Annotated in this window: 51 protein-coding genes (2 of these 51 cut by a window edge); 42 read left to right on the top strand and 9 right to left on the bottom strand. The window is 44.9% G+C overall.

Annotated features, from left to right (window positions below):
• Both ASD24_RS03405 and ASD24_RS03400 read right to left on the bottom strand, forming a co-directional pair.
• Positions 1 to 322, bottom strand: the start of a protein-coding gene (locus ASD24_RS03405) for an aminopeptidase (RefSeq protein ID WP_056691496.1). 911 nt of this gene lie to the left of the window's left edge; 322 of the gene's 1233 nt are visible here — the first part of the coding sequence; its start codon is at positions 320 to 322; its stop codon lies off the left edge, out of view.
• Positions 323 to 457: 135 nt separating this feature from the next.
• On the bottom strand, positions 458 to 1690 hold the full coding sequence (locus ASD24_RS03400) for an aminopeptidase (protein WP_056691493.1): 1233 nt from the start codon (positions 1688 to 1690) through the stop codon (positions 458 to 460).
• A gap of 217 nt (positions 1691 to 1907) precedes the next feature.
• Here ASD24_RS03400 and ASD24_RS03395 point away from each other — a divergent pair, with 217 nt between their 5' ends.
• The 31 genes from ASD24_RS03395 to ASD24_RS03245 all read left to right on the top strand — a co-directional run bounded on the left by ASD24_RS03395 (position 1908) and on the right by ASD24_RS03245 (position 41746).
• On the top strand, positions 1908 to 2174 hold the full coding sequence (locus tag ASD24_RS03395) for a hypothetical protein (RefSeq protein WP_200956123.1): 267 nt from the start codon (positions 1908 to 1910) through the stop codon (positions 2172 to 2174).
• A 197-nt stretch (positions 2175 to 2371) separates the two neighbouring features.
• Positions 2372 to 3181: an MBL fold metallo-hydrolase gene (locus ASD24_RS03390; RefSeq protein ID WP_056691487.1), complete on the top strand. Its 810-nt coding sequence runs from the start codon at positions 2372 to 2374 to the stop codon at positions 3179 to 3181.
• A gap of 192 nt (positions 3182 to 3373) precedes the next feature.
• Entirely contained in the window at positions 3374 to 4384 is a 1011-nt protein-coding gene (locus tag ASD24_RS03385) for an aldose 1-epimerase (protein WP_056691483.1), read from the top strand.
• A 362-nt stretch (positions 4385 to 4746) separates the two neighbouring features.
• Positions 4747 to 6135, top strand: a complete 1389-nt coding sequence (fumC, locus tag ASD24_RS03380) for a class II fumarate hydratase (RefSeq protein WP_056691480.1) — start codon at positions 4747 to 4749, stop codon at positions 6133 to 6135.
• A 197-nt stretch (positions 6136 to 6332) separates the two neighbouring features.
• Positions 6333 to 9098 carry a CHASE3 domain-containing protein gene (locus ASD24_RS03375; RefSeq protein ID WP_056691476.1) on the top strand — a complete coding sequence of 922 codons (2766 nt, stop codon included), beginning with the start codon at positions 6333 to 6335 and terminating at the stop codon, positions 9096 to 9098.
• Between the two features lie 267 nt (positions 9099 to 9365).
• Positions 9366 to 10973, top strand: a complete 1608-nt coding sequence (locus ASD24_RS03370; RefSeq protein WP_056691473.1) for a PucR family transcriptional regulator — start codon at positions 9366 to 9368, stop codon at positions 10971 to 10973.
• Positions 10974 to 11222: 249 nt separating this feature from the next.
• Positions 11223 to 12737 (top strand): 2-oxo-4-hydroxy-4-carboxy-5-ureidoimidazoline decarboxylase, encoded by a 1515-nt coding sequence (gene uraD / locus ASD24_RS03365; RefSeq protein WP_056691471.1) that lies wholly within the window; start codon positions 11223 to 11225, stop codon positions 12735 to 12737.
• Positions 12734 to 13117: a hydroxyisourate hydrolase gene (gene uraH, locus ASD24_RS03360; RefSeq protein WP_235540308.1), complete on the top strand. Its 384-nt coding sequence runs from the start codon at positions 12734 to 12736 to the stop codon at positions 13115 to 13117. Before uraD ends, uraH begins: the two co-directional genes overlap by 4 nt.
• Positions 13118 to 13224: 107 nt before the next feature.
• Positions 13225 to 14538, top strand: coding sequence for a Zn-dependent hydrolase (locus ASD24_RS03355; protein WP_056691468.1), 1314 nt, complete (start codon positions 13225 to 13227; stop codon positions 14536 to 14538).
• Positions 14539 to 14628: 90 nt separating this feature from the next.
• Positions 14629 to 16224 (top strand): gamma-glutamyltransferase, encoded by a 1596-nt coding sequence (gene ggt / locus ASD24_RS03350; protein ID WP_056691465.1) that lies wholly within the window; start codon positions 14629 to 14631, stop codon positions 16222 to 16224.
• A 94-nt stretch (positions 16225 to 16318) separates the two neighbouring features.
• Positions 16319 to 17641, top strand: coding sequence for a 5'-deoxyadenosine deaminase (locus tag ASD24_RS03345; RefSeq protein WP_056691462.1), 1323 nt, complete (start codon positions 16319 to 16321; stop codon positions 17639 to 17641).
• Between the two features lie 81 nt (positions 17642 to 17722).
• The gene (locus ASD24_RS03340; protein ID WP_056691459.1) at positions 17723 to 18874 is read left to right on the top strand and encodes an XdhC family protein; all 1152 of its coding nucleotides are present in this window, start codon (positions 17723 to 17725) and stop codon (positions 18872 to 18874) included.
• Complete coding sequence (locus ASD24_RS03335) at positions 18840 to 19502, top strand: nucleotidyltransferase family protein (RefSeq protein ID WP_056691456.1); 663 nt, start codon at positions 18840 to 18842, stop codon at positions 19500 to 19502. The genes ASD24_RS03340 and ASD24_RS03335 overlap by 35 nt, the downstream gene beginning before the upstream one ends.
• Before the next feature lie 354 nt (positions 19503 to 19856).
• Positions 19857 to 20765 (top strand): FAD binding domain-containing protein, encoded by a 909-nt coding sequence (locus ASD24_RS03330; protein WP_162248916.1) that lies wholly within the window; start codon positions 19857 to 19859, stop codon positions 20763 to 20765.
• A gap of 34 nt (positions 20766 to 20799) precedes the next feature.
• On the top strand, positions 20800 to 23103 hold the full coding sequence (gene pucD / locus ASD24_RS03325) for a xanthine dehydrogenase subunit D (protein ID WP_056691448.1): 2304 nt from the start codon (positions 20800 to 20802) through the stop codon (positions 23101 to 23103).
• Positions 23100 to 23648 (top strand): (2Fe-2S)-binding protein, encoded by a 549-nt coding sequence (locus ASD24_RS03320; RefSeq protein ID WP_082560253.1) that lies wholly within the window; start codon positions 23100 to 23102, stop codon positions 23646 to 23648. The genes pucD and ASD24_RS03320 overlap by 4 nt, the downstream gene beginning before the upstream one ends.
• A gap of 1053 nt (positions 23649 to 24701) precedes the next feature.
• Positions 24702 to 25793 carry a class II fructose-bisphosphatase gene (gene glpX, locus ASD24_RS03315; RefSeq protein ID WP_056691445.1) on the top strand — a complete coding sequence of 364 codons (1092 nt, stop codon included), beginning with the start codon at positions 24702 to 24704 and terminating at the stop codon, positions 25791 to 25793.
• Positions 25794 to 26053: 260 nt separating this feature from the next.
• Positions 26054 to 27103 carry a LacI family DNA-binding transcriptional regulator gene (locus ASD24_RS03310; protein WP_156395312.1) on the top strand — a complete coding sequence of 350 codons (1050 nt, stop codon included), beginning with the start codon at positions 26054 to 26056 and terminating at the stop codon, positions 27101 to 27103.
• 39 nt (positions 27104 to 27142) lie between these two features.
• Positions 27143 to 28315 carry a Gfo/Idh/MocA family protein gene (locus ASD24_RS03305; protein ID WP_056691440.1) on the top strand — a complete coding sequence of 391 codons (1173 nt, stop codon included), beginning with the start codon at positions 27143 to 27145 and terminating at the stop codon, positions 28313 to 28315.
• A gap of 58 nt (positions 28316 to 28373) precedes the next feature.
• Positions 28374 to 29099, top strand: a complete 726-nt coding sequence (locus ASD24_RS03300) for a ThuA domain-containing protein (protein WP_056691437.1) — start codon at positions 28374 to 28376, stop codon at positions 29097 to 29099.
• Between the two features lie 150 nt (positions 29100 to 29249).
• The gene (locus ASD24_RS03295) at positions 29250 to 30356 is read left to right on the top strand and encodes a Gfo/Idh/MocA family protein (protein WP_056691434.1); all 1107 of its coding nucleotides are present in this window, start codon (positions 29250 to 29252) and stop codon (positions 30354 to 30356) included.
• Between the two features lie 150 nt (positions 30357 to 30506).
• The gene (locus ASD24_RS03290) at positions 30507 to 31490 is read left to right on the top strand and encodes a Gfo/Idh/MocA family protein (protein WP_056691432.1); all 984 of its coding nucleotides are present in this window, start codon (positions 30507 to 30509) and stop codon (positions 31488 to 31490) included.
• Between the two features lie 19 nt (positions 31491 to 31509).
• Positions 31510 to 32403 carry an NAD-dependent epimerase/dehydratase family protein gene (locus ASD24_RS03285; protein ID WP_056691429.1) on the top strand — a complete coding sequence of 298 codons (894 nt, stop codon included), beginning with the start codon at positions 31510 to 31512 and terminating at the stop codon, positions 32401 to 32403.
• A gap of 90 nt (positions 32404 to 32493) precedes the next feature.
• Positions 32494 to 32844, top strand: coding sequence for a hypothetical protein (locus tag ASD24_RS03280; protein WP_056691426.1), 351 nt, complete (start codon positions 32494 to 32496; stop codon positions 32842 to 32844).
• Between the two features lie 240 nt (positions 32845 to 33084).
• On the top strand, positions 33085 to 34023 hold the full coding sequence (locus ASD24_RS03275; RefSeq protein ID WP_056692531.1) for a sugar-binding transcriptional regulator: 939 nt from the start codon (positions 33085 to 33087) through the stop codon (positions 34021 to 34023).
• 217 nt (positions 34024 to 34240) lie between these two features.
• A complete protein-coding gene (gene deoC, locus ASD24_RS03270; RefSeq protein ID WP_056691424.1) occupies positions 34241 to 34915 on the top strand; it encodes a deoxyribose-phosphate aldolase in 675 nt (224 codons plus the stop codon).
• A gap of 279 nt (positions 34916 to 35194) precedes the next feature.
• Positions 35195 to 36385, top strand: a complete 1191-nt coding sequence (locus ASD24_RS03265) for a NupC/NupG family nucleoside CNT transporter (protein ID WP_056691420.1) — start codon at positions 35195 to 35197, stop codon at positions 36383 to 36385.
• A gap of 29 nt (positions 36386 to 36414) precedes the next feature.
• Complete coding sequence (gene deoB / locus ASD24_RS03260) at positions 36415 to 37593, top strand: phosphopentomutase (RefSeq protein ID WP_056691417.1); 1179 nt, start codon at positions 36415 to 36417, stop codon at positions 37591 to 37593.
• A gap of 177 nt (positions 37594 to 37770) precedes the next feature.
• On the top strand, positions 37771 to 38478 hold the full coding sequence (gene deoD / locus ASD24_RS03255; protein ID WP_056691414.1) for a purine-nucleoside phosphorylase: 708 nt from the start codon (positions 37771 to 37773) through the stop codon (positions 38476 to 38478).
• Between the two features lie 477 nt (positions 38479 to 38955).
• Positions 38956 to 40257, top strand: a complete 1302-nt coding sequence (locus tag ASD24_RS03250) for a pyrimidine-nucleoside phosphorylase (protein ID WP_056691411.1) — start codon at positions 38956 to 38958, stop codon at positions 40255 to 40257.
• A gap of 280 nt (positions 40258 to 40537) precedes the next feature.
• Positions 40538 to 41746, top strand: coding sequence for a hypothetical protein (locus ASD24_RS03245; protein ID WP_056691407.1), 1209 nt, complete (start codon positions 40538 to 40540; stop codon positions 41744 to 41746).
• Positions 41747 to 41862: 116 nt separating this feature from the next.
• On the opposite strand, the gene ASD24_RS03240 is transcribed toward ASD24_RS03245, so the two are convergent.
• Together ASD24_RS03240 and ASD24_RS03235 are read right to left on the bottom strand one after the other, a co-directional pair.
• Complete coding sequence (locus ASD24_RS03240) at positions 41863 to 42846, bottom strand: TIGR03943 family putative permease subunit (RefSeq protein WP_056691404.1); 984 nt, start codon at positions 42844 to 42846, stop codon at positions 41863 to 41865.
• A 47-nt stretch (positions 42847 to 42893) separates the two neighbouring features.
• Positions 42894 to 43928, bottom strand: a complete 1035-nt coding sequence (locus ASD24_RS03235) for a permease (protein ID WP_056691401.1) — start codon at positions 43926 to 43928, stop codon at positions 42894 to 42896.
• Positions 43929 to 44197: 269 nt separating this feature from the next.
• Here ASD24_RS03235 and ASD24_RS03230 point away from each other — a divergent pair, with 269 nt between their 5' ends.
• The 7 genes from ASD24_RS03230 to ASD24_RS03200 all read left to right on the top strand — a co-directional run bounded on the left by ASD24_RS03230 (position 44198) and on the right by ASD24_RS03200 (position 49855).
• Positions 44198 to 45403 (top strand): GTP-binding protein, encoded by a 1206-nt coding sequence (locus ASD24_RS03230; protein WP_056691398.1) that lies wholly within the window; start codon positions 44198 to 44200, stop codon positions 45401 to 45403.
• 78 nt (positions 45404 to 45481) lie between these two features.
• A complete protein-coding gene (gene rpmG / locus ASD24_RS03225) occupies positions 45482 to 45631 on the top strand; it encodes a 50S ribosomal protein L33 (protein ID WP_036613813.1) in 150 nt (49 codons plus the stop codon).
• A 49-nt stretch (positions 45632 to 45680) separates the two neighbouring features.
• Positions 45681 to 46388 (top strand): metal ABC transporter ATP-binding protein, encoded by a 708-nt coding sequence (locus tag ASD24_RS03220; protein ID WP_056691393.1) that lies wholly within the window; start codon positions 45681 to 45683, stop codon positions 46386 to 46388.
• Positions 46334 to 47212, top strand: a complete 879-nt coding sequence (locus ASD24_RS03215; RefSeq protein ID WP_056691390.1) for a metal ABC transporter permease — start codon at positions 46334 to 46336, stop codon at positions 47210 to 47212. The genes ASD24_RS03220 and ASD24_RS03215 overlap by 55 nt, the downstream gene beginning before the upstream one ends.
• Position 47213: 1 nt before the next feature.
• Positions 47214 to 48368 carry a metal ABC transporter substrate-binding protein gene (locus ASD24_RS03210; RefSeq protein ID WP_056691387.1) on the top strand — a complete coding sequence of 385 codons (1155 nt, stop codon included), beginning with the start codon at positions 47214 to 47216 and terminating at the stop codon, positions 48366 to 48368.
• A gap of 166 nt (positions 48369 to 48534) precedes the next feature.
• Positions 48535 to 49104, top strand: coding sequence for a hypothetical protein (locus ASD24_RS03205; RefSeq protein WP_235540306.1), 570 nt, complete (start codon positions 48535 to 48537; stop codon positions 49102 to 49104).
• A 49-nt stretch (positions 49105 to 49153) separates the two neighbouring features.
• The gene (locus ASD24_RS03200) at positions 49154 to 49855 is read left to right on the top strand and encodes a M50 family metallopeptidase (protein ID WP_056691385.1); all 702 of its coding nucleotides are present in this window, start codon (positions 49154 to 49156) and stop codon (positions 49853 to 49855) included.
• A gap of 66 nt (positions 49856 to 49921) precedes the next feature.
• Here the strand turns inward: ASD24_RS03200 and ASD24_RS03195 are convergent, their stop codons facing one another.
• Together ASD24_RS03195 and ASD24_RS03190 are read right to left on the bottom strand one after the other, a co-directional pair.
• On the bottom strand, positions 49922 to 50293 hold the full coding sequence (locus tag ASD24_RS03195; RefSeq protein WP_056691382.1) for a DUF4363 family protein: 372 nt from the start codon (positions 50291 to 50293) through the stop codon (positions 49922 to 49924).
• Between the two features lie 73 nt (positions 50294 to 50366).
• Complete coding sequence (locus tag ASD24_RS03190) at positions 50367 to 51116, bottom strand: DUF421 domain-containing protein (protein WP_235540371.1); 750 nt, start codon at positions 51114 to 51116, stop codon at positions 50367 to 50369.
• Positions 51117 to 51221: 105 nt separating this feature from the next.
• Between ASD24_RS03190 and ASD24_RS31280 the strand changes: the two genes are divergently transcribed.
• Complete coding sequence (locus ASD24_RS31280) at positions 51222 to 51353, top strand: hypothetical protein (RefSeq protein WP_268795307.1); 132 nt, start codon at positions 51222 to 51224, stop codon at positions 51351 to 51353.
• Positions 51354 to 51360: 7 nt separating this feature from the next.
• Here the strand turns inward: ASD24_RS31280 and ASD24_RS03185 are convergent, their stop codons facing one another.
• The gene (locus ASD24_RS03185) at positions 51361 to 52224 is read right to left on the bottom strand and encodes an SDR family oxidoreductase (RefSeq protein WP_056691377.1); all 864 of its coding nucleotides are present in this window, start codon (positions 52222 to 52224) and stop codon (positions 51361 to 51363) included.
• Positions 52221 to 53288, bottom strand: coding sequence for a mannonate dehydratase (uxuA, locus tag ASD24_RS03180; RefSeq protein WP_056691374.1), 1068 nt, complete (start codon positions 53286 to 53288; stop codon positions 52221 to 52223). The genes ASD24_RS03185 and uxuA overlap by 4 nt, the downstream gene beginning before the upstream one ends.
• Positions 53289 to 53686: 398 nt before the next feature.
• Between uxuA and ASD24_RS03175 the strand changes: the two genes are divergently transcribed.
• Both ASD24_RS03175 and ASD24_RS03170 read left to right on the top strand, forming a co-directional pair.
• Positions 53687 to 53989 carry an ArsR/SmtB family transcription factor gene (locus ASD24_RS03175; RefSeq protein WP_056691371.1) on the top strand — a complete coding sequence of 101 codons (303 nt, stop codon included), beginning with the start codon at positions 53687 to 53689 and terminating at the stop codon, positions 53987 to 53989.
• A 150-nt stretch (positions 53990 to 54139) separates the two neighbouring features.
• Complete coding sequence (locus ASD24_RS03170) at positions 54140 to 55540, top strand: aldehyde dehydrogenase (RefSeq protein WP_056691369.1); 1401 nt, start codon at positions 54140 to 54142, stop codon at positions 55538 to 55540.
• Here the strand turns inward: ASD24_RS03170 and ASD24_RS03165 are convergent, their stop codons facing one another.
• Positions 55541 to 56452 carry an AraC family transcriptional regulator gene (locus ASD24_RS03165; protein ID WP_056691367.1) on the bottom strand — a complete coding sequence of 304 codons (912 nt, stop codon included), beginning with the start codon at positions 56450 to 56452 and terminating at the stop codon, positions 55541 to 55543.
• 239 nt (positions 56453 to 56691) lie between these two features.
• Between ASD24_RS03165 and ASD24_RS03160 the strand changes: the two genes are divergently transcribed.
• Positions 56692 to 57671, top strand: the 5' portion of a protein-coding gene (locus ASD24_RS03160) for a glycoside hydrolase family 52 protein (RefSeq protein ID WP_056691364.1). It continues 1243 nt past the right edge of the window; 980 of the gene's 2223 nt are visible here — the first part of the coding sequence; its start codon is at positions 56692 to 56694; the stop codon falls past the right edge of the window.

Raw genomic sequence — 57671 nt, 5'->3', positions numbered from 1 at the left:
AGTCAGGGCTTGATGACAGCACAGTTAAGAATGCCGCGTTGTTTGCAGCAAGCTCTTCAAGCTCAGCAGCATGCCATTTCGGAGGATCTTGGAATGATTGTTCCGGAGCCATCTCGAAACGCAGTCGATTCACAGTTTCGTCACTGAATTTTACGATGACTTTCTTGGCACCCGCTTCATACCCCTTGCGTACCAACAGGCGTACAAATTCAACTGTATCTATCATGGCACTGATCACAAAAATTTGTCCAGGTTGTACGTTTGCTCCTACTTTGACAGCGAGCTCCGCGTAACGATCCAGCTTTTGTTCGAATGTTAACATCTAATTGTCTCCTTACTTTAACCGTAGTCATTATCAAGCATTTTCTAGCCGAACCTTGCATGCAATGTTAAATTTATCGATATAAACAAAGGAAGAGAGAGGAATGTTATCCTCTCTCATGAAATTCGAAGTGATTTAGAATGCCCAGTTTCCGTTTAGGAAGATGGCTTCTTCTGTACCTTCGGAAGTTACACCGTGAATATTCATTTCTCCTGATCCAATCATAAAGTCCACATGCGTAAGGCTAGAGTTCAAGCCAGCGTCAATAAGTTCTTGCTTGGACATCGATTTTCCGCCTTCAAGACAGAATGCATAGGCATTACCGATCGCCAAGTGGTTAGACGCATTTTCATCAAACAGCGTGTTGTAGAACAAAATATTCGTATCGGAGATCGGTGATTGATGAGGTACGAGAGCAACCTCGCCCAGATAGTGTGCACCTTCATCCATTTCGACCAAGTTTTTGAGAGCATCATATCCCTGTTCAGCGGTATAATCTACCACTCGGCCATTTTCAAATGTAAGGGAGAAGCCATCGATTAGGTTCCCACCATAGCTGAGTGGTTTGGTGCTACGAACAGTACCATTAACCCCTGATTTCAGAGGTGCGGTAAATACCTCTTCCGTAGGCATATTAGCAACGAACACATGACCTTGTTCATTGACGCTGCCACCAGATACCCACAGATGTCCTTCTGGAAGTTCGATCGTCAAGTCTGTGCCTGGAGCTGTGTAGTGAAGCTTTTTATATTTCTTCTGATTAAGCAGATCCGCACGGGAATCAAGGTTGGACAGATGCGTTTTCCATTCAGCGACGGCGTCTTGCTCACCAATGCGAACCGTTTTGAAGATAACATCCCATAATTTATCCATTTGTTGTGCTTCCGGAACATCCGGGAATACTTTGGCAGCCCATTCAGGTGATGGAACAGCAACGATCGACCAGCTAAACTTATCCGCCATTTGCAATGCACGATATTTTTCAAGCGCTTTGGCACGCACTTTCTGGCTAGTTATGATTCGCTCCTGTGCGACACCATTCAAGAGATCAGGATTCTCGGCGATAACATGAAGTACTGCTGCGCCTTCTTCTACAAGCTCAGTCATTTCGCCTGCGAACCACTTAGGCTCGATTGAGAAGGACTCTTCTGGAGCCAGATCATAGTGAAGACGAGTAACAACCTCATCGCTCCAATTCACTTTGACCAGTTTGGCACCTGTATTATACGCTGCTTTTACGATGAGACGAACAAAATGTGCTGCAGAGATTGGTGCATTCACAACCAGTGTTTGTCCAGGGTGCACGTTGACCCCAACTTTTACGGCCAGTTCCGCATACTGCTGTAGGTTTGTTTCGAAATTATTCATGCTATATTCTCCTCCAATAATCATAAATTGTCGTAGCCCTCGTTGGCTGATACAGCCCTCATCATGTGTATGTAAGGATAATAAAAGCTCCTTCATTGAATAAGGTATACGTTGCTACGATATATATTGTACAATTAACCAATAATAATTACCAAACCAGGTTTACCATAAAATGTGGAGAACCGTTCTAGATGAGAGATTAAAGGAGAGAACGAGAGTGAATATTGAAGTAATTCGCGCTGAAATGCGCCGTGAAGATGAGAAATTGTATGTGGGAAATACAGTTTTTAAGGCAGAAGGAACCCAGTCACAGTATGAGATTACCTTTATGAGCAAAAACGGAAAGGATTGGGATTATAGTCTTCATTTCACCGAGCTATCTGGGGACGAAGAGGAATTGCTTCGGATGGACGAGCTGCTAGAGAATGATGATGATCTCTACAATCAGTTGCTTGATGCTGCACTGGATGCTTATCTTGCCTAAATGCAATAACTTATGTGATTACATGTTTTGGTTCTATTATGGAATCGCACTGACTATACTAGACGGTGTATGCCTGTTTAAGGGTGTACACCGTTTTATTTTTTTTGATAATGGAATAGATATGCCAGAAAAGGGAAGTCTACGACAGAAGAATCGAGTATAGAGGGACAATCCGCCTGAATGGGAGGTAACCGTGAATGGCATCTGACAATCTGATTACATCAGGAATGACGGGGCTTGAAGAAGTCGCACACGATATCCTCAGTATGCGTACACTATTTGTGAATGTGATATTCATCGGTGAGCCAGGAAGCAGAAAATGGGTGCTTGTGGACACGGGAATGGCGAAGTTCACTGATCATATTGTTGAAGTTGCAGCAGAGCGATTCACCGGACCGCCATCTGCCATCATTTTGACCCACGGGCATTTCGATCATGTAGGTACCGTCATTGAGCTTGAGCAGTTTTGGGGCGTACCTGTGTATGCACATTCGCAGGAAATCCCCTATTTGACGGGCCTGAAAGACTATCCGCCTGCTGATCCTACTGTTGGTGGTGGGATTATGGCCCGATTGTCCTTTGCTTACCCGAATGAGGCGATTAATCTGGATGATCGGATTTTCAGTTTGCCGGATGATTATTCTGTTCCAGGAGCTCCTGGATGGAAATGGGTGCACACGCCAGGGCATACACCAGGGCACATCTCACTATTCCGGGATCAGGATCGTATCCTTATTGCTGGAGATGCCATTATCTCTGTGAAGCAAGAGTCGCTCTGGAGTGTTCTGCTTCAGGACAAACAGTTGCATGGACCACCGGCATATTTTACGACCGATTGGCAGGCAGCTCATCGATCCGTTCAACAGCTTCGACAGCTCGATCCGAACATCGTCGTTACAGGTCATGGGCATTGTCTTACTGGCGAGATGTTAAGTGAATCACTGCGTAAGCTAGATCATGATTTTGAAGAAACGACAGTACCGGATCATGGGAAATATGTAGATTAAACTATACAAACAATAAGGATTATAAAACATAACCGAGTTAAGACAGCGGCACTGGATGCTTGCTGTCTTTTTCTATGTCATAGTTCGTTAATTAATGGATGTGTTCTATATCATAGATTGGTATTTTGTGCCCAGTCATGATATATTCGAGCCGTATAGTATAAACCTTAGTATGCACAGGAGGTACATATAATGACACATCAAAATCAAGCGGTTGAAGAACAATTTGGCGGTATCCCCGCTGTATGGCTTCGCTTTAATCAATTTGAAGCGGCAGTTATCCCAAGTGTAGGTGGGAACCTTGTAGCTTATCGGGATACAGAGCAGGGGCATCGCTATTTGCGGGAGCCAGATCTGAACAATATGGATGAATTCCGAGCTGCACCTGCGGTGTACGGTATTCCAATTCTATCTCCGCCCAATCGGTATGAGGATGGACGTTTTCCTTGGGACGGTGAAATCTATCAACTTCCGGTAAATGAACCAGCAACAGGAAATCATCTACATGGTTTTCTACATGATGTGGAATGGAACGTAGAGGGATATGGCGTTAACGAGCTAGAGAGCTATGTTCTGTTGAGTCAGGAAGTGAAAGAGGGACATCCTTTCCATAAGTATCTGCCGTTTACGTTTACGGTGACACTTCGCTACTCATTGAGTCAAGATGGACTGCAACAACAATTAAAAGTAAGAAATAACGGAACGAAGCGGATGCCTAATTTGTTTGCTTTCCATACAGCGATTAGTGTACCTTTTGATGCAGCGAGTCAACGCGCGGATTATACAGCCAAAATTACGATTGGACAGCGACGTGAGTTGAATGAACGCTCCTTGCCTACAGGTGAATTTCAACCGCTTACACCGGATGAAGAGAACTTGAAGGCAGAAGGTGTGAATCCGTTTTTTGCTGCGATGGACAACCATTACACGGCTGTACCGCAAAATGGACGTAACTATATGGAACTGACGGATCATCGTACGGGTCATAAGCTGGTTTATGATGTAGGCACGTCCTACAAACACTGGATGATCTGGAACAACAATATGGAGGATAACTTCTTCTGTCCCGAACCACAGATGAACCTTGTGAATGCACCGAACGTGAAAGGGGCTTCTGCAGAAGAGATCGGACTCATTGGTCTTGAAACCGGAGAGATCTTCGAGCAGACAAGTCGCTTATATCCAATCCCTGCTCAAAAATAATGCTATGCCCGTTTTGCGGTACGCTTACAATTTTGTCGAAAAGGTGAAAATTAACCCTTATCTCATGTATACTATGGCTATATGGGTTTAACTGAACTTTTACACTAGAACGGAGAGGACAGAAATAACGTGGTGAAGCGAAGCGTTCGTCTGAAAGCTTTCTGCAAGAAAGCTACATCGGAAGCATAGGCTATCCCCGGATTTCCCCTTTGAAAGAGGAATCAAAAAAATCTGGGGATAACAGCGATCGGAAAGTTGTTCTGTCATCGTAGTGGTCAGTGTAAATCATTTTTAGTTAAACATATATAGATACACCCACTTTTGAGAAAACCCAGACCATTTTTTTGGAGGAGGAAAAGCAAGTGGAATACCGCATTGAAAGAGATACACTTGGAGAAATGAAAGTACCTGCTGACAGATTATGGGGAGCTCAAACCCAACGTAGTAAAGAGAATTTTCCGATCGGGCACGAACATATGCCCATGGAAATTATCCGCTCTCTCGCTATTTTGAAGAAAAGCGCTGCGGCGAGTAACCATAAATTAGGTAAGTTGTCTGCTGCCAAATCCGATGCGATCGCATACGCTGCCGATGAGATCATTGCTGCACGAATTGACGATCATTTTCCGCTTGTAGTATGGCAGACGGGTAGTGGTACACAATCCAATATGAATGTGAACGAAGTTATCGCCAATCTCGGTAACCAATTGCTAGAGCAAAAGGGTAAGGAAGAACGTCTTCATCCAAATGATGATGTCAACATGTCCCAGAGTTCGAATGATACGTTCCCAACAGCGCTGCATGTCGCAGGCGTACTTGCTGTTGAAGATCAACTTTTGCCGGCTATTGCTGTATTGAAGAAAACGCTGGCGGATAAATCTGAAGCGTTCAAAGATATCATTAAAATTGGACGTACTCACCTTCAGGATGCTACTCCGATTACATTAGGTCAAGAAATTAGCGGTTGGGAAGCGATGCTCGCGAAGAGTGAACGCATGATCCGCGAAAGTGTGCAATACATGAAGGAACTTGCGATTGGTGGTACAGCGGTAGGAACGGGCATTAATGCACATCCGGATTTTGGTGATTTCACTGCCAAAGAGATCGGCAAACATACAGGTAAGGATTTTGTATCGGCGCCGAACAAATTCCATGCGCTCACAAGCCATGATGAAGTCGTTTACGCACACGGTGCAGTAAAAGCGCTTGCAGCTGATCTCATGAAAATTGCCAACGATGTACGCTGGCTCGCTAGTGGCCCACGTAGTGGTCTGGGTGAAATTAGCATTCCAGAGAACGAACCAGGCAGCTCCATCATGCCAGGCAAGGTTAATCCTACGCAAAGTGAAGCGTTAACGATGGTCGTTACACAAGTCATGGGTAATGATGCAGCCATCGGATTCGCTGCGAGCCAAGGTAATTTTGAACTCAACGTATTCAAACCTGTGATTATCTATAATTTCCTTCAATCGGTGCAATTGCTTGCAGACTCCATCATTGCCTTTAATGATAAGTGTGCAGTGGGCATTGAACCTAATCTGGGTCAGATTGAACATAACCTGAACAACTCGTTAATGTTGGTTACAGCACTCAACCCGTATATCGGTTACGAGAATGCAGCCAAAATTGCGAAGCTTGCGCATAAGGAAGGCCTGTCTCTGAAAGAGGCAGCATTGCAAACGGGGTTACTTACCGAAGAGCAATTTAATCAGTATGTAGACCCAGCGAAGATGATCGCACCAAAAGCTTAAGGAATTAATATATTTATGAATAGAACGATGTGAAGCGGCCTGTGAGAACAGGTCGTTTTTTTCTTGTGAAGAATAATATAGGATAATGCTTGTCATTAATATACGCATGCATATAAAATACATATGCAAGTATAATAGTACGTGTTCAAAAAGTAACCTATTGTAATTGATTGGTTTATATCATTGGAGGTTAAGTGGTGCTAAAAAGGAGAAGATTCACAATACGCTCCAAAATATTAATAGGTTATCTTGTGGTTGTATTGTTATTTGGAGCCGTTCTGCTAGTTCTGACAGCTCTGATTAACACATTACAGAAAGAAAATGACTTTATCAGCCATCATGACCTGGATGTACACAATTTGACCAACTCTATTGAAAAAGCTGTTCTCGATATGGAGACAGGACAGCGAGGGTTCATGCTTACTGGAAACGAGACGTACTTAGAACCTTACATACAAGGTCTCGCCCAATGGAATTCTCATTATGAAGCACTCTATGAATTAGTGAATGACAACCGGTCGCAACAGCTCAGTCTTGAAAATATCAAGACACACATCACCCGCTGGATTGAAGTGGCTGGTGAACCTTCCATTGAACTGAAGAGACAAGGTGATCAGGAGCAGGTACTAGCATTTTTTCAATCCGATCCTGGTAAAACTGAAATAGATCTATTAAGATCACAGCTCACGAACTTCCGAAACACAGAGATTGCTCTGACCGAAGCAAGGGTTACTGATCTAGCAGCCCGTAGCTCAACACTACTGACGGTCATGTACAGCTTATGGGGAATGATTGCAATACTGTCCGTTCTAGCGGCAATCGTAATCTCAGGCAATATTATCAAAACGTTACGCGATGTCAAACAAACTATTAGCGAGATTTACAAAGGTGGAAATCTCACACAACGTATCCATGTACGAACCAATGATGAGGTTGGCGATCTGGGCAATGAGACGAATAAGCTGCTGGATACCGTACAAGAGCAGAATCGTACAAAAGATCGTATTACTGAAATTGCTACGCTAATGCAGAACCCAACGACATTAGAGGGATTATCACGGCGGTTTCTGAATGAGCTTGCCATGCTGTTAGATATTCCGTATAGCGTCCTATACTACTGGAAAGACAATCGACTGTTGCGTGTTGCTGCATATGCGGCTGATGGCGACAAAGAACGATCACTCGGTAAAGTTTCACTGGCACCTGGCGAGGGGCTTTTGGGGCAAAGTGCAAATGAGCAACGAATGTTGCGCTTAAACGATCTGCCGCAGAATTATATTCGTATCTCGTCTGGGCTCGGACATGCACCTGCAACATCTCTTACGGTTATTCCTGTCATCTTCGAAGGAAAAACGATTGCTGTCATTGAACTTGCCTCGATGAAGCAGCTACAGGATAGCGAGATTACGCTACTCAACGAAGTGATTGATATATTTGGTGTATCGCTTCATTCGACTGTAACCCGTATGGAACTGCAGCAGTTGTATGATGAGTCTCAGGTACTTAATGAAGAGTTACAGGCACAATCTGAGAAGCTTCAGGTGCAGACGGAAGAAATGTTATCACAGACGGAGGAGCTTCAGATGCAGACCGAAGAGCTGTACATGCTGAATGAACGTCTAGAGGAACAAAAGAATGTAGCTGAGTCCTCAGCTAGTGAACTAGCTGAAGTCGCCGATCAATTACGCACAAGCTCAGGGTACAAATCCGAGTTTCTCGCCAATATGTCTCATGAACTCCGCACTCCGCTCAACAGTATGTTAATTCTGTCTGAAATTCTGGCAGAGAACAAAAATCAGCACTTAAATAAAGAAGAGCAGAAATACGCATCAGTGATTCATGCATCTGGCAAAGACTTGCTTAATCTGATCAATGACATTCTCGATCTATCCAAAGTCGAAGCTGGCGAGATGGAAGTCGATTTCAATGACGTCTATCTGGACAGTTTGCCTGAGATGATGAATCAATATTTCTTAAAAACAGCTGAGCAAAAGGGAATTGATTTCCGCATCCAGTTGCACAGCAATCTCCCGGAAACGATTATCTCTGACGAGATGCGTTTGCATCAGATTCTTAGAAACTTACTCTCGAATGCATTTAAGTTTACGAAACAGGGTGAAGTTGCTCTTACCATTTCCAGAGTGAATTTACCTAGTGCAACGAAGAAGGGGCAAGAGGACGAAGTTATTGCATTCTCGGTTAGTGATACAGGAATCGGTATTGCAGAACATAAGCTGGTACAGATCTTTGATGCGTTCAAGCAGGCGGATGGACATACAGCACGGAAGTATGGTGGAACAGGTCTAGGACTTTCCATTTCCCAATCACTAGCGAGTTTGTTGGGAGGTTCCATCTCGGCAACGAGCCGGGAAGGGGAGGGCAGTGTATTTACTTTGTTCCTACCGCTGCATCACGATGAACAAGAAGATGTGTATGATTCCAGACTCTTCGCGAATGAAGTCGCTTCTACTGCGCCTCAGCTTCCGGAGAATACATCTTCAAGAGTGCCACACACATCGTCTGACATATCACCCAATGAGATGTTGTTGACACCTCTAGAAGAGTCGCTGCTTCGCGGACGTCAGGTGCTTGTTGTAGACGATGATATTCGCAATGTTTATGCATTAGCTAACGCGCTTGAACGGTATGATATGCGTGTGATCACTGCTCAGAACGGATACGAATGCCTCGAAATGCTGGAAAGTGGTGAGGCCAAGCCTGACATCATTATGATGGATATTATGATGCCAGAATTGGACGGCTACGAAACGACACGCCAGATTCGGAACAGATTAAATCTAACCAGTCTACCGATCATCGCGTTAACGGCGAAGGCAATGAAAGAGGATCGTGATAAATGTCTTGCTGCAGGAGCATCGGATTACATCAGTAAACCGTTAAATATGAAAGAGGTCATTTCTCGAATGAAATTATGGCTAAGCCATGAGACGCTCGGAATTTAGATTATCCTTCAAGGTATCGTGATTCATAATAATCACCTTTAAACCCATGAACATGGTGTAGCGTAAGCTTGCCATCGAGTCATGGGTTTTATTTTTTTTAGATGTAAGCTATTTCCAAGTTAATGATGTTATAATACTTAACAACGTTCATGGTTATTTATGAAAATGTGATATGAGATAAATAATTAAATTTATTATGACGTAAAAACAGGACTTCACATTCAATTTATTTAACTTTACTTGTCATATATATGGGAGGTCATGTCCATGCAACTTACGGTGAAAGAAGCTTTGCAGGTATATCCTTTATCCGAGGCGAAATTGGTCGCAGGTGGAGAGGGAACTTCACGGATGATGAAATCCGTCAATGTCATGGACGCTCCAGATATCGCGGATTGGATTAAATCGGGAGAACTGTTATTTACGACAGCTTTTATTATGAAAGACAATGAGATGGATGCGTTGCATCTGATGCGTAGATTGAATGATCGTGGCTGTGCAGGCCTTGGTATTAAGCTTGGTCGTTTCTGGGATTGTATTCCGCAGGGCATTATTGAAGAAGCTGATCGCTTGCGTCTGCCGCTTCTTGAACTCCCATTTCAATTCACATTTTCAGATCAGATGAATGCCTTATTCAAAGTAGAGCACGAGCGCACGCATCGCTTGCTGCATGACGTGGTACAGAAGCAGAAGAAGCTAATGCATTTTGCTCTGCAACAGCAACAGCACCGGAACGTATTTGCAGAGCTTGCCACCGTATTAAACTACCCAATTGCTGTCATTGGGTCACGAGGACATGTATTGTACGGCAGTGATGGAATAGCAGGCGATGCCATTGCTCAAGGCTGGCCGTGGAAATCTATTATGCATCGTGTTAAGTGGAACCAAGGTAGCTGTCACCGTGTACCGATCAAGCAAAGCGATGAACAATACGGATTTTTGCTTGTATTTACGGATTCTGCCCTATCACTGCGAGCGGAGGAAGAGTTGTTCCAACAAGCTGCGGATGTACTCGCTTTTTATATGGATATGACGTATCGGGAACATATTAATCCGACAGTACAAGACGAGATGCGTACGTTGCTTACCCAGTACTTGGAACATAAATTGAGTGTTGAGGAATTAACAAAGATGAGTGAGAGCAAGGGGATTCATCTCTTTCAAGGCACATATCAGTGTGTGCTGATTACGCTAGAGCCTTCCGTTTTTGCAGAGGGAAAATTGTTGAAGCAGATTCATCGTGAGCTACAATATAACCCATTAATGCAATTTACGGCTTCGCAGCACTTCCAGATTGAAGATGCCATCCTGTCCATCTATACCTGTCCAACAGGTCGGGACTATGGTGAGGAACTATCTAGTTTTCTGCTTAGTCGATTCGCCGATGTGCTGAAAGCGCAAGACGCCAAAGGGGAGTCGTCCCCACGCTTCTGGATTTCCAAAATGAAGCATGAGCCGAAGTCGCTCCGTGAAGCTTATCAGGAGTGTCTGGATACGCGTCAACTGGCACGTCGATTCGCGATGAAGGATCGAGCCCTTCAATTTGAAATGCTGGAATTCGCCTATGTGTTTCAATATGTACCGGATAACATTATGGAGACTTACTGTAACAAAGTATTAGAACCGTTATTAGCACGAGAAGGGGATCCTAATCAGGTCTTGATGAATACATTGGAATCTTTCATTGAAAATGATGGATTAATCAATGAAGCGGCGAAGCAGCTATTTGTACACCGGAATACAGTAACCTACCGGATGGAGAAGGTTAGCAGTTTGCTGCAGATGGACTTTAAGAAAACGAATGATCTGCTCAAATTAAAGCTAGTATTCACGTTCCGTAAGTTTATTCGTGATAAGACCACGATTAGGGGTTAAGCGAACCGGGATTAACGCTGTGCAATATTCCAGTAGGACAATTCCTTACATCAATAACCGTAATCTCTAGGGAGGTTACGGTTATTTTGTGTTTTCCAACTATGAAGGGGATGTGTTCCGTGCATTATAACCAAATTACAAACTTCATGTTATGTTATATGACAAAATTGCGTCAATATCATTGCTGTGTGATAAAGCGATACGTAAAATGAAGAACAACAATTCACACAGTAGACCGGAGGTTATCATATGAGCGAATTCATTAAACTCGTTAACAACTGGTCTATCACACAGTTTGTGCATACGTTTGGCGGCTTGTTTGAGGAATCACCTTGGGTGGCAGAGCTTACTTGGCCAACAAGACCATTCAATTCATTTGAACAGATGATGAAAGTCATGACGAGTATGGTTCTGGTTTCGAACGAGGACGCACAGCTAGAACTGTTGCGTAAACATCCTGATCTTGGAGCTAGAATTCATATGAGTAATCATTCGGTGAATGAACAGTCCGGCGCTGGTCTTGATCATCTAACCGAGGCACAGTACAACGAACTCCGAGAATTAAATCAAGAATATACAAGCCGATTCGGCTTTCCTTTTATATTGGCAGTGAAGGGTCATACAACAGATTCAATTCTGGAAGCGATCCGGCAACGTAATCACCGTCGTCCAGAAGAAGAGTTCCAAACCGCACTCCAAGAGGTTTTCAAAATTGCTTCCATCCGCCTGGAGCAATGGATAGATCAGATGGGAGATGAACAGGCCTTGGTAGTTCGAGCTGCAAAGACGCAGCAACGAACGATGTATTACGGAAAAGGGGACATCTGGATCTATCGTTCCTATGCGAAGCCGTTAACTGGAATACAGGTAATCCCTGAATCTCCTTTTGCCGGAAGGAGTAATATTTTGTTCGGTATGAACGTTAAAGTCGCGATACAAGGGGATCATTTATTACCTTTTTTTGCAGGATCGGATCTTTCCGATTCCCTTACGACCGAAGCTATGAATCAGTTCATTTTAAGGCATGCTTCTGAATACACCGGCGCTACAATGGAGGGGTTTCTCGCGTATGTAAGTGAGCGATTTCTTGTAACCTACCCACAGATAACTAAGATTCAGATGACAGGAGATCAGATTCTCTTTGAGGATACTCTGATTCAAACAGAAGGTGGTTATCAAGTAAGCGACCTGGTATTTCGTTATTCGCAGAATGATCGAGCCACGGCAGCGATTGAAGCACAACATGTTGGTGATCGCGTAGAGCTTAACAATCATTTTAGCGGGATTGCCGATCTTAGGCTTATCAAGGTTGAAGGTAATGAACTAGCAGATCACAGGAATGCAACATTTACAGCATCGTCAAAAGCAACGAATTGCCCGCTTGCTCTCTATCTAAGCGTTAACTGGCGTTACGCAGATCCAAGAGACGGGATACATGATGAACGGGGGCGTTACGTTCCTGCGGAGCAAGTGAGAGATATAGCTGCTACTGCATTCCATGATAGTACATCGACTTCAATTGAGCATCTGCTGTATCAGATTGGACACCGGCTGCTAAGTCGATTTGATCAATTGTGTGAGGTGTCCTTTGAATCCAATAGCCGAACGTGGGAGAACACTGTGAGCGTAATTCAGGAAAGCGAGAGCTCTCCAAGGGGAGCTGTATACACAGAGCCTAACCCTTCATATGGATTTCAGGGCTTCTCCATGACACGAGACGATCTGGAGAGCCATCCAATCAACTCCAAGGAAGAAGGTGCATGATGACTACAGCGTCTACGGGACGAATTACAACACATGTGTTAGATACATCCCGAGGCATTCCTGCTGATGGGGTTCCAGTTGCACTATATGTCCTAACCTGGGAAGTAGACAGGGAAATTAGAACCAAGATTGCAGAATCCATGACCAACCTTGATGGAAGATTAGACACCCCATTGATCGGAAATGGAGAACTGAGTATAGGAATTTATGAGATTCAGTTTAATGTCGAGAGTTATTATGCGCAGCGACCTTTGGGTGAAATGGCGCAGACGTTATGGGGAGTGGTGCCGATTCGATTCACGGTATCGGATGCGACAAGTCATTATCACATACCATTGTTAATTGCTCCAGGTGGCTACAGTACATACCGAGGAAGCTAAAGTTAACAAAATAGCACCCAACTACAACAAGTGAATAACTGAACCGCTTCCGGCAGTTGACTTCAGCCATAAATGGTTCTCAAACGTGTTACAGAGGAGGTTGAATGATGACAGAATCCGACGTTCAACCACAACCGGGGTCGCCTATACCCTATGTTCCTTTACCTGAACTGGAGCTTGTAGAATTACAAGCAATGCTGGATTGGCTATCCACCTACGGAGCAGATGCACAGGGCGGCGTCACTCGTTTATTGTATGACAACGCTTGGTCTGAAGCACAGCATGCTCTATCCAAACAGATGGCAGACAAAGGTTTGGTTCCGGCGTTCGATCAGTCAGGCAACTTATATGGAACATTGAGCAGTGAAGGATCAGCATCCTTCGATGAGGATAGAGAAGCTCCCTATCCCATTGTTACTGGCTCTCATATCGATTCAGTCGTTCATGGCGGAAAATATGATGGAGCATACGGTATTGTAGCCGGCATCCTTGCGTTGGAATACTTACACAAGCACTTCGGTAGACCGAAGCGGACACTAAAGGTAGTGTCACTTTGCGAAGAAGAAGGCAGCCGATTTCCCTTTGCATATTGGGGATCAAGGAGCATAACCGGTGTGACAACATTGGAGGAAGTTCAGCACCTGCTTGATCAACAAGGAGTATCCTTCTCCCAAGCGATCTTGGGAGCTGGTTTTGGGCCAGATCGTGGCTTGGAGCCTGCTGTTCAAACCTATGGGGCATTTATTGAGCTCCATATTGAGCAGGGTCAAGTATTGGAACGACACTCCCGTTCGATTGGGATTGTATCCGATATCGTAGGACAGAGAAGATACAACCTTACCGTTATAGGTGAGGCGAACCATGCGGGTACTACACCCATGTTATGGCGTAAAGACGCACTTGCGGGTGCGGCAGACATGATTGTTGCGATTCGAAGGATTGCCCTGCAGACAGGCGAGCCGTTCGTAGCCACGGTCGGTCGCATCGTGGCAGAGCCGGGTGTGGGTAATGTCGTTGCGGCCAAAGCTACATTCTCTCTTGATATTCGACATGTCAGACAAGAGATCTTAGATCGTTGTTGGCAGGATATGTTACAGGCTTTTCGGCGTATTGCTGCTGAATACCAGCTTCATTTGGAATGTGAAGAACACCTCTCGGTAACACCAACCCCCATGAATGAGAAGATCCAGCAAGATATCCAAGAGATCTGTGAACGTGAGCAAATTTCTTATCTGCATATGCCTAGTGGGGCAGGACATGATTCACAGATTTTCCAGCCGGCTTGTCCAACAGCGATGATTTTTGTGCCAAGTCAACAGGGCATTAGTCATAACCCTCGTGAATTTACAACTGAAACGGATCTAATGAATGGTTTTCGGGTACTTGTTCGCTTGCTCTATAAATATGGCTATGAGGAATGAAGGACATATCGTTTTACCGTTTACCATTAAGTAAATCCGTATAGACGGAGAGACGGAGCTACATTTTTAGTACGGGAAAGGAGGAGCTGTATGCAGAATCAAATGCCGATATCAAGAGGGAATATGGTGACTTCTCCTCATTACCTGGCAAGCGCAGTGGGAAGCACGATCCTTGGACAGGGAGGAAATGCTTATGATGCAGCAATCTCAGTAAGTGCGGCACTCGGGGTGGTGTATCCACATATGACAGGGCCAGGAGGAGATGCCTTCTTCCTTATGCACGATGGAGCTACGGGAGAGATTACGGGTTATAACGGAAGTGGTCGCGCTGCCGCAGGGATCAATGCTGATACTTTCAAATCCATGGGCATGACCTCAATTCCCGTGCGGGGTGTGCTGAGTGCGATTACCGTACCTGGCATGGTTGATGCTTGGTGGGAAGTCTGGTCTCGCTATGGAAGGCTGCCCTGGGCGCAGTTGCTCGAACCGGCAATACGTTATGCAGAGAAAGGGTGTCCCGTATCACGTGATCTCTGCATATGGCTGAAACGTAATGAATCATTGATCATGGAGCAGACGTCGCTTCGAGCGTCATTCGCTCCACTAGGCACACTTTTGCAAGAAGGAGAGTTATTAGTTCAGCCTGAGCTTGCCTCTTCCCTGCGTAAGATTCAAGCCGATGGTCGAGAGAGCTTTTATAACGGAGAGCTGGCGAATCGTCTGACATCTGCTATTCGTGAAGATGGAGGTATGCTTGCACCTATCGATTTTGCTAATCACAAAGGTGAGTGGGTGAAGCCAATCAGCACAGATTACCGTGGCTATGAAGTACATCAGATGCCTCCCAATTCCCAAGGATTTTCCCTGTTAATGATGCTAAATATGCTTGAACATCTTGATCTATCTTCAGTACCGCGTACATCACCAGAGTTCTATCACCTTGTGACGGAAGTGGTGAAAAAGGTGTTTCGCGACCGGGATCGATATCTTACAGATCCTGACTTTAGAGACATTCCGCTAGACCGTCTGTTGTCCAAAGGATACGGGCATGAGCTATGGAGTGAGATTCACACGCTCCCGCCTGTGGCTCAACCCTTTTTATCTAAAATGATTGGTCAGGATACTGCTTATGCTGCAGTGGTGGATCAGGAAGGGAACGCGGTTTCATTTATACAAAGTTTATATTTCGATTTTGGCTCTGCTTATGTACCTGGAGATACAGGCATTATTATGCAGAATCGTGGATCTTTTTTCTCACTGAATTCGCTGGATGCGAACGTACTAGAGCCGGGCAAAAGAACCTTTCATACTCTTATGCCTGGACTCGTCACACATCATGGGAAACCGTATATGCTTCTAGGCACTCAAGGAGGAGAGGGGCAGCCTCAGACCCAGATATCTATTATTACCGGTGTAATTGACTATGGATTGACGATTCAAGAGGCGATTAATTTGCCTCGCTGGTTGTATGGCCGAACATGGGGCGAGAAAAATGATCTGCTGCGCGTGGAAAACCGTTACCACAATGATGTATGCGAGACCCTTACAAGCTGGGGACATAAAGTTGAAGTTAGAGCACCCTGGGATGATGTTATGGGACAGTCGCAAGGTATTGTTATTCGTGCAGACGGAATGATCAGTGGCGCCGCAGACCCAAGAGGTGATGGTATGGCTATCGGCTGTTAACACGTCATTTTTATAGTTCTTAATGATAATCAAAGGTTGAATAGTAACAAAGCCAATAATAGAGACGGATCGCGATATGATGGGGGAGATTACGATGGGAACAATTCTACTAAAAGGTGCACAGTTGGTGACGATGAATGCGGCAGAGGACGTATTCACTGGGGATCTACTAATAGAGGATAACAAAATCAAAGAAATCGCCGTGAATATTAATGTTGAAGCAGATCAAGTCATAGATGCGCGAGGCAAAGTGCTCCTGCCTGGTTTTATACAGACCCATATTCATCTGTGTCAAACCTTATTTCGCGGACGTGCGGACGATCTGGAATTAATGGATTGGCTACGTCAACGGATCTGGCCGCTTGAAGCAGCTCATGATGAGGAATCCGTGTATTATTCGGCAATGCTTGGCTTAGGTGAGTTAATCTCAAGTGGAACTACAACCATTCTAGATATGGAAACGGTGCACCATACAGAATCAGCATTTCAGGCCATGGCTGAGAGTGGAATACGTGTGATCTCAGGCAAGGTCATGATGGATCATGGTGATGAAGTTCCTGAACCTTTACGTGAAAATACCGCTACTTCCTTACAGCAAAGTGTCGATCTGCTGGAAAAATGGAACGGGTTCGGCGGTGGACGGATTCAATATGCGTTTTGTCCTCGATTTGTAGTGTCTTGCACAGAAGAATTGCTAATTGAAGTTCGTGACTTATCGAATCAATATCATGTGAAAGTGCATACGCATGCTTCTGAGAATCGCGGAGAAATCGAGATGGTTGAACACGAGCGTGGTATGCGTAACATCGTGTACCTTGATCATATTGGATTGGCTACTCCTAGACTGGTATTGGCTCATTGTGTGTGGCTCAGTGAAGAAGAGAAGGAGATCATCCGTAAACGAGGTGTCAAAGTCACTCACTGTCCAGGCTCGAATATGAAGCTATCCTCTGGTATTGCAGATATACCTGATCTGCTGAATCGACAAATTGCAGTAGGGATCGGTGCAGACGGCGCTCCATGCAACAATAACCTGGATATGTTTCAGGAAATGCGCCTAACTGCGCTAATTCAAAAGGTACCGCATGGCCCAACCGTCATGGATGCAAGGACTGTGCTGCGGATGGCAACGATGGGAGGTGCAGAAGTGCTTGGCATGTCTAAGGAGATCGGAAGCCTTGAGGTTGGCAAAAAAGCAGATATGGTTCTGCTGGATTTGGATGATTTCCATACCTATCCCTCATATGAGACAGACGTGTATTCACGTGTAGTGTACTCAGCGACACGTAGCTGTGTAGACACCGTTATTATAGACGGAGCTATTGTGCTGAGCCATCGTAAAATCCAAACCATTGATCGAGGCATTGTCCTGCGTGAGTCGGATAAGAGCATTGCCAGATTGATGAAGCGGATCTAACCGATCTAACGAATTCAAAGTGTAATGAACATACATTCATCTTGGATCTTAAACGGTTTTACAGGAGAGGTGGAGACGAATATGGAGATGCATGATCTGAGTGCAATTGTAGCGAACTGTACCAACCGCTACGTACTTGCCACAGCGATCAAGGTAGAGGGTCATGCTTATCGTAAACAAGGTGTCTCTATGCTTTTGGCCGAAGATGGCAGCATGTATGGTAGCATCAGCCCAGGATGTCTGGAAAGTGATCTACAGGCTCGTGTGGAGCGCATTCTAGATACTGGACAGCTGGAGATCGTGGAATATGATATGCGTCCCGAAGATGATCTGTCTTGGGGAGAGACGGTGGGCTGTGGAGGATTGGTGGTTGTACTGCTTGAGCCGGTTCAAGGCAAGCTGCACGCCATGTTAGTGGCGATGAACGAATATTTGCACACGGGCACTCCTGTTGAATTAACGCGTATATTTCAACAGGGGTTCTCCAAGATCAATTATCGACTGAGCCTCATACGCATAGAGGGTGACACAGGTCATATTGATGAATCGGAACAGATTGCATTAATGGAGAACATTCCAATGAACGAATCTAACCATGCTACATCTCCGCCTATATCAATGCTGAACGAAATAGAAGTTGTGCGCAATGGGCGCAAGCTAGAATCCGCCTTAGTGGAAGCCAATCCGTGGGATTTACCCTCTCAATTTACTTCCACTTATTATGCTAAACCCCGCTTAATCGTTATTGGCGCAGGTAATGATGTGCTTCCTGTAGTGAAGCTTGCCCAACTATCAGGTTTTCGCATCGTGGTTGCTGACTGGAGAGAGTCGCTGTGTACTGCTGAACGTTTTCCTGACGTGGCGTTGTGTCTAGGATTTCCGCGCGAGATTCTGTCAGTTCTTCAGTTCCAGAGAGATGATCACATTCTCTTGATGAGTCATCAATTCCCAAGGGAACGAGAAGTGCTGGAGCTTCTGGTAGGCGTGGACTATGCATATCTAGGCATTATGGGTTCGAAGACAAGAACAGAGCGCCTATTAAACGGTTTACCACCATTATCCCATGTTCATTCTCCTGTTGGGTTAAGTATCGGAGCAGAAGGGTCTGATGAGATTGCTATAAGTATCGCCGCAGAGCTTATTGCCAGTAAACGGAGCGTGGCTGCCTCTCGGCGAAAGGCTCAGAAGGAGGTTAAACATGGGACTGACGGGTATTCTACTTGCAGCAGGTAAGAGTTCTCGCTTGGGTCGGGATAAGTTGTCAGTGGTGATGCCTGACGGGAGGTCTTTGGCTGCGTGGTCTCTAGAGGCTGCACTCGATTCCGAGTTAGAGCGAGTTATATGTGTTGTCAAACCAGAGGATACCTTATCGTGGATACCAAGACGCTGGCTGTGTGCAGCATCTTATACTTATCAACCTGAGGTGAAGCTGCTGATCTCCGTGTGTGATGATTATGCCATGGGCATGGCTCACTCGTTACATTGTGGCATACGAAATGCTAAGCAATATGAGTCAGACGGGTATATGGTGCTGCTGGCAGATCAACCGCTTATAGAAACTCAGCAGATTAACGAGATCATCACGATCTTCGAAACAAATAAACATTCCGATTATGTTGCAGCCGCAGATTGCGCAGGTGGTAAACCGCCTGTTGCTTTTCGCTCACATCTGCTTACTCAACTCTTATCTCTTCGTGGTGATGAGGGTGCAAGGAGAATCATGCGCAACTCCCAATTCACCGGCACATACGTCTCCTTATCTGCTCCTAGCTTCTGGGATGCCGATACGGAAGATGAGTTAGAACGGATCGTGCAATACATGAAGCATCTTCATCCATCACGAGATACACCCCTATTATAATCGAAGCACTAGGGAGAGGAATTGACTTCATCTTATCTGACTTCACCCCATCTTATAATAGATCTACCAGTCCAATGGGCTGGTCTATTTGTGTTTTACTATGTCACATTTGGATCGTTCTATCATGCATTGAGCACAATTCTAACTTTTGTTTTATACATTTATCCAAAAGCATGTAAACATAATTGACGTTATAACTGTACTCCAATATGATTTGAACAATTATTCGGATCGTATAGGCAATTCATATGCCAAACATGACGCATAATCGGACTAATTAAACGTATCAACGACATATGGGTCATAGCCAACCTCCTGTTAATGGAAGAGAGAGAAAGGAGTGGGATGATGGTCATGCCAGCGTACGGATCAGGCGCGATGCCAACAGTATGGCAGCCCCAGGATTTACATGAACTGAGCGAGCTGAGGAATAGCCTTCAAAGTAGGTATTGTTTTGTCGCTGGTGGAACATTACTTCGAACGCAGTGGGAGGGTGGTTTAGTTGCTTCTCCTGAGCACTTGATATGCCTTTCCGAGCTTCCGGGTGTAAGTGATATATATGCTGAAGAGCAGCAGCTGGTGATTGGTGCATTGACTCGTCTGAACAGATGTGAGACAGATACGCTAGTGGCACAATTTCCGCTTTTGCAAGAGGCTATTCGCGTGATCGCTGCCCCTTCCATCCGAAACGTGGCAACGTTAGGTGGCAATATTGCATCGGGTGTGGGTGACACGATTACTGCCTTGTTAGTTTACGATGCGCAGTTATGTTGGATGACAGATCGAGGTATGGAAATACGTAGCTTGGCTTCATGGCTAAGCGGAGGACAGGATGGACGTCGGAATCCGGAAGATGTCCTGGTTTCTATTCATCTACCGATACAAGACAAGGATTCGCTTGCAGTTGATATGGATCACCATAATCCACACATGAAGGAGATAAGCTACTATCACAAACTAGGACGGCGTGAAACCTTCAGCGCCTCTCTGGTGACAGTGGCAATGCATGGTGAAATTGGCGTGGATGGTCGTTGGAAACGGATTGCGATCGCCGCAGGCGGAGGATCGGGTATGGCGATGCGATTGCCTCTGTGCGAACAGCTGCTTCTTGATGAAGTAGCATCGGTAGGGCAAGCAGCGGTTCTTGCATCGATGGTTATGACTGAATTCGTAACATATGGCGATGCATTCGCCTCAGAACGATATCGGAAACAGACTGCTGGGAATTTGCTTGCTGCTGGTCTATGGGAAGCAATGAATTAATTAGGATGTAACACATCGGGAAGGGGGAGAGAGGATGTTGCTGAATCGAGAGGTTAGTGGAAAACGATGGCATTTGCGCCCAGATGGAATCGGTAAAGTGACAGGACAACTCCAATATCTGACGGATATGACACACGCGGATATGGTCTATGGAAGAGTGCTTCGAAGCGTCTATCCTTATGCACGGATTATTTCAATTGATACGTCCGAAGCTGAAGCTATGGAAGGTGTTCTAGCCGTTCTTACGTCGAAGGACGTGCCTGGCCTGAATCGTTTTGGGATTGCAACTCCAGATCAACCCGTATTCTGTGAGGATGTTGTCCGTTATGTAGGCGATGCGATTGCAGCAGTGGCTGCCATCTCTCCTGAGCGGGCAGCACTTGCTCTGGATGCCATTCGTGTTGAATACGAAGAATTACCTCCGTTGGATAGCACAGATGCAGCACTTGCTCCAGGTGCACCTGAACTGCATGAGCATGGACCGGGCAATGTATTACATCGCACCGAAATTAAACGAGGCAAGATAGAGGTCGCTTTTGCGGCCTGTGAGCATGTGGTGAGTGAGACGTACTATACACCTCGCCAGATGCATGCCTATATGGAAACAGAGGGTGGGCTTTTTATCCCTGATGAGTCAGGTAGACTTCATGTGTATGCAGCTACGCAGCACGGGTATAAAGACCGGATGCAGCTCGCGCGAATTATTGGTTGCCTCGAGGAAGATATCCGGGTCGTCTCCTCGCCGATTGGTGGTTCTTTTGGTGGAAAAGATGAATTGAACGTCCAGCCGTATGGCGCGCTCTTAGCTCTTCGCTGTTTGCGTCCTGTGAAGATGCATAATTCGCGGAAAGAATCTGTTCGTGCTGGTCTGAAACGGCATCCGATGAAGATTGAGATGCAAACAGGTATTAGTCGCGAAGGTATCATTCAAGCTCATCGAGTTCGAATTACGGCAGATACAGGTGCGTATGCCACGTTAGGAGCACCCGTGCTTAATTTTGCAACAGAGCATTGTCTTGGTCCTTATTCTATTCCGCATGTTGATGTAGAAGGGGTCTCTGTGTATACCAATAACGGTTTATCTGGTGAATTCCGTGGGTTTGGTGGGAATCAAGCGATCTTTGCAATGGAAGGGCAGATGGATCGTCTGGCTGACATAATGAGAATGGATCCATGGGAATTCAGAAGACGTAATATGAGGGGGAAATCAGACCCGGGACCACTCAATCAGCGTATTCTCGCAACAGATGGCTTGTCTCAGGTGTGGGAAGCGATGGAACGCTCTGATCTATGGCAAAAATATCAGCAGCCACCGCCCAATTCGTCGCTGCCTCTATGGATCAAACGTGGAGTAGGTGCAGCTCTGGCTATGCATGGCGCGGGGTTAGGCTATGGAATTCCTGATCCTGCGGGAGGGCGCTTATCCTTGAATAAGGAAGGCAAGATAGAGGTCGCTTTCAGTTACGAGGAGTTTGGTCAGGGCCTCATTGCTACATTGGAAATTATGCTCTGTGACTTGTTTCGATGCAGTACGTCGGATCTAAGCATCATCATAGGAGATACAGATCGGGTACCACACAGCGGTTCCAGCACTGCATCACGTTCAACCACGATGGCGTGGATGGCTCTGCAACGTTTGCATACACCATTTCGTTCGAAACTGTTGTCAGTCGCTGCGGCGAGTGTTGGGATTGCAGAAGAAGAACTTGTAACCGGACCTGGAGGGATATGGCGGAAAGATCAGCTACAGTCAACCGGAATGCTGGTATCCTATGTGGATCTAATGCAGCAGTGTGAAGAGGAAGAATGGATTTTCGATACACAATTCGCATACCCAACAACGCCAGATCAGGTCGTAGGTGGACATTATCTATACACGTATGCAGCCGTTGCTGCAGAGGTTGAAGTCAACACATTGACTGGTGAGGCCAAGTTACTGGATACGCATCATGTCGTTGCCGCAGGTCCTGTCATCAATCCTATGGGTTTCATAGGACAGATTGAAGGCGGCAGTGTGATGGCACTCGGGTTTACATTAACTGAGGATGCACTCATGCAGGATAGCCGTTATGTAACAACCAACCTTGATACCTACTTAATCCCAACTATTCGAGATATTCATACTGACTTGAAAGTAGAAGCGATTGAAGATTTACCTGAAGGAGATCCATTTGGACCAAGGGGAATTGGTGAAATCGGATCTGTAGCACTAGCTCCAGCAATAACTGCTGCTATTCAGCAAGCGACAGGTGTATGGGTGAACCGCTTGCCTGTACCACGTGAACAACTGATGAAGCCTGTCGATGTACCGTTACAGGAAGGAGTGCAACCCTCATGAGTAAACCGCTAGGGAACTACTGGACAGCCGTTATTAATGGGGAAGAGCAGCAATTACAGGTCACTCCAACGACTAGGCTTGTTGATATTCTAAGGACGCATTTGAATCTAACAGGTACAAAAGTATCTTGCGAGGTAGGTCGCTGCGGGGCATGCATGGTTCTAATGGATGGTGACCCGGTAAATTCCTGCTTATTGATGGCTTATCAATGCCAAGGTCGCGAGATCACAACGATTGAAGGATTGAGCGGAAATCAAGAAGGGGATCTGCACCCCATTCAACAAGCTTTTGTTGAAGAAGGGGGATTTCAATGTGGTTACTGTACGCCCGGGATGGTGATATCCACCAAAGCATTACTGGATCAACATCCGCAACCAACGCAGGAACAGATCGAAATTGGTTTCTGCGGCAACTTATGCCGTTGTACTGGATATGGCGGTATCCTTCGTGCCGTAAAGAGGGCAGGGGAGAGCCTATGTGCAGCGGATAAGATTACGGAAAATACGGAGAAGGAACGAAATGATTATGATGTCGTGGAATCTTAGGCTCATAACGTTAATAAGACCGGGTGCTGGAGTGGAGTTTTCCATAGGGCATCCGGTCTTTTCTGTGGAAAGCTCGTTCTAATTAGCTATATAAAAAGGAAGCTCCATCTCTAACGAAACCAGTTGGTCTTAATGGCGGCAGCATTTCATTATCGGAATGCTAACGAATCGTTGGCACGTTAATACGTATTTGGGCACGAGGATTAGCTCCATTTGGCGGTATTTCTTCATATAAGCACTCTCAGATTCGTTACCATTTCCATTCGTTGTGATTCGGCCCAATAAGGTCTCTATGATTCGTTAACACCTGCCAGTTTCTAAATCAGAATGCTGGAGCAATAGCTCGATTGAAAAGGTGAGAACAAGATGCGGGCGAAGCCCCAAGCTCTAAATAAGACATTCATTACATCATTATTAAAATAAATAATTGGCTTTGAAATGAAGCTATCCAAAAAATATCGCAATTGTCTCGTATTTTATATACGTAATAAATATTATGTAAACTTATTATTTTCGATATCAGCCATAAGCTGTGTCTATAAGCTTTTAGAAATCCATAGGTGTTTTTAGGGGCTAATTGAGCTGTATTTTGGTCTTAACGATTGAACAAAACGTATTAAGTTATTTCCCTTAAAATTTCTAGAATTAATGATTATATTAATCAATATGACGAAGTTTATAATCGTTTTCGGAATAGATCACAAAAATTCAATTGTTTCCTAACAATTCAGAATATTTTCTTATTTAATCGTTGTTTAACGAACTAATCACACAAGAATCAAACGATAATATCGATAGTCTAATTAATAATGTAATTATATGGATTAAAAGGGAGTTAAGATAGGCATTCTTTGAGAAATACAACTCTATTTCTGCTTCGAAACAGACCTTGAAGATGTAAAAATGCAGTCCTGATCCGCTTATGGCATGATGAAGCGAAAAGATGAGAAATGCGGCTATTACGCGGTTTTTAGATCATTCCCATATGGATTTGCGATGGATTTAGCAGCGCTTTCAATGTATGCTTTTGAAAACTGGAAAGGAAGTGGGAAAATGGAACGCGAACTGGCGTTGGAAATTGTCAGAGTAACAGAATTGGCTGCTTTAGCCTCAGCACCATGGATGGGAAGAGGAGATAAGAACAGCGCAGATGAAGCGGCTACTTTGGCCATGCGCGCCATGTTCGATTCCGTGTCTATTCGCGGCACGGTAGTAATCGGTGAAGGTGAAATGGACGAAGCGCCCATGCTGTATATCGGTGAGGAAGTGGGCAACGCGGAAGGACCTGAGGTAGACGTAGCTGTAGACCCTCTGGAAGGTACAGAAATCGTAGCTAAAGGTCTAAATAATGCTTTATCGGTTATTGCGGTGGCTGGGAAAGGAAACCTGCTCCATGCACCGGATATGTATATGGAGAAGCTAGCTGTTGGCCCTGCTCTGGTAGGCAAGGTCAGCATTGAGGATCCAGTTGAAGTCACTTTGGAAAAGGCCGCGGCCGCCCTGAACAAAAACATTTCGGATTTGACTGTCATGATTCTGGATCGTGTCCGTCACGAAAGTACCATCAAAACGCTGCGTAAGGTTGGGGTACGGATCAAATTCCTCAGTGATGGTGACGTTGCAGGTGCGATGGCTCCTGCTTTCCCGGAAGCGGGCATTGATCTGTATGTTGGATCGGGAGGTGCACCTGAAGGTGTGCTGGCTGCTGCTGCATTATCATGCTTAGGTGGCGAAATTCAAGGTCGCTTGATGCCGGCCAATGCCGACGAGTTCCAGCGCTGCTTGCAAATGGGGATTGATAACCCCTATAAAGTATTAACGATGCAAGATATGATCGGCACAGAGGATGTTATTTTTGCTGCAACAGGTGTAACACCAGGTGAGATTCTGGGAGGTGTACGTTATTTAGCGGATGATCGGGCTGAGACGGACTCCATTGTTATGCGCGCCAAAACGAAAACGATCCGTTTCATTCGTTCACAGCATTTCCTGCCGAACAAGGAAGTGTTGCACAAAGTAAGACAGCTACAGTCCATTCCAGAACCGTCTGATCGTATCCCGAGTCATATGAAGACAATGGAGCAGGCGGAGTTTAGCCAATCCTCTGTAGACCATAGTCTAATGACTTCAGCAGAACACAGTTGAAGGAAACGCTCGACAGACTAATAGGATTATAGAATAATAGGAGCTTTTATTAAATGGACGTTTAGAAACTAAAAGAAACTAAATAAGATGGGGAGTCTGCCTTGCACAGATCCTCATTTTTTTGTGTAAAAAGCATTGACAACGTTTACAACCCATGAGAAAATGTACGCGCGTACATAAAATGATGAAATTTTAAACTTATATGTGAATTCTGACATGATTAACAATCATGTTCTATTAATTCAGTTCAGTTAAAGGGGGTGAATGTCGTGGCATCACGTAAAGAAGTGGCTGAGCTTGCGGGTGTCTCTGAGGCCACCGTGTCCCGTGTGTTAAATGGAGTTGGGCCGATCAAAGAGGAAACCAAGCGCAAAGTGCTTCAAGCTTCTGAGCAACTTAGATACGTTCCGAGTGCACTCGCTCGCAGTTTTGCCAGGAGCAAAAGCGGTAACCTCGGTGTAGTGATGCCTTATGTTCCTAAAGCTCATTTGTTCTCTGCCTATTTCTTCTCTGAAATGTTAAGTGGTATTGGGAACAAGGCACGGGAAAGCGGAATGGATCTGCTCGTTATGTTTCGAACACCGGATGAGGTTATGAATTACACAGATCTGTTTCGCAGGCAGAAGGTAGATGCTTGTATCATTCTCGGTGCGAGAGACGATCTGGGAGAACTGTCGGCACTACAGCAGCTTCATCAGGAAGGGCATCCATTTTGCGTCATGAACCAGCATTTTGCAGGTCAATCCTTCGTCGAAGTGGATGCGGATCATATTGAGGGTAGCCGGCTAGCGATTCGCCATCTCACCGATCAGGGCTACCGCAAGATTGCTTTTCTCAATGGACCAGACAGCTATTCGAACAGTCAAGAACGGTTGCAGGGTGTTCAGATGGGGATGCAGGAAGCCAAAATGGAGCTAGATCCCAGCCTGTTATTGGAAGGTAACTACAGTAGACGAAGTGGTCAGGAAGCTGCGGGGCGCATAGCTGATCGCCTACATGAGATTGATGCTGTATTTGCAGCAAACGATCGGATGGCCATTGGGGTAATGCATGGGTTGCGCGAGCGCGGCATACCGGTTGAGGATTTCCCTGCTTTTGTAGGGTATGATGACTCCGATGCCGCCGAAATGGCGGTTCCACCGTTGACCAGTGTGCGGGTTCCATTTTACGAGATGGGGGAGCTTGCTACTAGGAAACTTATTGACGAGAAGGTAGGATCGCCGCCTGCGAACGTCTCCAGTTTATCTTCAGACTCAACCAGACATCTATTACCCACCGAGTTAGTTGTTCGTGCTTCATCGATCCGTTAATGGTAGATAATCACTTGAATTCCCAAGGAGGAAATGATCATGTCAAAACATCTTCGTGTAGGAATGGTCGGATACAAATTTATGGGGAAAGCACACAGTAACGCTTATCGAAGCCTACCAATGTTTTTCCCATCAGCACCTTTGCAGCCTGAAATGTCCGTCATCTGCGGGCGTAACGAGCAAGGTGTTCAGGAAGCCGCTAACCAGTTCGGATGGTCTGAGAGTGTAACGGATTGGCGTGAGCTGGTAAAGCGAGATGATATCGATCTTATAGACATTAACGCGCCAAGTGATGCACACAAAGAGATCGCAATTGAAGCTGCGCGTCAGGGTAAACACCTATTCTGTGAGAAACCATTGGCACTATCCCTCGCGGATTCCCGTGAGATGCTCCAAGCTGCCGAGGATGCGGGCATCGCTCACATGGTAGGGTTCAACTATCGTTTCTCCCCAGCAGTGCAGTTAGCCAAAGATCTGGTGCAGAGCGGACGCTTGGGTAAAATCTATCATTTCCGTGCATTTTTCTTGCAAGACTGGATTATGGATCCGTCCTTTCCGCTCGTATGGCGATTGCAAAAAGAAGTCGCTGGCTCCGGCTCGCATGGCGATCTCGGCGCACATCTAATCGATCTAGCTCGCTTCCTAGTAGGAGAGTTCAAGGAAGTTATCGGTATGAGCGAGACTTTCATCAAAGAACGTCCACTAGCTTCTGAAATGACGGGATTAAGTGCCAAAGGTAGCACAACCAATGATGCACCGAAGGGAGAAGTCACCGTCGATGACGCAACACTATTCTTGGCGAAGTTCGCAGATGGAGCACTGGGAAGCTTCGAGGCTACACGTTTTGCAGCCGGTCACCGCAGCACCAATTCCTTTGAGATTAATGGGAGTCTCGGAAGTGTGCGGTTCGACTTCGAACGAATGAACGAATTGGAAGTTTATTTCACCAAAGATGAAGAAGATGTGCAAGGATTCCGCCGTGTACTCGCAACCGATCCAGCGCACAAATATGCCGAAGCTTGGTGGCCTGCTGGACACACGATTGGATTTGAACATACGTTCACTCATGAGATGTTAGAGCTTGTTACTGCAATATCGGAAGGTCGTCAGCCATCACCAAGTTTCCATGACGGTGTAGCCTGTCAAGCAGTGCTTGAAGCTGTTGAGCGCTCCATTTATGAGCGACGTTGGGTATCTCTTGAAGAGATGTGAGTCTAAGTGCATGTAGTCTAAACTATAACGATAATTTAGGAAAGCGAGTGATTAGGTGATGAGTAAAGCATTGATCGTATGGGGCGGTTGGGATGGACACGAACCGGAGCAGGTAGCAGCCATTTTTGAACGTATTCTGAAGGAAGAGCAGTTCGAGGTTGAGGTGTCTGATACACTTGAGGCGTATGCAGACGCTGAGAAGCTGCTTGGTCTAGATCTGATCGTACCGCTCTGGACAATGGGACAGATTGAACAAGAACTGGTCAACAACGTGTCTGCAGCAGTTCAGAGTGGTGTAGGCTTGGCAGGTCTGCATGGTGGGATGTGTGATGCATTCCGTAATAATGTAGATTGGCAATTCATGACGGGTGGCCAGTGGGTCGCACATCCAGGTAACGATGGGGTAGAGTACACCATTAATATGAAGCGTGGCTCAAGTCCACTGCTTGGCCACATTGAAGATTTTCAAGTAAAAACAGAGCAGTATTATCTTCATGTAGACCCTGCTGTAGAAGTATTAGCAACAACACGTTTTCCTATCGTTAATGGCCCTCACGCCGCAAATGGACCTGTAGACATGCCCGTCGTCTGGACGAAGCGCTGGGGAGCAGGGCGTGTATTCTATAATTCACTTGGACATCATGCCGATATCGTTGAGATGAAGCAGGTAACCGAGATGATGAGAAGTGGCTTCAAATGGACAGCCGCAGGCAAACAACTTGCGAAGCAAAATAAAGATACGAAGACTGAAGTGTATACAGGTATGGCTGACAACCAAACGTAATGAGATTAAGGGACAATAGTAGACCCACTAACATGCTGGGCTATAACTAACGTGTATCAACCATTTTAAGCGTTTACGTATCAGAATAATCATATAAAAACATAATTTTATGTTTCCACATTTCTGTTCGATGGCGAAGGGAGCCCAAGTATGAGCGTTATGAAAGTTGGCATTATTGGCTGTGGTAAAATCAGCGGCATTTATATGGAGAATTGTCATCGGTTTGACGTGCTTGAACTCGTAGCAGTTGCAGATCTAGATCAGAAGCGAGCTGAGGAACAAGCAGCAGCTTATCAAGTTCCCAACGTGTATACGGTAGAAGAAATACTGGCGGATCCTGAGATTGAACTGATTATCAACCTGACTATTCCTTCCGTTCATGCGAATGTGTGTCTGCAAGCACTGGAAGCGGGCAAACATGTGTATGTGGAGAAACCACTTGCGGTTACTCGTGAAGAAGGTCTTGCCGTACTAGAGACAGCCAAAAGAAAAGGATTGTTGGTGGGCTGTGCACCCGAAACTTTCTTCGGTTCAGGCATTCAAACTGCTCTTAAATTAGTTGAAGACGGTGTAATTGGCAAACCTGTTTCAGCAACAGCTTTCATGATGGGCAGAGGTCACGAGCACTGGCATCCGGATCCTGAGTTCTATTATGCATCAGGTGGCGGGCCGATGTTTGATATGGGACCGTACTATCTCACAGCACTGGTGCAACTTCTGGGTCCGATTTCAACTATTGCTGGTATGACGGGTAAAGCAATGAACGAACGGACAATTACGAGTGAGAAAAAGCGAGGACAAACCATTCCTGTTGAGATTCCAACACATGTAACAGGCTTGCTGCAGTTCGAACAGGGCGCCATAGGTACACTCATTACAAGCTTCGATGTGTTTGGGGGCAGTGTGCTGCCTCCAATTGAGATCTATGGAACGCATGGTACATTACAAGTACCTGACCCTAATACCTTCGGAGGTCCGGTCCGTTATAGACTTCTTGGAGAGCAAGAATGGACTGAGGTACCTCTACTGCCAGGATACCAGGAAAACACACGCGGAATTGGTGTCGCGGATATGGCATATGCAGCGCATAGTGGCCGGGCACATCGAGCGAGCGGCGAGCTTGCGTACCATGTCTTAGAAGCCATGTGGGCATTCCATGATTCGTCGGATGACCAGACATTCTATCAAATGAAAAGCACTTGTCAGCGTCCGGCTCCACTGCCGGAGAATCTTCCTCTCTACACGCTTGATCAATAAGTTTACTTATATTAATAATTACAGCCTGGTGTCCTTGTATAAAGGATTCCAGGCTGTTCCTGTTCGTTGCGGTTAAGCAGGGTGACTTCATTCTGAACGAAATTTAAGCTACAATGGACAATAATATAGAAATGAAAGAGGTAGGTAAGCATGGTACGTTTCGGAGTCGTAGGCACCAACTGGATTACAGAAAGACTACTTGAGGCCGCAGCACAGGTGGAGGGCTTTACACTGACTGCTGTATACTCTCGAAGTGCTGAGAAAGCAGATGCATTTGCAGATCAATACAAGGCTGCACACCGATTCACGAATCTCGAAGAGATGGCAGCGAGTGATGAGATTGATGCCGTATATATCGCAACGCCTAATACATATCATGCGGAGCAGGCAGAGTTGTTTCTAAGAAATAGGAAGCATGTATTGTGCGAGAAACCGCTAGCTGCAAATAGTGAAGAAGTTCGCCGATTAGTGGATGCTGCTCGTGAATCCGGGGTTCTGTTAATGGAAGCGATGAAATCAACACTAGTACCGGCATTCAAAACGGTTCAGTCGAACCTTCATAAAATTGGACCTGTTCGCAAGTATATTGCAGGATACTCCCAGTACTCTTCACGCTATGACAAGTATAAGGAGGGCATTGTGCTAAATGCATTTAAGCCAGAGCTAGCTAATGGCGCACTTATGGATCTGGGCGTATATTGTCTATATCCATTGATTACGCTGTTTGGTGCCCCTAATCAAGTACAATCCCAGGCGTATATGTTGACATCCGGCGTGGATGGTCAAGGGAGTGTTATTCTGAATTATGATGAGATGGACGCGGTTGTAACCTATTCCAAAATCTCTAATTCACATGTGCCTACTGAAATTATGGGTGAACTCGGCAGTATTTTAATTGATAAAATTGGATCGCCCGAACATGCCGAGATTCGATACAATGATGGTACGGTGGAAAAACTAGAAGCAGAGCAAAATTATCCAACGATGTTCTACGAAGTTCAAGAGTTCGTAAACCTCGTTGAAGCGGGTAAACTAGAATCGGATATGAACACATATGAACGTTCCTATGAAACCATGTTAGTTATGGATCAAATCCGGAAACAAATCGGACTTGTTTTTCCAAATGATAAATAGGTAGAAGGAGGGTTACCGGATGCAAAAGGTATTAATTCTTGGGGGCACACGCTTCTTCGGCAAACGTCTGGTGGATCACTTGCTGTGGGAAGGTAAATCACAGATCACAGTGGCAACTCGGGGCAAAACGCGTGTGGATTTCGGAAGTGAAGTGAACCGGATTAAGATGGATCGGGAAGATCCACAATCTTTGGCAAAGGTTGCTCAAACAGACCAGTGGGATGTGGTGTATGACAATATTTGTTATTCACCCGATGCTGCCAAATCAGCATGTGAAGCATTTGCTGGTCGAACCAAAAGATATGTTCTAACATCTACCCTCTCTGTGTACGGTGATCCTAAACCGGGATTTACAGAGGATGACTTTGATCCATACACTTACCCGCTGCAATATGGGAATCATGAACAGTTTTCTTATGGGGAAGGCAAACGTCTTGCTGAGGCTGTATTTTTCCAAGAAGCCGAGTTTCCGGTTGTTGCCATGCGAATTCCGATTGTGTTAGGGATGGATGATTATACAAGACGACTGCATTTTCATATTGAACATGTGCAAAAGGGAAAACCGATTGGCATGCCGAATCCGGAAGCCGAGATTGGATTCATCAATTCTACGGAAGCGGCTAGATTCCTCGCCTGGCTTGGACATTCTTCCATTACTGGACCGGTTAATGCTGCCTCGCAAGGAGCGATTAAATTATCAGAAATGATGAAGCTAATTGAATCCGTAACGGGGATGCAGTCCCAGATTCTATCCGAGACAGGTAAGGAAGATATGTCACCTTTTGGCATAAGTGAATCTTGGACGATGAGTACAGATAAGGCTGAACAAGCAGGTTATACGTTTGAATCATTGATGGACTGGTTTCCTGGTCTCGTTCGTGAAGTGGCTCTGGCTCTACAATCTGAGAGTTAATTACATCCATCTTTTTTCACCACCTATTGCATATCCTGAAATACCGAGTATAATACTTGGTAAATAGACGAAAAGGGGATGCAATAAACGATGAAAACACATGCTGAATTGAACTCGCTTCTTGTTGACGATTATCTGGATCTCCTGAATATGGCTAAGCAATTAGGGGATACGGAATGGGAACAATCCATTCTAACTGCATTGAAAGAAGAAGTTGAAGCTAATCGCCATCTGGATTCTATGGAAGTAAGACATGATCTATGGATGCAGTTTGAAGATATAAATGAGCAGATGCACGCGTTGTTAATCCAGTTAAAGCATGCTGAGGATGCTGAGGATAAAGAACAGATTATCGAGTCGATCTGGGGACTGAAAGTGGATCGTACTGCGATTACGCGCAAGCTTGAGACGATGAGCAGGTCTAAATCCGGTCAATCATAATCACTTCATTCTCATAATAAAATTAAAATAATATACGTGAGCCCACTTGCATCCTTTCATGGAGATATGCAAGTGGGCTTTTTATATTGATTCAATGAAGATGTGTGGAGGCATGAAATGGATTACTAAACGGTTATTAGTTGTTCGCTTAGGGTTATTTTGATAATGTATGTATAAGATATACAAGATACGTATGGTTTCTAACGATAACGAAGATGAGTGGGTTGAGCACACATGGGAATAGATCTGGAGAAACAGCGACTAAGTATAGAAGCAGCCAAATTGTATTATCAGTCTGATTATAGCCAACAGGATATTGCGGTCAGGCTCGGTGTATCACGTCCGACCGTATCTCGACTGTTGCAGTATGCCAAAGACCGGGGTTATGTCCGGATTGAGATTATGGATCCTTTAGAGGATATCGATATTATTGCTGGGGAATTAAAAGCTAAATATGATCTCGAAACAGCGCTAGTATGTTTCGCACCTCTGAAGAGCGATGATGAAATCCAGAAGCAGATCAGCAAGAGAGCTGCTGATTATCTTCAGGACACTGTTCAAGATGCGGATATTATTGGTGTAACGTGGGGAACAACGATGCATGCTGTCGCTCGCCAGCTTCGTCCTAAACAGGTGAAGGGCGTAGAGGTTGTTCAGTTAAAGGGAGGCGTCAGTCACTCGCATGTGAATACCTATGCAGCTGATATCGTACATCTATTTGCGGAAGCTTTCCATACTGTGCCTCGATATCTGCCCCTACCTGTGATCTTTGATTCTATCGAAGTGAAGAACATGGTGGAAGCTGATCGACATATCGGTAGAATTGTAGAGCTTGGCCGGCAAGCGAATATCGCCATTTTTACGGTGGGCACAGTGAAGGAAGATGCACTTTTGTTCAAACTCGGTTACTTCAGTGAAGAGGAGCAGCAACTGTTGATACATACAGGAGCGGGTGATATTTGCTCTCGTTTCTTTGATAGTGAAGGCCAATTAATCAGTGAAGAGATCAATAGCAGAACAGTAGGTATCGACCTGTCTGAGCTGAAAAATAAGGAGAAATCCATTCTTGTCGCAGGTGGCCAACGCAAAATTGAAGCAATTCATGCCGCACTCCAAGGCCAGTATGCAAACATTCTAGTTACGGATCAGTACACAGCCCAAGCTTTGCTTCGTCTCTAATTGGAAGAGTGACAACATCTGCCATGTTCTCATGGCGGATGTTTTGCTGTGTAGAGCGAAAGCTAAGATGTGCAGTAATTGGGTAAGTACAAGGATTAGTTATAACTCAGTAGTGCTTCATTCGCACATCGTGAACAAAAGTTCAGTTTGATTATTACATATGTTCATGTTAGTGTAGGATATAGAATACATCGTTTATATAAAGGGAGAGATATGAATGACTACACCACAATTAGCTAAAATGATCGACCACACTTTGCTTCGTGCAGACGCTACACAGAGCGAGATGGTTAAACTGACAGAAGAAGCAAAACAATATCAATTTGCATCCGTATGTGTGAATCCAGGTTGGGTTGCTTATGCTGCTGAACAATTAAAAGGTACAGGCGTTGATATCTGTACGGTTATTGGTTTCCCTTTGGGAGCTTCTACTTCTGAAACAAAAGCATTCGAAACGACAGATGCCATTGCTAAAGGTGCAACAGAAGTGGATATGGTCATTAACATTAGCGCATTGAAAGACGGTAAAGACGATTACGTTGAGCAAGATATTCGTGCAGTGGTTGAAGCGGCCGCAGGTAAAGCTTTGGTCAAAGTTATTATCGAAACTTGCCTGTTGACTGATGATGAAAAAGTCCGTGCATGTGAAGCAGCTGTAAGAGCTGGAGCTGACTTCGTCAAAACATCAACTGGATTCTCTACTGGTGGAGCAACGCCTGAGGATATCGCTTTGATGCGTCGTACGGTAGGTCCAGATGTAGGTGTGAAGGCGTCCGGTGGCGTTCGTAGCCTCGAAGACATGCAAAAAATGATCGAAGCAGGCGCAACACGAATTGGCGCGAGCTCTGGCGTTAAAATCATGCAAGGTGGACAATCTACGGCTTCGTATTAATCAAAACGAAATCTCATTTCGTTGTATGTTATCTGTATTACAGTTTAACGAAGTGATGTAAACGAATTGAGCTTGTCTTGAATGCCCGCATATCATTGTTTTTACAAGCTTATGCGGGTTAGATGGACAGGACACATAAAATACAGCAATTCGTAGTGATATATTGAAAGCGCTTCATTCGTTTTTCGGAAAATTTATTTCATTTTCACTACAATCCATGAACAGAAACCTTTGAGCTGATTGCACAACTGGCTTAACTACCTTCAAAGGAGAGATTACATGAAATTTCTAATCGCCATACTCGGCTTACTTGTTGTTTTTGGGCTGGCTTATATCGCCAGCAACGGGAAGAAACAGATTCGATACCGACCGCTTGCGGTAATGATTGTTTTACAGATTATACTGGCATACTTCTTGCTAAATACAGCGGCGGGTACGTTTCTCGTTGGTAAATTCTCTACTGCTTTTAAGGCATTGTTGGATTATGCGAATGAGGGAATCGCGTTTGTATTCGGTGACTTAGTAACCATTGGAGCAGATGGTGGAAGTGGTCCGTTCTTTTTGACCGTGCTCATGCCGATTGTGGTCATCTCTGCCTTGATTGGGATATTACAGTATATCCGAATCTTGCCTTTTGTTATAAAATATATTGGTCTAGTATTAAGCAAAATCAACGGAATGGGCAAACTGGAATCATATAACGCGGTTGCTTCTGCTATTCTGGGGCAATCTGAAGTGTTCATATCCGTAAAAAAACAAATTGGGTTACTGCCGAAACATCGGCTGTATACTTTATGTGCCTCAGCGATGTCCACGGTATCGATGTCTATTGTCGGTGCCTATATGACGATGATTGATCCGAAATATGTAGTGACGGCATTAGTGCTCAACTTATTTGGCGGTTTTATCATTGCTTCTATTGTGAACCCTTATCAGGTTACACCGGAAGAAGATATATTGGAGGTTCAGGAAGAGGAGAAGCAATCGTTCTTCGAAATGCTAGGTGAGTACATTCTAGATGGATTCAAGGTAGCCATAGTGGTTGCTGCGATGCTCATCGGTTTTGTCGCGTTGATCGCCTTAATTAATGGTATTTTCAGTGCGGTGCTCGGTATTTCATTCCAGGAACTGCTCGGTTATGTGTTTGCACCCTTTGCCTTTGTTATGGGGATCCCTTGGAAAGAGGCGATTCAAGCGGGAAGTATTATGGCAACGAAAATGGTATCCAATGAATTCGTCGCAATGCTTAGCCTTAGTAGTCAGACAGCATTGTCCGAGAGAACTACCGGAATCGTGTCTGTCTTCCTCGTATCGTTTGCCAATTTCTCTTCCATCGGTATTATTGCCGGTGCGGTTAAAGGACTTCATGAGAAACAAGGTAATGTGGTGGCCCGCTTCGGTCTGAAGCTGCTTTATGGTGCATCGCTTGTCAGCGTGCTGTCTGCGATCATCACTGGACTGTACTTGTAAGCTGGATTATTGGAAGGAGTGCTTCATTTATGTCAACATTCAAAAGAGTACATCTAATCGTTATGGATTCTGTAGGAATCGGCGAAGCGCCGGATGCAGCAGATTTTGATGATTTTGATGTAGATACGTTCGGTCACATTGCACGTGAACGCGGAGGTCTGAAGATGCCACATATGGCGAGTCTTGGACTATCTAATATCAAAGAAATCGAGGGTATTCCTGTAGCGGCTGCGCCTAAAGCGTATTACACCAAAATGCAGGAAGCATCCAAAGGTAAAGATACCATGACAGGTCACTGGGAGATCATGGGCTTGTATATTGATACACCTTTCCGTGTGTTTGAAAATGGGTTCCCGGATGAGTTGATTCAGCGCATTGAAGAAAAAACAGGTCGTAAAGTGATTGGCAACAAACCTGCGAGCGGCACGGAAATTCTGGATGAACTAGGTGCTGAGCATGTTGAAACGGGCGCACTGATCGTATATACGTCGGCTGACTCGGTACTGCAAATTGCAGCGCACGAAGATGTCGTTCCTTTGAAGGAACTGTATGAGATCTGTGAGTTCTGCCGTGAAATTACGCTTGAAGATCCGTACATGCTGGGTCGTATTATTGCACGTCCTTTCGTAGGTGAAGAAGGTGACTGGAAACGGACAGCGAACCGTCATGACTATGCGCTCAAACCATTTGGTCGTACCGTAATGAATGAACTTCAAGATGGCGGGTTTGATGTTATCGCTCTTGGTAAAATCGCGGATATCTATGATGGTGAGGGTGTAACCAAATCTGTTCGTACCGTTTCCAATATGGATGGAATGGACAAGTTGTCTGAAACGATGGATGAAGAATTCACTGGTCTGAGCTTCTTGAATCTGGTAGATTTCGACGCGCTGTATGGTCACCGTCGTGATCCACAAGGGTATGCACAAGCCCTTGAAGATTATGATGCACGTCTTCCAGAGATCTTTGCAAAAATGACAAACGACGATCTGCTGCTGATTACAGCCGACCATGGTAATGATCCAACATATCGTGGTACAGACCACACGCGTGAATATGTACCATTGCTGGCATACTCCCCACGCTTCAGTGAGGGAAAACAGCTTGACCTGCGCAGCACCTTTGCTGACCTTGGTGCGACCGTAGCGGAGAACTTTGGTGTGAAAATGCCGGAGTATGGTACAAGCTTCTTGAAAGATCTGAAGTAAGTACGTAAAGGTTGAACTAAACGGATCTATGAAATTACTCTAACTTGTTCGAGAATTCGATAAACGCATGAATTTGAAGTGCAAACCATGGTCAGGGATCGGGGTAAGGGACAGTTACTCCGGTTCCTCGTCCATTATATAGACGGACGTATATAACATATTGGAGGAGATTATTCTATGAGTACACATATTGGAGCAAAACCTGGAGATATTGCTGAAACGATTCTTTTGCCAGGAGATCCATTGCGCGCAAAATACATTGCTGACACATATCTAGAAGACGTTGTGTGTTACAACGAGGTTCGCGGTATGCTCGGCTTCACAGGTACATATCAAGGGCACCGCATCTCGGTGCAAGGCTCAGGGATGGGGATTCCGTCCTTTGCTATCTATGCAAATGAATTGATTAGTGAATATGGTGTAAAAAACTTGATTCGTGTAGGAACTTGCGGCGGAATGCAGGAGCATGTACGTGTACGTGACGTTATCCTTGCACAAGCAGCATGTACAGATTCAAGTATGAATAAACACGTATTCGGTGGATATGACTTCTCACCAATCGCTACGTTCTCATTGCTCAAAGAAGCATATGACCGTGCTACAGCTAAAGGGATGAAGATTCACGTCGGTAACGTCTTCAGTTCCGATTCTTTCTATCGCGACGACCGTTCCGTAACGGAAAAATTGATGAAACATGGGGTGCTTGGCGTAGAAATGGAAACAACAGCATTGTACACCATTGCTGCCAAGTTCGGTGTTAATGCACTTACAATCCTAACCGTAAGCGACCACTTGCTTACAGGAGAAGAAACCTCAGCAGAAGAGCGCCAAAAAACGTTCAATGACATGATGGTTGTTGCTCTGGACACTGCAATTACTTTGTAAAAGAACATCCATTGCCAGTACGCATACTGCACAACATGTTTACTGAACTAAAAATAATTTGATTTTATCGAAACTTTTGTTTGGAGCACGGAGTGGAGGCAATGGAATCGATTCTGAAGAAGCGAGTGTTGCCCTTTGTCTTCACATTTCAACCTCAATCGTGGTGATTCAAGAAATATGAAGAAAACAGCGATTGAAAGAACGTTGAACGATCCAGAACCGAAACAGACTCCGCATAAAGGTTTACTGCACTAAAAATAATTTGATTTTATCGAAACTTTTGTTCGAAGCACGGAGTGGAGGCAATGGAATCGATTCTGAAGAAGCGAAGCGTTCGCCTTTGTCTTCACATTTCAACCTCATTAGAGGTGATTCAGAGAAATGTGAAGACAACAGCGATCGAAAGAACGATCCATTACCGGAACGAACTCCGCACAAAGTGTTCTGTAAAATCAACATACACAAGGAGAGAGCATCATGAGAATGGTAGACATTATCGCCAAGAAACGTGACGGAAAAGAATTAACAACAGAAGAGATCGACTTCGTCGTTCAAGGATATACACAAGGAGAGATTCCTGACTATCAAGTCAGCGCATGGGCGATGGCTGTATTTTTCAACGATATGACGGACAAAGAGCGTGCCGATCTGACGATGTCGATGGTGAATTCGGGTGAAACGATTGACCTGTCTGCCATTGAAGGCATCAAAGTAGACAAGCACTCCACAGGTGGCGTCGGCGATACAACAACGCTTGTACTGGCGCCGCTCGTAGCTGCGCTTGATGTGCCCGTTGCCAAAATGTCCGGTCGTGGACTTGGTCACACAGGTGGAACGACAGACAAGCTTGAATCCGTTGCTGGTTTTCACGTGGAGCTTGAAAAAGAAGAGTTCATTCGACTCGTTAACGAGCACAAGGTAGCAGTAATTGGACAAAGTGGTAACCTTACGCCTGCGGATAAGAAGCTATATGCTTTGCGTGACGTAACAGCTACCGTGAACTCCATTCCACTGATCGCTAGCTCCATTATGAGTAAAAAAATCGCAGCAGGTGCGGATGCCATCGTACTGGATGTGAAAACAGGTGCTGGTGCATTCATGAAAACAGCAGAAGATGCTAAAGAACTTGCACATGCCATGGTGAGCATCGGTAACAATGTTGGACGTAAAACGATGGCCGTGATCTCTGACATGTCCCAACCGTTGGGTCTAGCCATTGGTAATGCACTTGAAGTAAAAGAAGCGATTCTTACACTGCAAGGTAAAGGGCCTAAAGATCTGGAAGAGCTGTGTCTAGCACTTGGACGCCAAATGGTATTCCTCGCTGGCAAAGCAGACTCTCTTGAGCAAGCTGAAGAGAAGTTGAAAGAAGTAATCCAGAACGGTAAAGCACTGGAGAAATTCAAACACTTCTTAGCCAATCAAGGCGGAGATGCTACTGTCGTGGATCATCCAGATCGATTGCCACAAGCTCAATACCTTATTGAAGTACCTGCAGACCAAGACGGTTTCGTATCAGGAATCGTTGCGGATGAGATTGGTACAGCTGCGATGTTGCTTGGTGCGGGTCGTGCAACCAAAGAGTCCGAGATCGATCTTGCTGTTGGTCTGATGTTGAACAAAAAAGTGGGTGACCCTGTCAAAGCAGGCGAATCACTCGTAACGATCCACGCTAATCGTGAAGACGTGGCAGATGTAATCGCGAAGATTAAAGAAAATATTACGATTGCAGATAAAGCGGATGCCCCTGTATTGGTGCATGATATCGTAACCGAATAGTTCAATTCATTCAGCCGAGTTTGCGGTTGAACACACAACCCCCGAATCTATGTACGACATAGGTGCGGGGGTTATTTTCTTTTACAGAACAAGGATGCATTTATCTTGCTTCCGCTATGTAATTTTTTATTTACGTAAACACGATGATTTGAGATAATATTAGAGTTATATTTTACCTTTTAAGGAGGGAAGAAGTAGGGTAGTTAACAAGAACCAAATGTTCCTGAGGTTTTAAATGTGTAGAGTTTCATGAAGTACATACGAGTAGGAGGAGTTTACGTTGTTTAGCAAATCTCAGCAAAAGTTTGTTAAAAGATCAAGTATCGTATTAAGTATCATGATTCTATTATTCGCATCAACAGTGCAATTCAAGGCTGAAGCAGCAAGTTCTAATTTTGCCCCAGGGGAACTGGAAGCGGGCGCAATCATGCAATGGGGAGGAACCGTGCTTCTGGCAGCTGCGGAGAATGCAACGAATATCGACCCTAGTATTATGGAGCAGGTGCATCACTTCGGAAAACAAGCATGGCAAGATGCCGATGCAACGACGAAATCTGAGATTACGTCTTCCATTGAGGGTTACAATGATTTATGGGGAACGAATAGAAAGTACAGTCTACAATGGTCATCGGATGCCCAAATGTATCTGGTGAACAAATGGAATGAATACTTTGGTGCAGGTGCGCGGATTAATGATGCAAACCATACAATCGAAAAGGTAGCTACAATTAATTCAATTATTGTCCCTTCTACCGTTAAAACGGCAAACCGGCAAGGGGAAAGAATAAATGATCTTGGTACGTTTATGAGTGGCGTGATCCACTATGTATATAGTGTACATACGGACAAATATGGAAAAATACAGTTTGATACGTATCCTCATCGGACGATTTGGCCAAGCACTCTTACAACACAGGAATTTCCCAATGCATTTGCAGCTTATAGATCAGCAGTCAAAGAATTAGATATCACACCGACTTACCAGACAGTCATGCCTATTTTCGTAGATAACAGCACTGGGCAGAGCATTCAGTATAATCCGTTAGCTGTACCTAGCAACTTCCCAACGAGAATAACGATTTCAGCTCTGAAAGGAATTGTGAATGGTCAAGGTATAATTACAGCACTCGAGAAACCGAACATTGGTCGAGTGGGCAATAGTCTCACTGGAGAGATCGCCATTAGTTACCCTACGTACATTGGAGATACAGGTACGTTTACTGATGCGGATGCTGTAACTCGTGTACCTTCTGAAGCACCGGTTGATAATGGTGGGAACGGCAATGGTGATGGAAGCTCGAATGACACGCTCTCTTACTCTCCTTTAGATCTGTTTGTATACAAAGCCATGCTGCAATTTATCCAAGAATATCGGGATAATCAATCCAATAGTTTGGATCAGCTTTTGGAGTATATGAAGTTAAACGATTCTGGAAAGCCAGCCAACACGCAAGCCTGGAATGGTTGGTTAAAGAGCTTCTCCCAATAAAGAAGTACAGAACAATAAATATGTACAGAAGAAAACACACTATTAGCGTATAGTGTGTTTTTTGCATTTCGTGTTTGCCGTTGTATTTTTCGATCTAAGCTGAACAATTACCTCCGTTAATTGCTATTCCGTTTCTCATACGCCAACACCGAATCTGCACTTGTGTAAATGTATGGTGTGGATGGCTCGGATACAGGTGTAACCTGTGTAGCCCGTATCTCAATGGTGTCTTTGCCATCGACTTGAGCAGAACCTATTGTGCCATTAATTTGTACCCAACTATCCGTCGGGAAGGTATTTGCGTTTTCAATGTGAATCATCACGCCAAATGGGGCAGCATCCGCTGGACAGCACATCACAAGGAATCGGCCTAATGCAAAATGAGATTCATGCTCCATACTTTCGTCACGATATACGAATCCTGTTAACGAGATTTCTTTGCCTGCGAATTGGCGCTGAAACATGTCGATCGTACCAAGCGTTTCGGAGAAAACCTCAGGATAGACCTGGATAACCGGCTCTACATATAATTTCTCGGCTAAGTCGGCAAATTCTCTACTATACTCATCTGGAGGAATAAATTGTACGTCAGCTGTGGATGCCGTCGTAACCGTTGGCTGTTGTTGGCTCAGATCCTGCACGTTCAGTTTTGCTGCGGCATCAGGCAAAGGCTCCTTTCGCCGAATCTCCGGAGGCGCATAGGTGAGCGACATTCCCTTCTGACTCGCCATAGAGCTACCCAAAGCCTGATCTGGCAGCAAGAAGCCGAATATTAAGGGAAGGGCAATTAAGCCGTATACGACCGAACTACGGACATATCCCGCAGGGGGTGGGTGTTCACAATCGCAATGTACCTCACTTCTACTGAAAAGACCATGCCACGCCATAATGATGGCAATAAATAAAAAGGGAATCGGACAGCATAACAGTAGTTTCTGCATCGTGGGTGCCAAGTAATAATGAAGAGAATCCGTTGAATTCAGGTGAAAAATATAGAAAGCAATGCCACCCATCCAGCCGGCACGAATTAGACTATGCCATTGGATGTTACTTGACTTCGGGAACATATTTCTCGTCATCATATGACCCGGATTATTCATCTTATCGTCACCTCTTTTATTGATTGATCCTTCACATACAATCAGGTTCATGCCAGCATATTAATTAACCATGATCCGGCGAAGACAAGTGTAATGATGGCTAGGCTAAGTCCAATAACAAAGCGAGTACGGAAGGTAGAGAGCAGCATTAAAGTACTTTTGAAATCAAGCATTGGGCCGAGTACAAGGAAGGAAACTAACGGACCCAGTGCGAACGTATGTGAGAACGCCGAGGCCACAAAGGCATCGGATGTGGAGCACAAGGATAATACATAGGCAAAGCCCATCATGAAGACATAGGAAGCAACAGGCCCGTTACCAAGGGAGATCAGATCACTTCGGCTAATAAAGGTCTGGATACAGGCAGTAATCAAGGCACCAATCACTAAGTATTTGCTCATATCCACGAACTCGTCCCCAGCATGAATGAAGAAGCTACGCCAATTTTTAACATGATTATGATCATGGGTACTGCCGTGAGAGTGTGGTTGAGCCATCTTAAAACCGGGATGTGTCTTCACATCGGTAATGGCTGCTTTTGGCGTGCGGAGCGGGTTCCGACGAACGAACACATATACTAGACCACCCACGGAAGCTGCTACAGCGAATGCAAGCCCCATACGTGCAATTGTAATCTCGGGATGCGAGGGAAAAGCAAGTAACGTAGCTGTAAATACAATGGGGTTGACCACTGGCCCACTCAGAATAAAGGTAACCGCGATATAAGCCGGCATGCCTTTATGCATCAGTCTCCGCACGACAGGGATCATACCGCACTCACAGATGGGAAAGATAATGCCCAACAGTCCAGCAACGAGCACTCCGCCAATGGGATTTTTGGGTGTGAGCTTACGCACCATTTCTTCGGATACGAACCATTGCATGAGTGATGATAGAAGAACCCCCATTAGCAGAAAAGGGGCTGCCTCTAAGAAAATACTGACGAAAATGGTTTTCATATTTTGCAAAGCTTCACTATTCCAAGCAGCTCTCAGATCAGGAGCCAGTGTAATAAGCACAGGAACAAGAAAGGCACATGGGATAAGGAACGTTAAGAGCTTCACATTGGCTGCCATCTTCATTACAAACAGACCTCCACAACTGAGACTTTGCTAGAATATATGCTTGTACGTTCAGGTACATACATCATTTGTTAACTCTAATCAACATTTTTACGATTAATGAAGGCGAGATCTCCATAGAGTTGACAAGCTATACACAAATACGTTATATTTCTGTAAGTCCTTAATCGTAATGATTACGATTAAAAAAGGTTCATCAAGGTACACTTCATGGATTAGAAGGATTACGTGTGCAATGTAACGAACCCATTTGATTGGAGGAAGTAGAGATGTCGGATCAAAAAATAAAAGAAAAGGTGCCCGTAACCGTCTTAAGCGGATATTTGGGCGCAGGTAAGACAACGTTGCTCAATCACATACTGCATAATCGCGAAGGCATGCGTGTGGCGGTCATCGTAAATGACCTTAGTGAGGTTAACATCGATGCTGGCTTAATTCGGGATGGCGGTGGATTATCCCGTATAGATGAGAAGCTAGTCGAGATGTCTAATGGCTGCATCTGCTGCACATTGAGGGAGGATCTGCTGAAAGAGGTAGAACGACTTGCATGGGATGGTTCCTTTGACTACATATTGATCGAATCTACGGGCATAGGTGAGCCTGTACCTGTTGCCCAGACGTTTACGTATATTGATGAGGAGCTTGGAATTGATCTCACTCAATTTACTCGTCTGGATACGATGGTAACGGTTGTGGACGCAGCTCAGTTCTGGCGTGACTTTTACTCTAAGGAGACACTAAAGGATCGTGGACAAGAAGCAGGCGAGGACGACGTGCGTGGAATCGTGCATCTACTTACGGATCAGGTGGAATTCTGTGATGTGCTCATCCTCAACAAATGTGATCTGGCTACGGAGGAAGAACTGTCTAAACTCGAAAAAGCACTACATGCGATGCAACCGGAAGCCAAATTGATTCGGACGACACATGGTCAGATCGATCCGCGAGAGATAATGAACACAGGGCGATTTGATTTTGAAAAAGCAAGTCAGTCTGCCGGTTGGATTCGTGAACTGATGAAAGAAGAACATACGCCAGAGACAGAGGAGTATGGCATTCATTCTTTTGTATATCATCGTAAACGCCCATTTCACCCAGAACGCTTACTTCGCTGGATTGCCAAGTGGCCTGAATCGATTGTGCGTTCCAAAGGCTTGATGTGGATGGCTACACGTAACCATATGGCGATCTCTTTCAGTCATGCAGGCACATCGAAGCAGCTCTCGCCAGCAGGAATATGGGTAGGAGCGATGAGTGAAGAAGAGCGGCAATTGCACTTTGGCGACACACTACCAGCAATTCCAGACTGGGATGATGATTGGGGAGACCGTGTAACCAAACTTGTATTTATCGGCATTGATATGAATCGGGCAGAGATTGAGCGTACGCTCGATGAGACACTTCTAACTGAAGAAGAGATGCATATGAATTGGAGAGAGCTGAAGGATCCTTTTCCACAGTGGAATAGAAGCTAAAGAGTTGACAAAAGAAAAAGCATAGGCTAGTATCATTAAATAGTAAATATTACGATTAGATAAGAGGAGGCAACAACCATGAGAGTCATTGTTACATTAGCCTGCACCGAGTGCGGAGATCGCAACTATACAACCACGAAGAATAAACGTAACCATCCCGAGCGCCTTGAGATGAAGAAGTATTCACCACGTTTGAAGAAGATGACGATTCACCGGGAAACACGATAATTTTTTTTGTCGTTTTTAAATCGTAATAATTACGAAAAGAGGAAGAGACATGATACTATCCTCCATGCGTGATGTCGTATTTGGATATGGTAAAGAGCCTGTCATTGATCAACTGTCATTAGATATTCATGTGGGAGAATTCGTAGGCATCACTGGCCCCAATGGCTCTGCGAAGACAACCATGCTGAAATTGCTGCTAGGGCTGCTTAAGCCCTGGAGCGGTTCGGTACATATGAACATACAGAATATCCGCGGTAAAAAGTTAGAGATTGGTTATGTGCCTCAGCAGGTGGCTTCATTCAATAGCGGTTTCCCCAGCACCGTGATTGAATTGGTCCGATCAGGATGTTATCGCAAGCTTGGATTATTTCGTAGGTTTACCACCGAACAGGAAGCGATTGTGGAGCGCAGTCTTCGCGAAGTGGGTATGTGGGAATACAGGAATACGCGGGTAGGTGAACTATCCGGTGGACAGAAGCAGCGTATCTGTATTGCACGAGCTCTAGCAGGTCAGCCGCAGGTGCTGGTGTTAGATGAGCCGACAACGGGGATGGATCGACGCAGTCGGGAAGGCTTCTATGACTTGATGCGCCACTACGCAGATGTTCACGGCCTCACGATCATTATGGTTACACATGGTCTAGAAGAGATGGGCAACCGATTAGATCGAACGATCACGTTGGAGCGTCAAGAAAGTGAGGAATGGCAGTGTTTGAGTACGAATTCATGCAGCGTGCCTTTTGGGCAGGTGGATTAATTGGCGTCATTGCTCCTATCCTGGGGGTCTACCTCATGCTTCGAAGACAGGTGTTAATGGCTGATACATTATCCCACGTATCGCTAGCAGGCGTGGCGCTTGGTTCGGTTATGAATCTGAATCCAGTCATCAGCGGCTTCGCCGTTGCGGTCATTGGTGCATTACTGGTTGAACAATTGCGAAGAAGTTATCGAACCTATAGTGAAGTTCCTGTCGCTATTATTATGACATCAGGACTTGCACTTGCCGTTGTTCTTATGAGTTTGAAAACCAATCTGTCCAAAACCTTCAGTTCCTATCTGTTCGGTTCAATTGTTGCCGTCAGTAATATTCAGCTACTGATGATGGTCGTGGTATGTGTTATCGGTTTAGCCTTTTTCATTGTTCTTCGAAGACCACTATACAATTTAACGTTTGATGAAGAGACAGCCTCGATCGGTGGCGTTCAGGTTAAAGGGTTATCGTTCGCATTTGCCGTTCTGACAGGAATGACAGTTGCTGCAGCCATGCCTATTGTTGGTGTGTTGCTCGTATCGGCACTTATTGTGCTACCAGCAGCACTCGCACTAAGAGTATCACGCAGTTTTGCTACAGCGATTGTTATTGCTGTGATCACAGGACTTATCGGAATTTTTAGCGGTTTGACAACTTCTTATCATTTGAACACACCACCAGGAGGTACGATTGCACTAATCCTGTTGGTATTTCTGTTGACTGGAATATCAGCGCAAAAGCTGGTTTCACTATATAACCGTAAACGTCACCGCGTAGCAAAAACACAACAAAGAGCCATACTATCTATCCATTCAAAGGAGAATATATAATATGAAATTCAGCAAAACAGCAGCATTTGGACTTTTCTTCAGCCTCGCACTTGTTGTCGCAGGTTGTGGGCAGACAAAATCCGCTTCGGAGCCAGATCCTTCTACAGCTAGTACTCCAGCAGCGACGGAACGTAAATTAAATGTGCAAGTCAGCTTCTATCCTATGTATGAATTCACCAAAAATGTCGCGGGTGACCTGGCAGATGTACATACACTTGTTCCAGCTGGTATGGAGCCTCATGATTGGGAGCCAACACCGCAAGATATGGCTAGCATTGAGAAAGCAGATGTGCTTGTATACAACGGAGCTGGTATGGAGTCTTGGATTGATCAAGTGAAGGACAGTTTGAGCAATGACAAACTGATACAAGTCGAAGCAAGTAAGGGCATCAACCTGCTTGAAGGCGGAGAGCATGACCATGGTGACGCAGAAGCGGAAGACCACGACCATGATCATGCCAGCGAAGGAACAGCAGAAGAGCATGACCACGATCACGACCACGCTGAATCGGCGACGACAGAAGAACATGCTCATGATCATGGAGACGAAGTAGCTACGGAGGAGCATGATCACGACCATGCGGACGAAGCAACAGAAGAGCATTCCCATAGCCATAGTCATGATCACGGTGGACTTGATCCACACGTATGGTTGTCACCGGCATTAGCAATACAAGAAGTTCGTAACATTGAAGCTGGTTTAACAGAAGCTGCGCCAGAGTATGCTGAACAATTCAAACAAAATGCGGATGTGTACGTCGCTAAACTAGAAACATTGGATACCGATTTCAAGGCAGCTGTCACAGATAGCAAGCGAAAAGACTTTATTACGCAGCATGCTGCTTTTGGCTATCTTGCACAGGAGTATGGATTGCAACAAGTACCTATCGCAGGATTGTCTCCTGAACAGGAACCATCCGCAGCACAGATGGCATCCGTAATCGATTTTGCAAAGGAACATCAGGTAAAAACGATTTTCTTCGAAACGCTCGTTTCTTCTAAAGTATCCGAGACAATTGCAAATGAAGTAGGTGCGAAGACGGCTGTGTTGAACCCAATTGAAGGATTGACGGAGGAAGAGATTGCAGCAGGAATGGACTACATTAGCGTAATGAGACAGAACTTAGAAGCATTAAAGCTCGCGCTCAACGAATAAACATCGGATTTGATGCATTTTAATGAAAGAGGTACAATAATACAATAAGCTGAGGAAGGCACGTGATGTCATTCCTTTGCCGACTGGCGAAGCAGAGAGCACAGGGATGTGCTCTCTTCGTTGTCTAAGGCAACCGGATATGAAACGGGAGTAGGGGGAACCTTTTATGAGTATTGATCCAGAACTAGATGTAACAGAAGCAAGTCTACACCACGATATAAACGGATCTGATTCCACAGTGACAAGCATGCACACCACAACTCAGGCGAGTGCAGATCAAGAAGAGCTTCTGAGTGACCAGCCTGCTCACCTATGGCGAAGACGTAAGTTAGAATTAATGTCTTGGACAGAGCGTGATAAACACACCGTAATTCCGAAAAGGACGAGCCTATGGAATGGTGTAGAGGTCGATGTCGAGCTTGCTGAGGCACTCACTCTACTTCAGCATGCAGGGATTGCTACGGAGTTTTCTTGTGCAGGTGTAAGTCCCTTGGATGAACCTATCGATCACTCACTCTATGCGTATGTTACACTGGTGAAAAGTGAAGCAGCAGATCGGTTCGTCCAATACGCGATACAGATTATGCGTCATAGACTTCTGGTTACATTGGAGACAGGCAGTGGGCGTTATGATCTCTCTTCCTTTTTCATAGGACACAATCGTAGCTTCTGTTGGTGGATGCAGCAATGTGCTGCTCATTTTAATAAGGAAACGAATCACTCTTCTACAACGTAATATAGGGAATATGCATCATTTTTCTGTGGTAAGGGAGGTGGGAAGGTAGTTGAATAAATGGCTCAAAACAATCCTATTTCTAGTCGTCTCTGTATTTCTCACACGATTTATTCCATTCTCATCGTTATTTCGAAACCTAGATACGATGATTCACGAATTCGGTCATGCGCTGGCAACGTTGTTGTTATCGGGCAAAGTATTACGGATTGAACTGTACGCGGATCACAGTGGAGTCACCTATTCCACGATGCTCACACCAGGGCGATCCATTCTTGTCTCCTTAGCAGGTTATATCTCTGCATCATTGTTCGCTTGGTTGTTGTTCTATCTATATCGGAAAGGACGACACATGTGGGGTCTGGGCATTATTACAGCTATAGCCCTTGTGTCTCTACTGCTCTATGTAAGAGGAGAGTTTGGGATGCTGTGGCTTACCGGTTTTATTGCCTTAAATGTAGTCATTATGATCTTTGGTGCAAAGATCGTGAAGTTCTATTATCTATTCCTCGCATTCTTAACCTTAGAAGAGTCTGTCTTGAGTGCAATGTATGTCGGATTACTGTCCTGGACACAGCCTTCTAGAGCAGGGGATGCAGCTAATCTCGCACAGCAAACGTTCATGCCTGCGATGTTCTGGGGAACATTATTCGCCTTGTTTGCACTCTGGTGTGCCAAAGGCGCATTAGCGTTATTTTTCCGGAAAGAAAGTAGTAGTGGCCGAACATCGCGTGCTCGTAGTTTAAGTAAGTAAATGACTGAACAAAAATGAAAGGGGCTCCCGTCTTCCGGGAAGTCCTTTTCTGCGTTACATACATAGTTAGTCCCCTATATTATCCCACAAGGCATAAAAGTAATAAATCTCCTCCAGGAGTGCCTGATCATCTTGCGCAGCAACGCCACCCTTGATTCGAGCAAGCGTGCCTAAAATATCATAGATGGTTTCACGCTCTACGCTGAACTGGATACGGTTGACGATGTGATCCCACGCATTCATGGCATACTCTGCTTCAGACTTGGCTTCAGGCCATTGCTTGTTCTGTACTTGCTTCTCTAGTGACTGTATCGACGCCAATAAACGATCCTCCGTACCGAAAGGTCTTTTAAGAAAGGATCCAGATGCGAGAATAGCACAAAACAAAATAATTAAGGTAATTGGAACGACATACAGCAACCAGAATCGTGTTTTCATTTAAGCCCTCCTGCATCGGAATGAACGGAGCGTTCTGTTCTTAAAGTTGGAAATAGAGCGGGGAGACGTTATATTAGAAAGGGCCTTCGTAATCTCCCATATCTGTTTTCTCGGAGAAATGATCTTGGAAGAGATCGATGTAGAGCTTATCGTTTGGCAAAATGGCGGCAAATGCAATATCCTGAATCGTTATTTTTTTCTTTTTTAATTGCTCGGTCAACCAGTTCATATCTTTGTGACGTTCCTTCAGGTTTTGTTTAATTAGAACGCCGTCAATGATTAATTCGGTCATCAACCGGCTTTTGGGTGGGTGCAGATTCATATCTTTCGCTGTTAGTGGTTGATGTTCAGGTTTGAGTACAACTGAGATACTCCCATCTGGTTCAAGGATCGCGTAACTAAGAGTGGTAATATCGAATACATCCTTCTGGCGAAGCATCATGGTCAATTCATCGAACTTAACCCTCATTTTGTTCAGGTTTTGTTCAAGGATTTTGCCATCCTGTATGACCAAAGTGGGATCAGAGTCCAGCAATTTCGTAATGGTACGATTCTTCAGCGTTATATATTGAAAGATAATGGTAACCATCGTGAATATGGTTAGTGCCACAAAATGAATCCATGCCTTCGACGATAAATCTGTCGCAAACGTTCCTGCAATGGAACCTATCGTAATACCGTTAATGTAATCAAAGTAGGTTAAATTGCCCATCTGCTGCTTACCTAGTACTCTGGTATAGATCATCAGCGTCAGAAATGCGATTATGGAACGTACTGCAACGACCCATGTTTCTTCCATCATGTCGTGTTCACCAGCCTTCACTTCATCCAACAATCAGCGGATTTGAATGTGTGACCAATAGGTTCGTAGAGAAGTGTCATACCTTTAGCACTTTTCTGTGAACTATAACAAGTTTTTCCTACGTTATTGGATATTATTCGAAATGAAGAAGTGCAGGAACGAAGCATGAAAAATCCGAAGCGGGATGAGCACCCAACTTCGGATTATATGAAGAAAGAATTATTAAATGGGACTGTTTACCGCAAACGAGATGAGTAGAAGAGACCTACACGCCAGCATAAGCCATAAATCCGCCATCCACCGGAATAACGGTGCCCGTGACGAAGCCAGACTGACGGTCATCCGCAAGCCACATCAATGTGCCGAGTAGATCCTCCGGTTTACCGAAACGACGCATTGGCGTATGTGCAATAATTTTGCTAGAACGTTCGGTAGGTGAGCCATCGGGCTGCAATAACAGATTACGGTTCTGTTCTGTGAGGAAGAATCCTGGTGCGATCGCATTTACGCGTATACCAGATTCAGCTAGGTGCACAGCGAGCCATTGTGTGAAGTTGTTAATCGCTGCCTTAGCTGCACTATACGCTGGAACTTTGGTCATAGGCGAAGGGGCACTCATCGACGAAATGTTAATGACGGTTGCCTGCACATCCCGTTCGACCATCTGTCTTGCAAAGATCTGTGTAGGAATAAGTGAGCCGACAAAATTGAGATCCATGACCTGACGGAAACCCTCTACACTAACGTCAAAAAAAGTCGTAACATCCGCTTGGTCTAGATCTTCAAGCTTGAAAATCTCGTTCGTTGTATTGGCACTGGCGTTATTGCCACCAGCACCGTTAATCAGAATGTCACAGGGACCCAGCTGTTCAAGCACTGCTGCGGCCGCGGCCTGCACACTATCTGCTTGAGTAACATCACAAGCCACTGCAATCGCAGTACCTCCAGCAGCTTCGATCGAAGCGACGACGGCTTCTCCCTTAGATACCGTACGATTAAGTATAGCTACTTTGGCACCATGACGAGCAAGCTCTTCAGCCATCGAACGACACAACACACCTGCGCCTCCTGTTATGACAGCGACTTTCCCCTCCAATCGAGAGGTGCGTTCACCGATGAAGTCACTCATACTTTTGCCCTCCTTTGTAGAGAATCCCACACGCCCCAAAGATACATAATGCCCATCGCACGGTCATAGAGTCCGTATCCCGGTCTGCATTGTTCACCCCATAAATGACGTCCATGATCTGGTCTGGCGTACCCTTCATACCCAATATCATGATAGGCTTCGACGATACCCGCGATATCAACATTGCCGTCTTTACTACGGTGAGAAGTCTCGATGAAGTCCCCGTTGTCATAGACTCTAACATTACGAATATGAGCAAAAGGAATACGATTCTTGAATTCATGGATCATTCCGATAATGTCATTATCTAGATTAGCTCCAAGCGAACCACTACATAACGTCACACAGTTGCTCGGGCTATCGTATAGTTCAAGATATTTTCTTACATTATCCTGATTAATTATAATCTTAGGCAGACCAAAGATTGGCCAAGGTGGATCATCCGGGTGAATCGCCATTTTGATGCCTAATTGTTCAGCGGTTGGGATGATCTCCTGTAAGAAATAACGAGCATTTTCCCACATATCGTCTTCTGTTACATCTTTATAGGCTTCAAAAAGTCCTGTTAAATACTGCAAGCGTTCAGGTTCCCAGCCTGGCATAGTTAATGAAGAATTTTCCGTAATGTTACGAACGAGCTCCAACGGCTCGATATCAGCAATCCTGCTATTCTCGTAGAAGAGGGCAGTGGAGCCGTCCTCCAATTCCTTATGAAGATCCGTACGTAGCCAGTCGAAGATGGGCATAAAATTATAACAAATCACCTTAACACCGACTTGGGCTAGCTTTTCCATCGTTTTTTTGTAATTGGTAATGTATTGATCACGGCTTGGTAGTCCTAATTTGATATCTTCATGCACGTTAACACTTTCGACCACGTCCAAATGTAATCCAGCTTGATCTGCAGCAGCTTTGACTGCCAAGATTTTGTCCATCGGCCACTCATCACCTGCCGGCACATCATGCAATGCCCACACAATGCCTTCGACACCCGGAATTTGCCGGATGTGATCCAGCGATACCGTATCATTGCCTTCGCCAAACCAGCGAAAAACCATTTTCATCACGTTCACCTCATCAAGTTTAGTAGGAAAGCATGGTTGCATCATTACGCCAATGTTGTGCGAGCGATAGGGTTAGAGCGATACAACATGCTGTAAAGCAGGTAAGGCGGTGTAACCTTAAATATGTACCTATTTTGAAGCCTGACATGAAGCTGTAGTGGTGCGTTACCCGAAAATCAAATGTTTACTGATCTTCAAGTTCGTTCTACTAACATACTACCATACAAGTATAATATTGTGGAAGCGCTTTATATTGATTTAGTATGATATTACATCGATTTTATTGTGATTTGCTTGAATTTCATTGCAGTTTGTCGAAAGAAGTAGTAATATTCATATATTAAGTTTAAATGTTTAAACCAACGGACTAATGATGAATGAATTATAGAGGTGAAATCATGGGACAACAAGCACTACATATTTTTCAGAATTGCATTCCTTTATTTCAAGTACTCAGTGATAACCACCGACAATCGATCCTGCTCATGCTTAGTGAACGAGGCAAGATGACAGTGAATGAAATCACGGAACAATCCAGCTTGTCACGACCTGCCATTTCTCACCATTTGAAGTTACTGCTTGAAAAAGGGCTGATCTCGGTAGAGCAGAAGGGCACACAACGTTATTACTCTGCATCGCTGCAATCCTCGGTTGCAATGTTGAAAGAACTCGTTGCGGCTTTGGAAGAAGAGTGCATATAAGGTTGATTGGAAGAGTGCGTTGAATAGGCTAGATAATACATTTGATTTAGATAAATACACCCTCAAGTAAAGTCCAGTTGGGCTTTATGTGATTAATACGTTCGTCAGTTTAAACGCTTCGTCATTCTAACTATAAAGGAGCATGATAACATGAGTACCCTACAAGAAATCAGCAGTCATGAAGTTGAAGAGATTCTACAGCACCAGCATGAATTTTTCCGCTCAGGAGCAACACGCTCTGTGGATTATCGAATCGAACAACTAAGCCGCCTTAAACAAGCGATCCAACAATATGAAAGCCAGCTTATTGAAGCACTCTACAAGGATCTAGGTAAGAGCGAGTTCGAATCTTATACCACCGAAGTTGGATTCATGTTGGACAGCATCACACACACGATAAAAAAAGTGAAGAAATGGGTCAAACCGGTCAAAGTAAAAACACAAATGGCCTTGATTGGCTCCAAAAGCTATATTGTCCCTGAACCTTACGGCTCAGTACTGATTATTGGTCCGTTCAATTATCCATTTCAGCTGTTGATCGAACCGTTAGTAGGTGCAATTGCAGCAGGCAACACAGCTGTGCTCAAAGCATCGGAGAACACACCAGCGGTATCTTCTGTCGTACGTGAATTGATTGCTTCCATATTTGAGCCTTCTTATGTAAAAGTTGTAGAAGGAGCAAAGGACACCACCACAGCTCTTATTAATGCACCATTTGACTATATCTTTTTTACAGGCAGTGTACCTGTAGGTAAGATTGTCATGGAGGCTGCGGCCAAAAACTTGGTTCCTGTTACGTTAGAGCTTGGAGGAAAAAGCCCTGTTATTGTAGATGAACATGCGGATCTGAAAGTGGCGGCACAGCGCATTATGTGGGGAAAATTACTCAATACAGGTCAGACTTGTATAGCCCCGGATTACCTCTTGGTACATGAACGTGTCAAGGATCAATTGATCACAGAAATGAAGCAAGCGATAGAGTCCTTCTACGGTTCTGATATCCAACATAATCGCGATTATGGACGAATCGTAAATAACACGCATTTTAAGCGGTTAACAACCATTATTGAGCGCGATCAGGCTCAGGTTATATATGGTGGAAAGTCGGATGAAGATGATCGTTATATCGAGCCAACCCTGATTGATGTAAGTTCATGGGATGCAGCTAGCATGGAAGACGAGATTTTTGGTCCTATTTTGCCGATTATCACTTATAGACACATTGACGAAGCCATTGCGGGTATTCTCAAGCGCCCGAAACCACTGGCTCTGTACCTATTCACGACAGACACACAGTTGCAAGACAAGGTCATGTCGGAAGTGTCCTTTGGTGGTGGATGTATTAACGATACCATTACACATGTGGCTAATCCTCAACTGCCATTTGGTGGGGTAGGGAACTCTGGCGTTGGCTCTTATCATGGAAAATTCAGCATTGAGACATTCTCACATTTCAAAAGTGTACTTAAAAAGAGTACAAAGTTGAATCTGCCTATTCTGTATCCACCTTATGCAGGCAAACTCAAAACCATTAAACGTTTGTTAAAATAATTACTTCTCATTCGCTCGTTCCAATCTGTATTGAGACGGTGATACACCAGACCAGCGCTTAAATTGACGACTGAAATGAGCAATATCCTTGTAACCCAGCATCGAGGAAATTTGCTGAATGGATCGTGTCGAATTAACCAGTAGCAGCTTCGCTTCATGCAAAACCATTTCGGACAAAACAACGCGCGGAGATTGACCAAACACCTGCTTGAATACGCGATTGCAATGAGAAGAGCTGATCCCCAGTTCTGATGCAATATCATCGATGCCATAGTGAGTATCCGTTTCCCGACCTTGCTTGAACTGTTGGCTAACCAAGCCCTGTAGTCGGTTTCGTATTTGATGAGCGAGCTCAATCTTCTCATAGCTGTCTGTGAATGACTGAGCTACTTCTTGCGAAACAGCCTCCCATAAGTGACCGAATAGTTCAAATACAGCGGATTGAAGCTGCATACGTTGCACCATTGCACTGGGAGTAGGATGAGGGGCAGTGTTCATTAATTTACGAAGTACAGGCTCGATTTTCTGTGTTACTGGGCTATCTGAACTGAACAAAACTTGTTTGATTCGTGCAAGCAGGGAAAGAAACAATTGGTCATCAATATCAAAGTGCATGCAGAAATATGTAAAACCTTGATCATTACGACTTTGGCTGGAATGAATGCTACCTGGAGGAATCAGGAGTAATTCGCCAGCCTTTTGTTTGTAAATTTGACCGTTAACCGTCATCCATTGTTCGCCCTCTGTTACATAATTCAATTCGTATTGAGGATGCTCATGTGCCGGATAATCCCAATCTGCAGCAACACTGCGCAAATGGATCGCAAATAGATTGACGGTTGTCTGTACATCCGGGTAAAAGACTTCATGTACACTTTCTCCTAGAAGTGGAGGCAGATAGGTAGAAGACATATTAACTCTCCTTCAATAGTTAGAATAGTTGATTCAGAGGTTACCGTCCTTTTTGAGCATTTACTATAAGATAGAGAGTGAGGCTTTGAGATTAATTGTAAGCGCTTTATTGTATTGTACTACATTAGCTCGATTTGGGTAAATATCCGATTGATTTGACCATGGTATCTAATTCCACGCCCATGATAGGATGGGGCTAATGAAAACGTATGCATACCATTTGAGAGGGGTCATGTTTCATGAGCACATCCAAATCTATTTTTTATAATGCCCATCACTCACCCATTGGAGCTTTTGCTAGTTTCACTTTAGGTTATAAGGGAGCGAAGGGTGGACTCGGCCTTGAGCTGGGCAAGCCAGCAGATCAGAATATCTATATTGGTGTTCAGTCTAGAGATGGCGAGACCTATCAAGCCCTTCCTTTTTATGAAGCGACTGAAGACGAGAGTGTCCGATATGACGTGGAGAAGCTGGAAAGTTCAGATGCAGAGCAGGCAGCAGGACAACAGGAAGTTGCGGAATCTACAGCACATTCTGTGCGAGCACAGCAGCCGTTCATTTCGGCTTTTCGAGATGAAGAGATCACACGTAAGTTCACTTCCGGAACAGATACATGGACCGCAGGAGATCTTACATTTCGCATATACTCACCGGTACGTCCTGTGCCAGAGCCGCTGAAGGGTGAGCGTGAAGCATTAATGGATGCGCTTGTGCCTGCAGTACTGGTTGAAATGACGATTGATAATACGCAGGGACAACAGGCACGCAAAGCGTATTTTGGATATCAAGGCAATGATCCTTATTCAGCAATGAGAATGATTGGTGGCCCAGAAGGCGGCTCTTTAACAGGTGTGGGTCAAGGACGCTTAACCGCGATTATGTCTAAGGATGATGGACTGTGGCCCGCTCTAGGTTTTACATTAGAGAAAATTCTTCAAGAGAAACATATTGAAAATCTTGCGTTTGGCTTGGGCGGTACGGCTGCATTGTTAATGGAGGTTCCGGCAGGCGAGACACGTACATACCGTTTTGCGGTCTGCTTCTATCGCGGAGGCATTGCTACTTCTGGAATCGATACGACTTATTGGTATACTCGATACTTTGCAAATATTCAGGAAGTAGGGCAGTATGCACTCAATCGGTACGATGAATTGGCATCGTCATGCGAGGAGGCTGATCATCGTCTGGGAACGGCTTCTCTCTCCGAAGATCAGGCTTT

Source organism: Paenibacillus sp. Root52 (assembly GCF_001426865.1).
Taxonomy (GTDB): Bacteria; Bacillota; Bacilli; order Paenibacillales; family Paenibacillaceae; genus Paenibacillus.
The sequence above is the reverse complement of the archived record's forward strand: the minus strand, read 5'-3'. Positions and strand labels throughout refer to the sequence as shown.

Excerpts from the sequence above, each read along its gene's own strand:
- ASD24_RS03400 (WP_056691493.1), bottom strand. The coding sequence starts at position 1,690 with ATGAATAATTTCGAAACAAACCTACAGCAGTATGCGGAACTGGCCGTA.
- ASD24_RS03390 (WP_056691487.1), top strand. The coding sequence starts at position 2,372 with ATGGCATCTGACAATCTGATTACATCAGGAATGACGGGGCTTGAAGAA.
- ASD24_RS03385 (WP_056691483.1), top strand. The coding sequence starts at position 3,374 with ATGACACATCAAAATCAAGCGGTTGAAGAACAATTTGGCGGTATCCCC.
- ASD24_RS03370 (WP_056691473.1), top strand. The coding sequence starts at position 9,366 with ATGCAACTTACGGTGAAAGAAGCTTTGCAGGTATATCCTTTATCCGAG.
- uraD (WP_056691471.1), top strand. The coding sequence starts at position 11,223 with ATGAGCGAATTCATTAAACTCGTTAACAACTGGTCTATCACACAGTTT.
- uraH (WP_235540308.1), top strand. The coding sequence starts at position 12,734 with ATGATGACTACAGCGTCTACGGGACGAATTACAACACATGTGTTAGAT.
- ASD24_RS03355 (WP_056691468.1), top strand. The coding sequence starts at position 13,225 with ATGACAGAATCCGACGTTCAACCACAACCGGGGTCGCCTATACCCTAT.
- ggt (WP_056691465.1), top strand. The coding sequence starts at position 14,629 with ATGCAGAATCAAATGCCGATATCAAGAGGGAATATGGTGACTTCTCCT.
- ASD24_RS03345 (WP_056691462.1), top strand. The coding sequence starts at position 16,319 with ATGGGAACAATTCTACTAAAAGGTGCACAGTTGGTGACGATGAATGCG.
- ASD24_RS03340 (WP_056691459.1), top strand. The coding sequence starts at position 17,723 with ATGGAGATGCATGATCTGAGTGCAATTGTAGCGAACTGTACCAACCGC.
- ASD24_RS03335 (WP_056691456.1), top strand. The coding sequence starts at position 18,840 with ATGGGACTGACGGGTATTCTACTTGCAGCAGGTAAGAGTTCTCGCTTG.
- ASD24_RS03330 (WP_162248916.1), top strand. The coding sequence starts at position 19,857 with ATGCCAGCGTACGGATCAGGCGCGATGCCAACAGTATGGCAGCCCCAG.
- pucD (WP_056691448.1), top strand. The coding sequence starts at position 20,800 with ATGTTGCTGAATCGAGAGGTTAGTGGAAAACGATGGCATTTGCGCCCA.
- ASD24_RS03320 (WP_082560253.1), top strand. The coding sequence starts at position 23,100 with ATGAGTAAACCGCTAGGGAACTACTGGACAGCCGTTATTAATGGGGAA.
- glpX (WP_056691445.1), top strand. The coding sequence starts at position 24,702 with ATGGAACGCGAACTGGCGTTGGAAATTGTCAGAGTAACAGAATTGGCT.
- ASD24_RS03305 (WP_056691440.1), top strand. The coding sequence starts at position 27,143 with ATGTCAAAACATCTTCGTGTAGGAATGGTCGGATACAAATTTATGGGG.
- ASD24_RS03300 (WP_056691437.1), top strand. The coding sequence starts at position 28,374 with ATGAGTAAAGCATTGATCGTATGGGGCGGTTGGGATGGACACGAACCG.
- ASD24_RS03295 (WP_056691434.1), top strand. The coding sequence starts at position 29,250 with ATGAGCGTTATGAAAGTTGGCATTATTGGCTGTGGTAAAATCAGCGGC.
- ASD24_RS03290 (WP_056691432.1), top strand. The coding sequence starts at position 30,507 with ATGGTACGTTTCGGAGTCGTAGGCACCAACTGGATTACAGAAAGACTA.
- ASD24_RS03285 (WP_056691429.1), top strand. The coding sequence starts at position 31,510 with ATGCAAAAGGTATTAATTCTTGGGGGCACACGCTTCTTCGGCAAACGT.
- ASD24_RS03280 (WP_056691426.1), top strand. The coding sequence starts at position 32,494 with ATGAAAACACATGCTGAATTGAACTCGCTTCTTGTTGACGATTATCTG.
- deoC (WP_056691424.1), top strand. The coding sequence starts at position 34,241 with ATGACTACACCACAATTAGCTAAAATGATCGACCACACTTTGCTTCGT.
- ASD24_RS03265 (WP_056691420.1), top strand. The coding sequence starts at position 35,195 with ATGAAATTTCTAATCGCCATACTCGGCTTACTTGTTGTTTTTGGGCTG.
- deoB (WP_056691417.1), top strand. The coding sequence starts at position 36,415 with ATGTCAACATTCAAAAGAGTACATCTAATCGTTATGGATTCTGTAGGA.
- deoD (WP_056691414.1), top strand. The coding sequence starts at position 37,771 with ATGAGTACACATATTGGAGCAAAACCTGGAGATATTGCTGAAACGATT.
- ASD24_RS03250 (WP_056691411.1), top strand. The coding sequence starts at position 38,956 with ATGAGAATGGTAGACATTATCGCCAAGAAACGTGACGGAAAAGAATTA.
- ASD24_RS03240 (WP_056691404.1), bottom strand. The coding sequence starts at position 42,846 with ATGAATAATCCGGGTCATATGATGACGAGAAATATGTTCCCGAAGTCA.
- ASD24_RS03235 (WP_056691401.1), bottom strand. The coding sequence starts at position 43,928 with ATGAAGATGGCAGCCAATGTGAAGCTCTTAACGTTCCTTATCCCATGT.
- ASD24_RS03230 (WP_056691398.1), top strand. The coding sequence starts at position 44,198 with ATGTCGGATCAAAAAATAAAAGAAAAGGTGCCCGTAACCGTCTTAAGC.
- rpmG (WP_036613813.1), top strand. The coding sequence starts at position 45,482 with ATGAGAGTCATTGTTACATTAGCCTGCACCGAGTGCGGAGATCGCAAC.
- ASD24_RS03220 (WP_056691393.1), top strand. The coding sequence starts at position 45,681 with ATGATACTATCCTCCATGCGTGATGTCGTATTTGGATATGGTAAAGAG.
- ASD24_RS03215 (WP_056691390.1), top strand. The coding sequence starts at position 46,334 with ATGGCAGTGTTTGAGTACGAATTCATGCAGCGTGCCTTTTGGGCAGGT.
- ASD24_RS03210 (WP_056691387.1), top strand. The coding sequence starts at position 47,214 with ATGAAATTCAGCAAAACAGCAGCATTTGGACTTTTCTTCAGCCTCGCA.
- ASD24_RS03205 (WP_235540306.1), top strand. The coding sequence starts at position 48,535 with ATGAGTATTGATCCAGAACTAGATGTAACAGAAGCAAGTCTACACCAC.
- ASD24_RS03195 (WP_056691382.1), bottom strand. The coding sequence starts at position 50,293 with ATGAAAACACGATTCTGGTTGCTGTATGTCGTTCCAATTACCTTAATT.
- ASD24_RS03185 (WP_056691377.1), bottom strand. The coding sequence starts at position 52,224 with ATGAGTGACTTCATCGGTGAACGCACCTCTCGATTGGAGGGGAAAGTC.
- uxuA (WP_056691374.1), bottom strand. The coding sequence starts at position 53,288 with ATGAAAATGGTTTTTCGCTGGTTTGGCGAAGGCAATGATACGGTATCG.
- ASD24_RS03175 (WP_056691371.1), top strand. The coding sequence starts at position 53,687 with ATGGGACAACAAGCACTACATATTTTTCAGAATTGCATTCCTTTATTT.
- ASD24_RS03170 (WP_056691369.1), top strand. The coding sequence starts at position 54,140 with ATGAGTACCCTACAAGAAATCAGCAGTCATGAAGTTGAAGAGATTCTA.
- ASD24_RS03165 (WP_056691367.1), bottom strand. The coding sequence starts at position 56,452 with ATGTCTTCTACCTATCTGCCTCCACTTCTAGGAGAAAGTGTACATGAA.